Source organism: Streptomyces sp. HUAS MG56 (genome assembly GCF_058673395.1).
Genome location: NZ_CM178722.1, coordinates 9460577 through 9518247, shown reverse-complemented (window position 1 = coordinate 9518247; position 57671 = coordinate 9460577). Strand labels below are relative to the sequence as shown.

Sequence of the window (57671 nt, the reverse complement as noted above, 5' to 3'; positions counted from 1 at the left end):
ACCACTTCGACAGCGCCGGGACCACCGGCCCGAGCGTGTCCTGCGCGAGGTCGAGATCCGCCGCGAGCGCCGGCAGGTCCGCCTTCTCCACGGCCGCCCAGAACTCGGCGTCCACCACAGCGGACACCCGGGACGGGCCCAACGAGCCACCGGGAGAGGGTTCGTTCGGGGCCAGCCAATAGCGCTGTCGTTGGAACGGATACGTCGGCAGATCGACAGGCTCGATACCTTCACCGCCTCCGAACACCGCCGCCCAGTCGATCTCCCCGCCGTCGACGTGCAACTTCGCCATCGCCCGCAGCAGCGCCAGGTACTCGGAACCGTCCTTGCGGAGCATCGGTACGAACAGTGCGCCGTCGGCGTCATCGTGCGGAACGCAGCTCTGCGCGAGGGCGGTGAGGGTGCCGTCAGGGCCGATCTCCAGGAAACGCGTCACACCCTCGGCGGCCAGCGCAGCCACGCCATCGGCGAAGCGGACCGCCTCACGGACATGCCGTACCCAGTAGTCGGGCGATGCCAACTCGCCGTCTGCGGCGAGGCGTCCGGTCACGTTCGACACGACCGGGATCGACGCGGTGCCGTACCCGATGCCCTCCGCCACATCACGAAACGCGTCCAGCATCGGCTCCATCAACGGCGAGTGGAAGGCGTGCGAGACCCGCAGACGCGACGTACGCCGACCCTGCTTCTTGAGCTCCTCCGCAACCTCGACCACGGCCGACTCGGCACCCGCGATCACCACCGCCCGAGGACCGTTGACCGCGGCGATCGACACCTCACCCGCACGGCCTTCGACAAGCGGAGCCACTTCCCCCTCGGCAGCCTCCACCGCCACCATCACACCACCAGCAGGCAACTCCTGCATCAGCCGGCCACGAGCCACCACCAGAGCGCAGGCATCCTCCAGCGACAACACACCCGCCACATGCGCAGCAGCAATCTCACCGATCGAATGCCCGATCAAGACATCCGGACGCACCCCGAACGACTCCACCAGACGGAACAACGCCACCTCGACCGCGAACAACGCAGGCTGCGCCCACTCCGTACGATCCAGCCGCCCCGCATCCTCCCCGAAGACCACATCACGCAACTCCGCGCCCACGTAAGCGCACACGGCGTCGAAGGCGTCCGCGAACACCGGGAAGGCCTCGCACAACTCACGGCCCATCCCCAACCGCTGCGCACCCTGACCCGAGAACAGGAAGGCCTGCCGCGAGTCTCCACGGTCCTGGCCGACCATCGTGTCCGGTGAAGTGAGGCCATTTGCAAGGGCGCTCAGGGCCCCGATCGGACCGGTACCGTTCTCGGTGATGAGCACGGCTCGGTGCTCGAAGTACGTCCGTGTCGTCGCGAGAGACAGTGCCGCACGACCGGGTGCGATGTCGGGGTGTCGGTCGGCGAAGGTCGCGAGAGAACGTGCCTGGGCTCGCAGGGCCTCCTCGGTCCGGCCGGAGAGCAGCCAGGCCACCGGTGCGGAGGGCAAGGTGGCAGGGCGGGCATCGGACCGAGGTTCCGGAATCGGGGCCTGTTCCAGGATGACGTGTGCATTGGTGCCGCTGACTCCGAAGGCCGAGACTCCCGCCACGCGGAGGCGGCCGGTGTCGGGCCACTGCCGCGGCTCAGTGAGCAGTCGTACCTCTCCTGCCGACCAGTCCACGTGTGAGGACGGCTCACCCACATGCAACGTCGCCGGCAGCACACCGTGCCGCAGCGCCTCGACCATCTTGATCACACCAGCAACGCCGGCGGCAGCCTGGGTGTGACCGATGTTCGACTTCACCGACCCCAGCCACAACGGACGCTCCCCGTCGCGCCCCTGCCCGTACGTCGCCAGCAGCGCCTGGGCCTCGATCGGGTCACCCAGCTTCGTACCCGTACCGTGCGCCTCCACCACATCCACATCAGCCGCCGACACACCAGCCGCCTCCAGCGCGGCACGGATCACCCGCTGCTGCGACGGACCGTTCGGAGCCGTCAGACCGTTCGACGCACCATCCTGATTCACCGCCGAACCCCGCACCACCGCCAGCACACGATGCCCGCGCGCCACGGCGTCCGACAGCCGCTCCACCAGCAGGACACCGGCTCCCTCACCCCAGCCGGTACCATCCGCCTCCTCCGCGAACGCCTTGCACCGACCATCACCCGCCAGACCACCCTGACGATCGAACTCAGCGAAGACGTCGGGGGTGGACATCACGGTGACGCCGCCGGCGAGGGCGAGGTCGCATTCGCCCGCGCGCAGCGACTGGGCGGCCAGGTGCAGGGCCACCAGAGAGGAGGAGCAGGCCGTGTCGACCGTGACCGCCGGACCCTCCAGACCCAGGACGTACGACACCCGGCCCGAGACGACGCTCGCGGCGTTGCCGGTCAGCAGGTGCCCCGCGATGCCCTCAGGTGTGTCGTCTCCTGACACGGCGCCGTAGTTCTGGTTGCTGCATCCGACGAAGACACCGGTGCGGCTGCCGCGCACGGTGGTGGGTTCGAGGCCCGCGCGCTCCAGCGCCTCCCAGGACGTCTCCAGAATGAGGCGCTGCTGCGGGTCCATCGCCACGGCCTCGCGGGGTGACACTCCGAAGAAGGCCGCGTCGAAATCGGTGGCCGTGGTGACGAATCCACCCTGTCCCGTAGTGCCCGGGGAAGCGTCACCGGCCGTGTCCCAGCCACGGTCCGCGGGGAACGGCGTGATGGCGTCGACGCCGGCCGCGACCAGGTCCCACAGTTGTTCCGGGTCGGTGACGTCACCGGGGTAGCGGCAGGCCATGCCGATGATGGCGATCGGTTCGGTGGCTGCCCGGCTGAGTTCGTCGTTGCGCTGACGCAGACGCTCGTTCTCGGTCAGGGAGGCACGCAGGGCGGCGACCACGCGCTCTTCGGAGGTGGACATGCTCAAACTCCACTGGTTCATGGCCCGTTCGCGGGCGGACGGGAGGTCGTGGCGGTGGTGCGGCGGGACGGTGTTTCAGGATGCGGAGTCGCCCAAGGCCAGTTGAACGAGTGCGTCGACGTCCATGGCCTCGATCGCGCCGGGTACGGGTTCGTCCGCCTTCTGCGACTGATCGAGCGTGCCGCTGTCCGCCAGGGACAGCACGGCTGTCAGCAGGCCGCTCTCCTCCCAACGGGAGAAGGGAATCGCGGCCAGCGCACTGCGGAATGTCTCTTCGTCGCTCCCCGCCGCCCGCAGACCCGTGCCGGGCCCCGTCTCCCTGGCCGGCGACTGACCGAACAGCTCGCCATGGAGGTGATCGGCGAGGTGACGTGGGGTCGGGTGGTCGAAGACCAGGGTCGACGGCAGCCGTAGTCCGGTCTCGGCATGGATCTGGTTTCGCAGTTCGACGGCGGTGAGGGAGTCGAAACCCACGTCCTTGAAGGGGCGGTTGAGGTCCAGGGCGGAGCCTGAGGAGCGGCCGAGCACCACACCCGCCCGCTCGCGGACCAGTTCCCGCAACGCGCGCAGCCGCTCCTTCTCGGGTCGCTGTGCCAAGCGGGCGGTCAGGACGGCGCGGGCGTCCTCGGTCGTCTTCTCCTCGACGGCCTCGGTACCGGTGGAGCCGGTGAGGTCGGCGAGCAGGGGGCTGGGACGACGACTGGTGAACGCCGGAACGAAACGCCCCCACTCCACATCAGCCACCACCACCGAACCACCCCCACCCTCCAACACCGAACCCAACCCCACCAACGCCCGCCCCGGATCCATCACCCGCAACCCACGACGCCCCAACTCCACCGCACCCTCACCCGACACCATCCCCCCACCCGACCACGGACCCCACCCCACCGACACACCCACCACACCACGACACCGACGCGACTCCACCACCGCATCCGCCCACGCATTCGCCGCCGCATACGCCCCCTGCCCCCCACTCCCCCACACACCCGCCACCGAAGAAAACACCACAAACGCACTCAAATCCCAACCACGCGTCAACTCATCCAAATACACCGCACCCCACCCCTTCGCCCCCACCACCCGCGACACATGAGCGGCGTCGACAGCGTCGAAGGGCTTGTAGTCGGGGACGCCCGCGGCATGGAAGACCGCACTGACACGGTGGCGCGAGAGCAGGTCGGCGACCGCTGTCCGGTCGGACACGTCGCAGGCCTCCAGGCTCACGTGTTGCGCTCCCAAGTCGCGCAGGTCTGCGACGAGTTCGTCGGCGCCGGGTGCGCCGGCTCCCTGGCGGCTGGTGAGGACCAGGTCGGTGGCCCCACGCCGGACGAGCCAGCGCGCGACATGTGCGCCGAGAGCACCCGTGCCACCGGTGACCAGGACCTTCCCTCCGGGCTTCCAGCCCTGGTCCGTGGGCTGCCGCGCCGGCTCCTGCCTGAGCCTGCGGGCATGGATCCGGCCGTCGCGGAGGGCGAGTTGATCCTCCACGGAGGACGTGAGTGCCGACGCGAGGAGTCCGGCGGTGTCCTCGTCCGGCACCTCCGGCAGATCGACAAGGCCGCCCCAACGGTCGGGGTGCTCCAACGCGGCCACACGTCCCAGTCCCCAGACGGCCGCCTGCTCGGCGCGCAGCGGACCGTCGTCCTCCAGGTGGTCGATACGGACCGCTCCTCGGGTCACCAGCCAGACGGGCCCGTCGACTTCCGCGTCACCTGTCGCCTGGGTGGCGACGAGCGCCTGCACGACCGTGTCGCACAGGACGACGACTCCGGCGAGCCGCGTGCCCGGAACGGCGGTGGCGACGGCTCGCGCGAGTTCCGCACGGTCCGGCTCGTCGGGGAGGGACAGAAGCAGGTGTTCGGGCAGAGCGGCGGTGATGGTCTCCAGATGAGCCGACTGCCCCGCCGAGTGGAGCACCAGCCACGGCCCGGAGCGGCCGACACCCGGCGTAAGAGTGACCTCTTGCCAGTCGACGCGGTACTGCCAGCCGTCCACCTCGGCGCGCACGATGCGGTCCCGACGCCGGGTCGCGAGCCCTGCCAGCACCTTCTGGACGACGTCCTCGCCCACGTTCAGGCTGTCCGCCAGCTCGCGTGCTTCCTCGGGTTCGGTCGGCTCCCAGAGTTCGACGTCGCGCACGACCTCGCTGCGCTTGGTCTGCGGCCAGAACCGCTCACGCTGGAAGGCGTAGGTCGGCAGGTCGACATCGACCGTGGAGTGCTGACCGAGCACCGCCGTCCAGTCGACGAAGACGCCCGCTGTGTATCCGGCGGCGACGCACACGACGACGGTCTCCACCTCGCTCCTGTCCTTGCGGAGCATCGGTACGAACAGGGCGTCACCGGCGTCGTCATCCGGAACGCAGCTCTGCGCGAGGGCGGTGAGGGTGCCGTCAGGTCCGATCTCCAGGAAACGCGTCACACCCTCGGCGGCCAGCGCAGCCACGCCATCGGCGAAACGGACCGCCTCACGGACGTGCCGTACCCAGTAGTCGGGCGACGCCAACTCGCCATCCGCGGCGAGGCGTCCGGTCACGTTCGAGACGACCGGGATCGACGCGGTGCCGTACCCGATGCCCTCCGCGACGCGACGGAACGCGTCGAGCATCGGCTCCATCAACGGCGAGTGGAACGCATGCGAGACCCGCAGACGCGACGTACGCCGACCCTGCGCCTTCAGCTCCTCCGCAACCTCGACCACTGCCGACTCGGCACCCGCGATCACCACCGCCCGAGGACCGTTGACCGCGGCGATCGACACCTCACCCGCACGGCCCTCCAGCAGAGGCAGCACCTCGTCCTCGGCGGCTTCCACCGCCACCATCACACCGCCGACGGGCAGTTCCTGCATCAGCCGGCCACGAGCCACCACCAGAGCGCAGGCGTCCTCCAGCGACAACACACCCGCCACATGCGCGGCAGCGATCTCACCGATCGAGTGCCCGATCAGGAAGTCCGGACGTACCCCGAACGACTCAAGCAGACGGAACAACGCCACCTCGACCGCGAACAACGCGGGCTGCGTCCACTCCGTACGATCCAGCCTCCCCGCATCCTCCCCGAAGACCACATCACGCAACTCCGCGCCCACACATACGCACACGGCGTCGAAGGCGTCCGCGAACACCGGGAACGCCTCGTACAACTCACGCCCCATCCCCAACCGCTGCGCACCCTGACCCGAGAACAGGAACGCCGTCTTGCCGGAGTCCGCTGCCGTGGCCTGTACCAGGTTCGCCGCGGGATCTCCGACGGCCAGGCAGTTGAGGCCGGCCAGCAGTTCCGCACGATCACGGCCGTGGATGACGGCCCGGTACTCGAAGGGCGTCCGGGTGGTGACCAGAGCGCTCGCCACAGCGGCGGGTGTGAGGTCGATGTTCGTCTGCGCGTAGGCATGCAGGCGGGTGGCTTGGGAGCGCAGGGCGTCAGGAGTGCGCCCCGACAGCACCCACGGCACCACCGGCAAACTCGGCCCCTCGTCCACCTCCACCGTCTCTTCGGGTGCCTGCTCCAGGATGACGTGCGCATTCGTACCGCTGAGCCCGAACGACGACACACCCGCACGCCGCACCCGCCCGGCATCCCCCATCCACAACTGCCGCTCGGTCAGCAGGCGTACGTCCCCCGCCGACCAATCGACATGCGTGGACGGCTCACCCACATGCAACGTCGCCGGCAACACACCATGCCGCAACGCCTCCACCATCTTGATCACACCAGCCACACCCGCAGCCGCCTGGGTGTGACCGATGTTCGACTTCACCGACCCCAGCCACAACGGACGCTCACCCTCACGCCCCTGCCCGTACGTGGCGAGCAGCGCCTGGGCCTCGATCGGGTCACCCAACTTCGTCCCCGTACCGTGCGCCTCCACCACATCCACATCAGCCGCCGACACACCCGCCGCCTCAAGCGCAGCCCGGATCACCCGCTGCTGCGACGGACCGTTCGGAGCCGTCAGACCATTCGACGCACCATCCTGATTCACCGCCGAACCCCGCACCACCGCCAACACACGACGACCCGCCGCAACAGCATCCGACAGCCGCTCCACCAGCAGCACACCCACACCCTCACCCCAGCCGGTACCATCCGCCTCCTCCGCGAACGCCTTGCACCGACCATCACCCGCCAGACCACCCTGACGACCGAACTCCTCGAAAGCAGACGGAGTTGACATCACGGTGACGCCCGCGACAAGGGCCTTCGAGCACTCGCCCGCGCGCAGGGACTGCGCCGCCAGATGCAGCGCCACCAACGAGGACGAGCAAGCCGTGTCGACCGTCACCGCCGGACCCTCCAGACCCAGCACGTACGACACCCGGCCCGACGCCACACTCGCCGCATTACCCGTACCGACATACCCCCCGAAGTCACCCTCCGACAAACCCAACAACGCCGGATAATCCTGACCGTTCGTCCCCGCGAACACACCCGTACGACTCCCCCGCAACGACCGAGGATCCATCCCCGCCCGCTCCACCGCCTCCCACGACGTCTCCAACAACAACCGCTGCTGCGGATCCATCGCCAACGCCTCACGCGGCGACACCCCGAAGAACCCCGCATCAAAACCACCCACACCCGACAGGAACCCACCCTGTCGGGTGTACGTCGATGTGCCGGTGCCGGTGCCGTTCAGGTCGTCGAAGGTGGTGAGGTTGTCCCAGCCACGGTCGGTGGGGAAGGCGCCGATGGCGTCCTCGCCCTGCACGAGGAGTTCCCAGAACTGTTCGGGGGTCTCCACGCCGCCCGGGAAGCGGCAGCCCATGCCGATGATCGCGATGGGATCGTCGGCGAGCGCGGCGGACTCGGAGAGGCCGACGGCGGTGAAGCCCGTCCGGGTGAACGGGCCTGTGGTCGGCGTGAGTTCGGTCAGGAGGAGTTCCGTGACCGCTTCGAGCGTGGGGTGGTCGAAGACCAGGGTCGCGGGCAGGCGTACGCCGGTCGCGTGGCTGAGGGCGTTGCGCAGTTCCAGCGCGGTCAGGGAATCGAGGCCCAGCTGGGTGAACGGCGTGTCGGGGCGGATCCGGGTGTCGGAAGCGTGTCCGAGCACGCCGGCCAGAGTGGTCCGCACGAGGGTGTTCACCGCCTCCCGGCGGCCGGACTCGGGCAGGGCGAGCAGACCCAGCGGGGAGGCGACGGGGTGTGCCGCTGACGCGGCCTCGCGCAGAGTACGGCGACCCGTGAGGGAACGCAGCAGCGGGGGCAGCCGGTCGGCGGCCCGGCGCAGTGCGGCGCGGTCCAGGCGGAGCGGGAGTGGTGGGCCGTCGGTGTGGGTCAGGGCGCGGTCGAAGAGGGCGAGGGCGTCGTCGGTGGGCAGCGCGCCGATGCCGTTGCGGGTGGCGCGGCCCTGCGCAGCGTCGGCGAGCGCGCTGGTCATGGCGCTGTCGGCCGCCCACAGGCCCCAGGCCATGGACACCGCCGGGCGCCCGTCCGCGCGCAGCCGGGTGGCGAAGGCGTCGAGGAAGGCGTTCGCGGCGACGTAGTTGCCCTGCCCGGGCCCGGCGAAGGTGGCGGCGGCCGAGGAGTACAGCACGAACGCCGACAGATCGAGGTGCTGGGTGAGTTCGTGGAGGTGGACCGCCGCGTCGATCTTGGATCGCAGCACCGAGGCGAGTCGCTCAGGGGTGAGGGAGGTCACGACGCCGTCGTCCAGCGTGCCGGCGGCATGGACCACGGCGCCCAGCGGGTGCTCGGGTGAGATGTCGCGGAGGACGTCGGCGAGGGCGTCCCGGTCGGCCGCGTCGCAGCTCACGACGGTGGCTCGGGCGCCGAGGGCGGCGAGTTCGTCGACCAGTTCGGCCGCGCCCGGTGTCTGCGGGCCGCGCCGGGTGACGAGCAGCAGGTGCCGTACGCCGTGCCGGGTCGCCAGGTGCCGGGCGGTGGCGGAGCCCACGGTTCCGGTACCGCCCGTCACGAGTACGGTCCGGTCCTCGGGGAAAGCGGGGAAGCCGGGGAAGGCGGGTGCGGTGGGTCCCTGTCCGACGGGCGTGGCCAGGGCGAGTCTCGGTGCGAGCAACTTCCCGTAGCGGAGGGCGAGTTCGTCGCTCTCGTGGCGTGTCGCAGCGCTGAGCTGGTCCTCGGTGGGAGTCGTGTCGCTGTCGAGGAGCAGGATCCGTCCGGGGTTCTCCGACGCGGCCGACTTCAGCAGTCCGCGCACGGTCGCGGCGGGCAGGTCGGTGACGCTCTCGCCGGGGCGCGCGGCGACCGCGCCACGCGTGAGCAGCAGCAGACGTGACTGGTCGGCGCGAGCGTCGGTGAGCCACTGCTGAACGAGGGAGAGTGCTCGCTGCGCCGCGGCGTGCACGTCGGGCACGAGTCCGGCGTCGCTTTCGGTGTGGGCCGTGTGCCAGGGAACGACGACCAGGTCGGCGTGCGGGGTGTCCGAGGTGGCTGACAGGGCGGCCTGGAGCTCGTCCGGGCTCCACTGGGCCGAGGTCCCGAGCGGCTCCCGCTCGCTGCCGGAGTCGGCAGCGGTCCAGGTGACGGTGTAGAGGTCGCTGCCGCGGCCCTGGACGGAACCGGGGAGCCGGTCCATGTCGAAGGGCAGCACGGTGACCGTCGAGGCGGTCAGCACGGGGACGCCTGTGCCGTCGAGCAGCCGGAGTTCGCATTCCGTCGTCGAGCGCGCAACGATGTGCAGACGCACGCTCGCGGCGGCACGCGCGTGCAGGGTGAGCCCGGACCAGTTCACGAGATGCGGCACGGGCCGGCCGGCTGCCGTGAGCATGAGCAGGGCGCAGTCCAGGAGGGCGGGGTGCACGGCGAACCTGGCGGCCTCGGCCTCCGCCGTCTCCGGCAGGGCGGCCTCGGCGAAGACCTCGTCTCCCCGGCGCCAGGCTGCTGTCAGCACCTGTGAGCCGGGCAGGTCCAGGTTTGCGTACACCTCGTCCGGGTCGACCGGCACGGCCCCGGGCGGAGGCCAGGCCATGCCGGCGGCGTCGGCGTCGGGTTCCGTACCGGCCGGATCTTCGAGGCCGCCGACCAGCGTGCCGTGGGCGTGGCGGGTCCAGGGCTGGGCGCCGTCGGACGGGCCGGCGTCCGGGTCGTACGGCCGTGCGTACAGGGCGAAGGTCCAGCGCTGCTCGCCGGGGACCGCCTCGGTGACCGTCTGGATCTCGATCTCGCCGGTCGTGGGGAGCGGCAGCGGCGTGTCGACGCGCAGTTCGGCGAGGTGGTGGGCGCCGAGGGTGCGTCCGGTGTGGAGAGCCAGGTCGGTGAGGACGGAGGCGGCCACGAGGGAGCCGCCGCCGGTGGCGAGGTCGCCGAGCCAGGGCTGGATGCGCGGGGAGAGACGTCCCGTGGCCACCACGGTGGTGGAGTCGGCGAGGCCGATTCCGGCCGAGAGCAGTGGGTGTTCTCCTCGGCGTCCGGCACGGTCCGCGACGGGATCGAGCCAGTAGCGCTGCCGCTGGAAGGGGTACGTGGGCAGCTGCGCCCACCCGTACGTGTCGGGCAGGAGTACGTTCCAGTCGACGTGCCTGCCGGACGCGTGCAGCGCGGCCAGCGCCGCCAGCGTCGTGTGAGGTTCGTCCCGGTCCTTGCGGAGCGTCGGAACGAACAGAGCGTCTTCGCCGCCGTCTCCGAGAGCGGTGCGTGCGAGCGCGGTGAGGGTGCCGTCAGGGCCGATCTCCAGGAAACGTGTCACGCCCTGCGCCGCGAGTGCGCTCACCCCGTCGGCGAAGCGGACGGCCTCACGGACATGCCGTACCCAGTAGTCGGCCGACGCCAACTCGCCGTCTGCGGCGAGGCGTCCGGTCACGTTCGACACGACCGGGATCGACGTAGTGCCGTAACTGATGTCCACCGCCACGTCACGGAACGCGTCGAGCATCGGCTCCATCAACGGCGAGTGGAAGGCGTGCGAGACCCGCAGACGCGACGTACGCCGACCCTGCTTCTTGAGCTCTCGAACGACGGGCTCGACAGCGGTCTCGACACCGGCGATCACCACCGCCCGGGGGCCGTTGACCGCTGCGATCGACACCTCACCCGCACGGCCCTCCAGCAGAGGCAGCACCTCGTCCTCGGCAGCCTCCACCGCCACCATCACACCACCAGCAGGCAACTCCTGCATCAGCCGGCCACGAGCCACCACCAGAGCGCAGGCATCCTCCAGCGACAACACACCCGCCACATGCGCGGCAGCGATCTCACCGATCGAATGCCCGATCAGGACATCCGGACGCACCTCGAACGACTCCACCAGCCGGAACAACGCCACCTCGACCGCGAACAACGCGGGCTGCGTCCACTCCGTACGATCCAGCCGCCCCGCGTCCTCCCCGAAGACCACATCACGCAACTCCGCGCCCACGTAAGCACACACCGCGTCGAAAGCCTCCGCGAACACCGGGAAGCTCTCGTACAACTCACGCCCCATCCCCAACCGCTGCGCACCCTGACCCGAGAACAGGAACGCCGTCTTGCCGCCGCGTCGGGCGGTCGCGGTGATGACGTCGGGCGATGTGCCTTTGTCGACAAGGGTGTTGAGGCCTGCGGTGAGGGTGTCGCGGTCGGTGCCGAGGACGACGGCGCGGTGTTCGAACAGGGAGCGACCGAGGGTCAGTGTGCGGGCGACGGCGAGGTCGTCCGTGTCCGGGTGCGTGGCGAGGTGGTCGAGCAGGGCGGTGGCCTGGGCCCTCAGGGCGTCGGCGGTGCGGGCGGAGAGGGTCCAGGGGACGACCGGCGGCGGTGTGGGTTCGGCGGTCGGGGCGGTGTCTTCCGGTTCTGCCGCGCCGGTCGTCTCGGCCTCGGTCGGCGGGGTCTCTTCCAGGATGACGTGGGCATTGGTGCCGGAGACGCCGAACGCGGAGACGCCGACGCGGCGGGGCCGGTCGGTGGGCGGCCAGGCAACCGGTTCGGTGAGGAGGCGTACGTTGCCCTCGGTCCAGTCGACCTTGGTCGTGGGGATGTCGACGTGCAGGGTGCGGGGCAGTCGGGCATGGCGCAGGGCCATGACCATCTTGATGATTCCGCCGACGCCGGCGGCGGCCTGGGTGTGGCCGATGTTGGATTTCAGCGAACCGAGCCAGAGCGGGCGGTCCGCGGCGCGGTCCTGGCCGTAGGTCGCCAGGAGCGCCTGGGCCTCGATGGGGTCGCCGAGGGTGGTGCCGGTGCCGTGCGCCTCGACGGCGTCGACGTCGGCCGGGGCGAGTCCGGCGGAGGCCAGCGCCTGGCGGATGACGCGCTGCTGGGAGGGGCCGTTGGGGGCGGTGAGGCCGCTGCTCGCGCCGTCCTGGTTGACGGCGGAGCCGCGGACGACCGCGAGCACGGGATGGCCGTTGCGGCGGGCGTCGGAGAGGCGTTCGAGGAGGAGGACGCCCGCGCCCTCGCCCCAGCCGGTGCCGTCGGTGGCGTCGGCGAAGGACTTGCAGCGGCCGTCGGGCGCGAGTCCGCGCTGTCGGCTGAACTCCAGGAAGGTGACCGGGGTCGACATGAAGGCGACTCCACCGGCCAGGGCGAGGTCGCACTCGCCCTGGCGCAGGGACTGCACCGCGAGGTGGAGGGCGACGAGGGAGGAGGAGCAGGCGGTGTCCACCGTGACGGCGGGGCCCTCGAAGCCGAAGGTGTAGGAGACGCGGCCCGAGGCGATGCTCGCGGCGCTGCCGTTGCCGAGGTAGCCCTCGACGCCGGGGGGCGGCTCCGGGAACCGGGTGGCGTAGTCGTTGTACATGACTCCGGCGAACACGCCGGTGGCGCTGCCGCGCAGGTCGGCCGGGCGCAGGCCGGCGCGCTCCAGGGATTCCCAGACGGTTTCGAGGAGGAGGCGCTGCTGGGGGTCGGTGGCGAGGGCCTCGCGCGGTGACATGCCGAAGAAGGCGGGGTCGAAGTCGGCGGCGTCGTGAAGGAAGCCGCCTTCCCGGGTGTAGGAGGTGCCGGCGTGGGCGGGGTCGGGGTCGTAGAGGGCGTCGAGGTCCCAGCCTCGGTTGTCCGGGAAGGCGGAGATGCCGTCGGTGCCCGTGTCGACGAGGTGCCACAGATCCTCGGGGGTGGTGACCCCGCCGGGGTAGCGGCAGCTCATGGACACGACGGCGATCGGTTCCGTGGCCCTGCCCTCGACCTGGCGCAGCCGGGTGCGGGTGCGCTGGAGGTCGGTGGAGACACGGGTCAGGAATTCGCGCAGCCTGTCCTCGCTCACGGAATCGGTCTCCCTTCGGCGGCGGGCGCGCTGGCCCGCCGTGGGGCGTGGGGCATCGGGTTGGCCCCGGCACCACGGGGTGCCGGGGCCGGGTGAGGGGCGGGCGGGTCGCCCGGTGGCCTCGCGGGGACCGGCCGCGGCGCTCCCGGTGCCGGGCCGGTCCCCTGGGCCGATTATGGGAAGCGCGCCGCCTCTTTCGGGCCGTGGGCGGGGGGCTCTAAGAGAACTTCTAGCGTTGCCGGGGCGGCCGGGGTCCGGCTGTCGCCGGGGTCGGCGGCGGGCGCCGTCGCTCAGAGGTGGAGGATCGTGTCCAGTGCGCCGTCGGCGGCACTCGGCAGCAGGCCGAGTTCGGCCGAGCGGTCGAGGAGGGTGCGTACGGCGTCCAGCCCCTCGGTCCCGAGGTCGGCGGTGAACTCGTTGACGTACAGGCCGATGTGCTGGTCGACGACGTCCGGCTCCATCTCCTGGGCGTGCCGAAGGACGTAGGCGCGGGAGGCGTCGGGGTCGCTCCAGGCCGCGCGGACGGAGGCGCGTACGGCGTGGGTGAGGCTGCGCAGCAGGGGTTCGCCCAGGGAGCGGCGGGCGACGATGGCGCCGAGCGGGATGGGCAGTGCGGTGTGCTTCTCCCACTCCTCGCCCATGTCGGCCGCGCAGTGCAGGCCGTAGCGGCCGTAGGTGAACCGGGCTTCGTGGATGACGAGTCCGGCGTCGACGGCGCCGTCCCGGACGGCGGGCATGATCTCGTGGAAGGGCAGGACGACGACCTCGCCGACGCCGCCCGGTATCGCGTCGGCCGCCCACAGCCGGAACAGCAGGTAGGCCGTGGACGTGGTGCTGGGCACCGCGACGCGGGCGCCGGCGAGGGCGGCCGGTTCGGTGGGCTCGGCGACCAGGAGGAGGGGGCCGCAGCCGCGGCCGAGCGCGCCGCCGCAGGGCAGCAGCGCGTAGTCGTCCAGGATGTGCGGCAGGACGCCGTAGGAGACCTTCAGGACGTCGAACTCGCCTTTCTGGGCGAGGCCGTTGGTGACGTCGATGTCGGCCAGGGTGAGCCGTGTCCCGGGGGCGTCGGGGAGCAGTCCCTCGGTCCAGGCGTGGAAGACGAACGTGTCGTTGGGGCAGGGCGAGTGCGCGAGGGTCAGCGGTGCCGTCATGGCGGATCCTTCCTTCGTGTCCGTGGTGGGGTGGCGGTGCCCTCGGCGGAGCCGTCGCCGGCGCGAGGGCCCTGCCCACCGTCAGGAGGGGCAGGGCCCTGGGCGCGGGACCGGGGTGCCGGTCAGGCGCCTCGGCCGGTGAGCCAGGCGTCGGTGGCCTCGGCGGTGGAGCGGGCGTGGTCCTCCATCATCGTGAAGTGGTTGCCGGGGACGTCGAGGACGGTGTGGGCCCGGCGCCAGGAGGTCTGCCACTCCTCGGGCCGCATCTCCGCACCGGGTTCCGCGGGTACGGGGGGCTCGCTGGAGCGCACCAGCAGCACGGGGCACTCCAGGGGGCCCGGCTCCCATTCCCCGATCATCGCGACGTACCAGCTCATCGCGGTGAGCCGGTCGGAGTCCATGTGCGCGAACAGGGACTCCCGTTCGAACATGCCGGCCAGCATCTGCTGGGAGAAGCGCAGGAACGGGGAGTCGGCGCGCGGCATGTAGGTGTCGAGCAGGACGACGGCGGCCGGTGCGGCGCCGCGCTCCTGCATCCGCCGGGCGGCGGACAGGGCGAGGACACCGCCGGAGGACGAGCCGAGCAGGACCGGCGGGGTGTCTCCCACGGTGCGGTGCACGGCGTCGGCGTGCAGGTCGGCGATGGCGTCGTGGGTGGCCGGCAGCGGCTCTCCGGTGCCGAAGCCCTGGGTGGGCAGGGCCCAGACGTCGCGCCGGCCGCGGAAGGCGGAGGCGAACCGGGCGTACTGGTGGACTCCGGCGAGGGCGACGTAGGAGCTGAAGCAGACCAGCGGTGCGGCGGTGTCACCGGCGGAGAGCCGGATCGCGCCGGGCAGGGCGGGCAGTTCGTCCGGTGCGGTGAAGGTGGGGCGCAGTCCGGCCGCCGCCTGGAGCAGGGTGAAGCCGTCGTCGACGCGGCCGTCGAGGCAGGCCTGCTTGAACAGTCCGCCGAGGGTGTCCTCGGCGCGGATGTCGGGCGTGCCCGCGGCCGGCCCCGGCCGGCCGGTGTCCTGGGCCTGGGCGGCCTGCTCGCCGAGCCTGGTGTGCAGATGGGCGGCGAGGGCTTCGGGGGTGGCGTGGTCGAACAGCAGGGTCGGCGCCAGTTTCAGGCCGGTGGCGGTGGCGAGGTGGTTGCGGAGTTCGACCACGGTGAGGGAGTCGAAGCCCTGCTCGGTGAAGAGCCGGTCGGGCTCCACCTCGTCCGCGCTCGCGTGTCCGAGCACGGTGGCGGCGAGGTCGCGCACCAGGCCGAGCAGCAGGGCGCGGCCCTCGTCGGGGGTGCGTCCGGCCAGGAGCGACGGGGCGGCCGCCGCGGACGGGCCGGCCACGGTCCGGCGCCGTGCCGTCGCGGTGGCCGGCCGCAGCATCGACCGGACCCCGGCCCGGCCCGCGCCGGTGGCGACGGCGATCACCGCGGGATCGGTGGTGGTGAGGGCGTCGTCGAGGAGGGCCAGGGCGTCCTCGGTGGTCAGGGGGCGCAGGCCGCCGCGGGCCAGTCGGCCGCGGTCCGCCTGTGACAGGCGGGCGGTCATGCCGCTGGAGTCGCCCCACAGTCCCCAGGCGACGGAGGCCGCGGGCAGGCCGAGTGAGCGCCTGAGGGCGGCGAGGCCGTCGAGGAAGGCGTTCGCCGCGGCGTAGTTGGCCTGGCCGGGAGCGCCGAAGGTGCCCGCCGCCGAGGAGAACAGCACGAACGCCGCCGGGTTGTGGGCCGTCGTGGCGTGGTGCAGGTGCCAGGCTCCGTCCGCCTTCGGGCGCAGCACCGTGTCGAAGCGGGCGCCGTCGAGCGCGGTGAGGACGGCGTCGTCGGTGACACCGGCCGCGTGGATCACTCCGGTCAGCGGGGCGTCGGCGGGCAGCCGGGTCAACAGCCGCTCCACGTCGGCCCGTTCGGCGACGTCACAGGCCTCCAGCCGGACTCGGGCGCCCAGTTCGGTCAGCTCGGCGACGAGGGTGTCCGCGCCGTCGGCGGCGGGGCCGCGCCGCCCGGCGAGCAGCAGGGAGCGCACGCCGTGCCGGGTGACCAGGTGGCGGGCGACCGCCCGGCCGAGGGTGCCGGTGGCGCCGGTGACGAGCACCGTTCCCGCCGCGAGGTCCGGCGTGGCGCCCGTGGCGGCGGGTGCGGCGTCGGGGTGCAGGACCTGTTCGGCGCGGACGGCGCTGTGCGGGCGCCCGGAGGCGATGGCGGCGGCCGACGCCGCGTCGTCGCCCTCGGTGTCGCCGGACAGGTCCACCAGCTGGAACCGGCCGGGGTGTTCGGCCTGTGCGGCGCGTACCAGGCCCCACAGGGCGGCACCGGTCACGTCCGGCAGGACCACGCCGGGGGCGTCGGTGTCCTGGCCGGCGGTCACCGCGGAGCGGGTGACGAACACCAGCCGGGCGTCGGCGTACCGCTCGTCGGCGAGCCAGCCGCACATCAGCTCGTGGGCGCGGGACAGGTGGCCGCGGACCGCCTCGGGCATGCCGTGGCCGTCGGGGTGGCGCGGCTCGGCAGCGACGATGACCACCTCGGGCATGGTCATGCCGGTGTCGACGGCCTTGCCGAGGGCTTCGAGGTCGGCGTAGGTCTCCAGGTGTACGCCGGCCGCGTCGAGGGCGGCGGCCACCCGGTCGTCGCCCTCGCCGAGGACGATCCAGCGCGCCGTGCGCGCGGCGGGCGGCTCGGGGGCCGGGCGGCTCTCCTGCCAGTCCAGGCGCAGCAGTTCGGGCCGGTCCGGCTCGGCGGCCGGGGCGGCGGCCACCGTGCGCAGGGTGATGGCGTCGGCGGTGGCGACGGCCCGCCCGCTGGTGTCGGTGACCAGGACCCGGTAGCCGTGGTCGTGGTCGGCCGGGGTCAGGCGCACCCGGAGCGCGGTCGCGCCGGTGGCGTGCACGGTCAGTCCCGTCCAGGCGAACGGCAGCATGGGCGCCGCGGCCTCGTCGTCGTCGCCCCTGCCGGGCCGTGCCACCAGGAGTGTCTGGACGGCCGCGTCGAGCAGCGCCGGGTGCAGCACGTGCCGTGCGGCGTCCTGCCGGTACGGCTCCGGCAGCGCGACCTCGGCGTACATCTCGTCGTCGCGCTCCCACACGGTGCCGAGGCCCTGGAAGCTCGGCCCGTACGTGAAGCCCGCGGCGGCGAAGGCCGCGTAGGGGTCCTGCTCGGAGACGACGGAGGCGTTCGGCGGGGGCCACGCGGTCAGGTCGTCGGCCGGTACGGACGGGGGTTGCGGGGCGAGGGTGCCCTGGGCGTGCCGCTGCCAGTCCCCGTCGCCCGTCCCGGGCCGCGACCACACGGCGAAGGCACGCCGTCCGTCGTCGGCGGCGGCGTCGACGGTGACGTGGAGGTCCACGGCGCCTTCGGCGGGCACGACGAGCGGGCGGAGCAGGGTGAGTTCGCTCAGGTGGCCGCAGCCGGTGCGGTCGCCCACGTGCACGGCGAGGTCGAGGTATCCGGTGGCGGGCAGGATGACCTGGCCGAGGACGGTGTGGTCGGCGAGCCAGGGGTGGCTGCGCAGGGACAGCCGTCCGGTGAACAGGAGGTCGTCCGAGCCGGCGCGGGCGATCTCGGCCGCGAGGAACGGGTGCTGCGCCGCGCGCAGTCCGGCCGCGCCGGGATCCCCGGCGGGTGCCGCGGTCGGCAGCCAGAACCGCTGCCGCTGGAAGGCGTAGGTGGGCAGGTGCGTGGTGCGGGCGCCGGGCAGGAGCGCCGCCCAGTCGAGGTCGGTGCCGTGTGCGAACAGGGTGCCGACGGCCCGGAGCAGGCAGTCGGTCTCGGGCTTGTCCCGCAGGACGGCGGCCACGAGCACCGGCTCGTCCGCGGCGGCGGACTCCGTCTCGGCCAGGGCCGACTCGGCGAGCGTGGTGAGCGGGCCGTCCGGGCCGACCTCCAGGAAGCGGCGGGCGCCGAGGCCGTACAGCTGGGTCACGCAGTCGTGGAAGCGGACCGGCTCACGCACGTGCCGTACCCAGTACTCGGGGTCGGTGAGCCGGCCGGTGTCCGCCGTCCGGCCGGTCAGGGCGGAGACGACGGGCAGGTTCGGCTCGTTGTAGGTGATGCCGGTGGCGACGGCCCGGAAGTCGTCGAGCACCGGGTCCATCAGCGGGGAGTGGAAGGCGTGGCTGACCCGCAGCCGGGTGGTGCGCCGGCCGGCCGCCGAGAAGTGCTCGCAGATCCGGGCGACGGCCTCCTGCGTACCGGAGACGACGGTCGCGGCGGGCCCGTTGAGGGCGGCGATGCCGACTTCGTGCTCGTGTCCGGCGAGGAGCGGCAGCACCTCCTCCTCGCCGGCCCGGATCGACGCCATCGCACCGCCGGACGGGAGCGCCTGCATGAGGCGGCCGCGGGCGGCGACCAGGGCGCAGGCGTCGTCGAGGGAGAAGACCCCGGCGACGTGGGCGGCGGCGATCTCGCCGATGGAGTGTCCGGCGACGAGGTCCGGGCGTACGCCCCACGACTCCAGCAGCCGGTACAGGGCGACTTCGAAGGCGAACAGCGCGGGCTGGGCGTGCTCGGTGCGGTTCAGCAGCTCGGCGTCGTCGCCCAGGACCACCTCGCGCAGTCCGGGAACGCGCTCGCACACGGCGTCGAAGGTGTGCGCGAACACCGGGTGGGCGGCGTGCAGTTCGCGGCCCATGCCCGGACGCTGGGCGCCCTGCCCGGTGAAGAGGAACGCCGTGCGGCCGTTGCCGCGTGCGGTGCCGGTGACCGTGCCGGGCAGCGGCACGCCCTGGGCCAGCGCCGCGAGTTGGGCGGTGAGCCCGTCGCGGTCGGCGCCGACGAGGACGGCGCGCCGGGGGAACGGTGTCCGGGTGGTCGCCAGCGCCAACGCGGTGTCGGCGAGGTCGACTTCGGGGTGCTCTGTGACGTGGTCGAGCAGACGGGCGGCCTGGGCGCGCAGGGCGTCCCGGCTGCGTGCGGTGACGACCCAGGGAACGTACGAACCGTCCGCGACCGGGACGACAGAAGTGTCACCGGCAACCGGTTCGCCGGTCACATCCTCCAGGATCACATGCGCGTTGGTCCCGCTGATACCGAACGAGGACACACCCGCACGCCGCGGACGCTCCCCCGCCCGCGGCCACACACGCGCCCGCGTCAGCAACTCCACCGCACCCGCCGACCAGTCCACATGCGACGACGGCTCATCCACATGCAACGTCGCCGGCAACACACCATGACGCATCGCCAGCACCATCTTCATCACACCCGCCACACCCGCACCCGCCTGCGTGTGACCCACATTCGACTTCACCGACCCCAACCACAACGGCCCCTCCCCCGCACGCTCCCGCCCGTACGTGGCCAACAGCGCCTGCGCCTCGATCGGATCACCCAACCGCGTCCCCGTACCATGCGCCTCCACCACATCCACCTCAGCCGCAGACACACCCGCATCCGCCAACGCGGCCCGGATCACCCGCTGCTGCGACGGACCGTTCGGCGCACTCAACCCGTTCGACGCACCGTCCTGATTCACCGCCGAACCCGCCACCACCGCCAACACCGGATGCCCCAGACGCCGCGCATCCGACAACCGCTCCACCAACAGCAGACCACCACCCTCCGAGAACCCCGTACCATCCGCCCCATCCGCAAACGCCTTGCACCGACCATCCGCCGCCAACCCCTGCTGACGACTGAAATCCACGAACAGACCGGGCGTGGACATCACGGTGACGCCGCCCGCCAGGGCCAGGTCGCACTCCCCGGTGCGCAGCGCCTGTGCCGCGAGGTGGAGGGCGACGAGCGAGGACGAGCAGGCGGTGTCGACGGTGACCGCGGGGCCCTCCAGCCCGAAGGTGTAGGACACGCGGCCCGACAGGACGGCGGCGGAGTTGCCCGTGCCCAGGTGGGCGCCGACCTCGTCGCCCGGTGCGAGCGGACGGGAGGTGTAGTCCTGGTAGTTGGTGCCGGCGAACACACCGGTCCGGCTGCCGCGCAGCGACCGCGGATCGATGCCCGCCCGCTCGAACGTCTCCCAGGCGACCTCCAGCAGGAGCCGCTGCTGCGGGTCCATGGCCAGGGCTTCGCGGGGCGAGATGGCGAAGACGCCGGGGTCGAAGTCGGCGAAGCCGTCGAGGAAGCCACCGGTGAGCGTGGAGGTGCGGCCCGCCGTACCCGGTTCGGGGTCGTAGAGTCCGGCCAGGTCCCAGTCCCGGTCCGTCGGGAAGGGGCCCATGGCGTCGGTCCCGTCGGCCAGGAGCCGCCAGAACCGCTCCGGGGTGTCCGCTCCGCCGGGGAAGCGGCAGGCCATGCCGACGATCACGACCGGGTCCTCGGCCGTGTCCCGGCGGGTGACGGTGACGGCACCGGCGGAGGCGGCGGGGCCCGCCGGGGCGAGCTGCTCGCCGAGGTGTTCGGCCAGGGCCGCGGGCGTGGGGTAGTCGTAGACGAGGGTGGCGGGCAGCCGCATGCCGGTCGCCTCGCCGAGCGTGTTGCGCAGCTCGACGGCGGTGAGGGAGTCGAAGCCGAGTTCCCGGAAGGCCCGGGCGGGTTCGACGTCGTCGGGACTGGGGTGGTTGAGGACGTACGCGATGTGTCCGCGGACCAGTTCGAGCAGCGCGTGGCGCCGTTCGGCGTCCCCGAGGGCGGCGATGGTGGCCATCAGGTCGTTCTCGTCGGCGCCGGAGGCGGTCGGGGCGGCTGCGCGGCGGGCGCGCAGCTGTTCCAGGTCCGGGAGTTGGGCGTAGAGGCGGCGTGGCCGGCCCTTGTCGAGTTCGGCGCCGAACACCTCCCAGTCGATGTCGGTGACGACGAGTGCGGTGTCGTCCTGGTCGAGGGCGTCCTGGAGGGCGGTGACGGCGACGGCGGGGTCCATGAGGCGGACGCCGTGGCGCTGGAGGCGCTCGCCGACGGTGCCGGCCGCCATGCCTCCGTCGGCCCAGCCGCTCCAGGCGACCGCCGTGGCGGGCAGGCCGCGGGAGCGGCGGTCCTCGGCGAGGGCGTCGAGGTAGGCGTTGCCGGGGGCGTAGTTGCCGTGTCCGGGGCTGCCGAAGACGCCCGAGGAGGAGGAGAACAGCACGAACGCGGAGAGGTCCAGGTCGCGGGTGGCGGCGTCGAGGTTCAGCGCGCCGCCCACCTTGACCCGCAGGACCTCGGCGAGGCGTTCGGGTGTGAGCGAGCCGATGACGCCGTCGTCGAGGACCGCGGCGGTGTGGAAGACGGCGGTGAGGGGGCGTTCCTCGGGGATGGTGGCCAGGAGTGCGGCGAGGTCCGCGGGGTCGGCTATGTCGCGGGCGACGAGTTCGGCGTGGGTACCGGCGGCGTTCAGTTCGGCGAGCAGTTCGGCGGCGCCTTCCGCGTCGGGGCCTGAGCGGCTGACGAGGAGGAGGTGCGGGGCTCCCGCGCGGGCGAGCCAGCGGGCCACGTGGCGGCCGAGGGCGCCGGTGCCGCCGGTGACGAGGACGGTGCCCTGCGGACGCCACTGGCGGCGGCCGGGCAGTCCGCCGACGGCGGCGCGCTCCAGTCGGCGGCCGAGGACGCCGGTGGGGCGTACGGCGACCTGGTCCTCGTGGTCGGTGCGGGCGAGGACGGCGGCGACGCGGTCGGCGGTGCGGGCGTCGAGCTGGTCGGGCAGGTCGATCAGGCCGCCCCAGCAGTCGGCCTGTTCCAGGGCGACGACCCGGCCGAAGCCCCAGACGAGTGCCTGGGCCGGGGCGGTCGGGGCGGTGCCGGAGCGGGTGGCGACGGCGCCGCGGGTGAGGAACCACACGGGCAGCCGGGTGCCCAGGTCGTCCAGCGTCTGCACGAGGGCGACGGTGGTGGCGAACCCGCCGGGCAGCTGGGGGTGCCGGGGGTGCGGGCTGTCGTCCAGGGCGAGCAGGGACAGCACGCCGCGGGCGCCGTCGGTCGCGTCGGCCAGTGCGGCGGCGAGGCCGGTGCGGTCGAGGTGGCCGTCGACGGTCACGGGGACGCAGTCGGCGCCCGCGCGGGTCAGGGCGGCCCGGACCGCGGTGGCCTCGGGTCCGTTCTCGTGGCCGCGGGGGACGACGAGGGTCCAGCGGCCGGTGAGGGAGGGGGCCGTCGGGTCCTGCAGCGGGTGCCAGGTGATGCGGTAGCGCCAGCGGTCGGCGGTGGCGCGGTCGGCGCCGCGGCGCCGGTAGCCGGCGAGGGCGGGGGCCAGGGTGGCCGCGGTCTGTGTGTCGAGGCCGAGCGCTTCGGCGAGCGTGGCGTGGTCGCCGGATTCGACGGCCTGCCAGAACGGGGCGTCCGCGCCGTCGGTGGTCCGCGGGGTCGCGACGGTGGTGAACGCGGGCCAGTAGCGGCGGCGTTGGAAGGCGTAGACGGGCAGGTCGACGCGGTGTGCGGGCTCGTCGTGGACGGCTTCCCAGTCCACGGAGCCGCCGCGGACGGCGAGGCCGGCCACGGACTGCAGGAAGCGTTCGGTCCCGCCTTCGGAGCGGCGCAGGGTGCCGAGGACGGCGCCGTCGGTGATGCCGAGGTCGTCGAGGATGTCTCCGACGGCGGTGGTGACCACGGGGTGCGGGGCCATCTCGACGAAGACGCGCTGTCCGGCGTCGGCGAGGGCGCGCACCGTGCTCTCGAAGCGGACGGTGCGGCGGATGTTGTCGTACCAGTAGGCGGCGTCGAGCGTGGTGGTGTCCTCGATGCGTGCCCCGGTGACCGTGGAGTGGAAGGGGATCTCGGCGGGGCGCGGGCGCACCGGGGCGAATCCGGCGAGCAGGGCGTCGCGGACCTCCTCGACCTGGGCGCAGTGGGAGGCGTAGTCCACGGGGACGCGGCGTGCGCGGATGCCGTCGTCGGTGAGGCGGGCCAGCAGGGCGGCGAGCGGCTCGGCGTCGCCGGAGACGGTGACGGAGCGCGGGCCGGTGACGGAGCCGACGGAGATCCGGCCGTCGTAGGGGGCGATGAGCCGCTCGACCTCGGCGAGCGGCAGGGGTACGGCGACCATGCCGCCGCGGCCGGTGATGGCGGTCAGCTCGCGGGAGCGGGCGACGACGACGCGGGCCGCGTCCTGGAGGGTGAGGACGCCGGCGATGTGGGCGGCGGCGATCTCGCCCTGGCTCTGTCCGGCGACCGCGGCGGGGCGGACCCCGCACGCCATCCACAGTCGGGCGAGGGCGACGCAGACGACGAAGAGGGTGGGCTGGACGACGTCGAGCCGTTCCAGGGGCGGGGCGCCCGGGGTGCCGCGCAGGACGTCCAGGACGCGGTAGTCGGTGAACTCCTCGACGGCGGCGGCGGCTTCGTCGAAGAAGGCGCGGAACCGGGCGTCCGTGTCGAGGAGTTCGGTGGCCATGCCCTCCCACTGGGGGCCCTGGCCGGGGAAGAGGAAGACCGGGTCGCCCTCGGTGTCGGCGACGCCGCGCACCACGGCGGGGTCGGGGGCGGCGTCGGCCAGGGCGGTCAGGCCGCGCAGGAGCACGTCGTGGTCGGCGGCGACGACGACGGCGCGGTGTTCTAGGGCGGACCGGGTGCCCGCGAGGGACCAGGCGAGGTCGGCGGGGTGCGGCCCGCCGTCCGGGGCGGAGCGCAGGTGGGCGGCGAGCCGGCGTGCCTGGTCGCGCAGGGCGGCCGCGGTGCGGCCGGAGACGGCGAAGGCGCGCGGGCGGGGAGCCTCGCGCGGTTCGGTGGTGTCGTCCTGTGCGGCGGGCGGGGCCTGTTCGAGGATGACGTGGGCGTTGGTGCCGCTGACGCCGAAGGAGGACACGCCGGCGCGGCGCGGCCGGTCGCCGACGGCCGGCCAGGCGCGGGCTTCGGTGAGCAGTTCGATGTTGCCGGCGGACCAGTCGACGTGCCGGCTGGGCCGGTCGACGTGGAGCGTGGCGGGCAGCCGGCCCGCGCGCAGCGCGAGGACCGTCTTGATGATGCCGGCGACGCCGGCCGCGGCCTGGGTGTGGCCGATGTTCGACTTCACCGAGCCGAGCAGCAGCGGCCGGTCCGCGGGCCGGTCCTGGCCGTAGGTGGCGAGCAGGGCCTGGGCCTCGATGGGGTCGCCGAGGGTGGTGCCGGTGCCGTGCGCCTCGACGGCGTCGACGTCGGCGGGGGCGAGCTGCGCGCTGTTCAGCGCCTGCCAGATGACGCGTTCCTGGGAGGGCCCGTTGGGGGCGGTGAGGCCGTTGGACGCGCCGTCCTGGTTGACGGCCGAGCCGCGCAGGACGGCGAGGACGGGATGTCCGTTGCGGCGGGCGTCGGAGAGCCGTTCGACGACGAGCATTCCGGCGCCCTCGCCCCAGGCGGTGCCGTCGGCGGTGTCGGCGAACGCGCGGCAGCGGCCGTCCGGCGACAGGCCGCGCTGGCGGCTGAACTCCAGGAAGATCGTGGGCGTCGACATGATGGTGACGCCGCCGGCGAGGGCGAGGTCGCACTCCCCCGCGCGCAGGGCCTGCGCCGCCAGGTGGAGGGTGACCAGGGAGGAGGAGCAGGCGGTGTCGACGGAGACGGCGGGGCCTTCGAGGCCGAGGGTGTAGGAGATCCGGCCGGACAGCACGCTGGACGCGTTGCCCACCCCGTCGTCGCCCGCGTTGTCGGACAGGCTGAGCAGGGTGGTGTAGTCCTGAAGGTTGGTGCCGCAGAACACGCCGGTGCGGCTGCCGCGCAGGGCGAGCGGGTCGAGCCCGGCGCGCTCCAGGGCCTCCCAGCAGATCTCCAGCAGGATGCGCTGCTGCGGATCGGTGCCGACGGATTCGCGCGGCGAGATGCCGAAGAACCCGGCGTCGAAGTCGCCGACGCGGTCGATGAATCCGCCGGTGCGGGTGTAGCTGCGGCCGGGCGTGCCCGGGGTCGGGTCGTACAGGGCGTCGATGTCCCAGCCGCGGTCGCGCGGCCAGTCGGTCATGGCGTCGGTGCCGTCGTCGAGCAGCCGCCACAGGTCGTCGGGGTCGTTGACACCGCCGGGGAATCGGCAGCCCATGGCGACGATCGCCAGGGGTTCGTGCTGGTGTGCCTCGGCCGCGGCCAGGCGCTGCCGCGTCTGGTGGAGGTCGGCCGTGACCTTCTTCAGGTAGCCGAGGAGCTTGTCCTCATCGGTCATGTCGTGTCACCCGTTCTCAGGTCCCGTGGCCGTGCCGTCAGGAGATGCCGAGGTCGTTCTCGATGAAGTCGAAGATCTCGTCCGCGCCGGCGGACTGGATCCGGTCGCTGACGTCGTCCCCGCCGGTGGCGGGGGCGGCGAGGGCGGTTGTGGCCCGGCCGGTGAAGCCGCCGAGGAGCGACTGCAGCCGGGCGCCGATGCGGTCGCGCCGGGCGTCGTCCTGCGGCAGTGCGGCGAGGGCCGCCTCCAGGGTGTCCAGCCCGGCGAGGACGGCGGCGGCGCCGTCGGTGTCGTCCGAGAGCCGGCCGCGCAGATACCCGGCGAGTGCCGTGGCGCTCGGCTGGTCGAACAGCAGCGTCGCGGGGAGCGCGAGGCCGGTGGCGGCGCCGATCCGGTTGCGCAGTTCGACGGCCATCAGCGAGTCGAATCCGAGGGCGTTGAACGCCGTCGTGGCGCCGACGCGGTCGGTGCCGGTGTGGCCGAGGACGGCGGCGGCCTCGGTGCGCACCAGGGCGGTCAGGGTGCGTTCGCGCTCGGCGGCGGACTGTCCGGCGAGCTGTTCGCGCAGGGCGTGCGAGGCGCCCGCGGTGTTCTGGGGGCGGCGGGCGAGCAGGTCGCGGACCTCGGGGAGGTCGGCGAGCAGCGGGCTGGGCCGGGAGGTGGTGAAGCCGGGTGCGAAGCGGGCCCAGTCGATGTCGGCGACGGCGAGGACGGCGTCGGTGCGGGCGACGGCCCGGCCGAGGGCGTCGACCGCCCGCTCGGGGTCGAGCGGCTCGATGCCGCCGCGCCGCATACGGCTCTCGCCGTCGGCGTCGGCGCCGGCCATGCCGCCGCCGGCCCACGGCCCCCAGGCCAGGGAGGTGGCGGGCAGCCCGGCGGCCCTGCGGTGTTCGGCCAGGGCGTCCAGGTAGGCGTTGGCCGCCGCGTAGTTGGCCTGACCGATGGTGCCGAGGGTGCCGGAGACCGACGAGTACAGGACGAACGCGGTGAGCTCGCGCCCGCGCGTCAGTTCGTCGAGATGGCGGGCGGCCGCCAGCTTGGGGCGCAGGACGCGGTCCAGGGCGGCGCGGTCCATCCCGTCGAGGAGCCGGTCGTCGAGCACCCCCGCGGTGTGGACGACGGCGTCCACGGGGTGTTCGGCGAGGAGCGCGGCGAGCGCCTCGCGGTCGGCGGTGTCGCAGGCGGCCAGGACCAGTTCGGTACCGGAGTCGGCGAGCGCGTCCTTGAGGCGGGCGGCGCCCTCGGCGGCCGCGCCGGAGCGGCTGACGGCCAGGATGCGGCCGGCGCCCTGCGCGGCGAGCCAGGCGGCCGTGCGCACGCCGAGCGCGCCGGTGGCTCCGGTGAGCAGGACGGTGCCCGACCAGTCGGGCGCGGGCGCCAGGGGCGTACCGGCCGGGACGCGTTCGAGGCGGCGCAGGAAGGTGCCCGCGGGTCGTACGGCGATCTGGTCCTCGCCGGTGCGGCCGGCCAGTGCGGCGGCCAGGCGCCGGGCCACGTCGGCCGGGACGGCGGTGTCGGTCCCGGCGGGCAGGTCGACCAAGCCGCCCCACAGTTGCGGGTGTTCGAGGGCTGCGGTGCGGCCCAGTCCCCACACGGCGGCCTGCTCGGGGGCCATGGGTGCCTCCGTGCCGAGCACGCCCGCGGCGCCCGCGGTGAGCGCCCACAGCCGCGCCGCGTCGGTGCCGTCGGCGCCGTCGGCGAGTGCCTGGACGAGGGCGGCGGTGGCGGCGAGACCGGCCGGTACGGCGTCGTGTCCGGGCAGCGCGTCGGTGTCGGCGGCGAGCAGGGACACCACTCCGGTCCAGGGCCCGGCGTCGTCCTGGCGCAGGTCCGCAAGGGCGGCGGCCAGGGCGGTGCGGTCGGCGGTGGCGCAGTCGACGGGCAGGACGCGGACGCGGGCGCCGTGGGCGGTGAGCGCGTCGGCGACGGAGGTGGCCCAGGGGCCGCCGTCGAGACGGCCGGGGACGGCGAGGAGCCAGCCGCCGGTGAGGGTGGCGGCGGTGTCGGCGGCGGGCCGCCACACCACGCGGTGTTCCCAGCGCTGGATCTGCGCCTGCCTGCGGTCCTCGCCGCGCCAGGCGGCGAGCGCGGGCAGTACGGCGCTGAGCGGGGCGTCGCTGTCGACGGCGAGGCGCTCGGCGAGGGCCGCGGGGTCCGCGGCCTCGACCAGTTCCCAGAACGCGGCGTCCTGGCCGGCCGCGGCGGCGGGCGCGGACGCCTCCAGCCAGAAGCGCTCGCGCTGGAAGGCGTAGGTCGGCAGGGGCACGGGCCGGGCTTCGGTGTCCGCCGGTACGGCCGGTACGTCACCGAGCCCGTGCACGTGCAGGGTGCCGGCGGCGAGCAGCGCGGAACGGTCCTCGGGCAGGCCGCGGCGTGCCAGGGGTACGGCGGTCACCGCCGCGGAGTCGCTGACGCCGTCCTGGACCAGGGCGGTGAGGGTGGCGTCGGGGCCGAGTTCGAGGAAGCGGTTGGCACCGCTCTCCTCCAGCGTGCGGACCATGTCGGCGAAGCGGACGGCCTGGCGGACGTGGCGCACCCAGTAGTCGGGGGTGAGCAGGTCGTCGCCGGTCGCGAGGGCGCCGGTCACGTTGGACACGACGGGCACGGTGGGGGCGTGGAAGCCGACGCGGCCGGCGACGGCGCGGAAGTCGTCGAGCATGGCGTCCATCAGCGGTGAGTGGAAGGCGTGGCTGACCTTCAGGCGCCGGGTCTTGCGGCCCCGTGCGGCGAACTCGGCGGCGATCTGCGTCACGTCCTCGGCCTGGCCGGAGACGACCACGGAGACGGGCCCGTTGACCGCGGCGACGGCGACGCGGTCGGCGCGGTCGGCCAGCAGGGGCAGTACTTCCTGCTCGGTCGCCTCCAGGGCGGCCATGGCGCCGCCCTCGGGCAGGCTCTGCATGAGCCGGCCGCGCGCCCCGACCAGCGCGCAGGCGTCGGCCAGGTCGAAGACGCCGGCGACGTGCGCGGCGGTCAGTTCGCCGATGGAGTGCCCGGCGAGCACGTCGGGCCGTACGCCCCAGGACGTGGCCAGGGCGTGGGCGGCGGTGCCGTAGGCGAAGAGCGCGGCCTGGGTGTAGGCGGTGCGGTCCAGCATGGCGGCCTCGGCGCTGTCGGCCGCGGCGAAGACGACGTCGCGCAGCGGCGGTCCGTCGAGGTGGCGGTCGAGTTCGGCGCACGCCGCGTCGAAGGTCCGCGCGTAGACGGGGTGGGCGTCGTACAACTCGCGGCCCATGCCGGGGCGTTGGGCGCCCTGGCCGCTGAACAGGACGGCGAGCCGGCCGCCGTCGGCGGTGCCGGTGGCCGTGCCGGGGTGCGGCTCGCCGGAGGCGACGGCGGCGAGCCCGGCCAGGAGTTCCTCGCGGTCGGCGGCGACGACCGCGGCGCGGTGGGCCTGCGGGTGGCGGGCGACGGCGAGGGTGCGGGCGACGTCGCGGGGGTCGTCGTCGTGGTGCAGGAGGTGGGTGCGCAGCCGGGCCGCCTGGGCGCGCAGCGCGTCCGGGGTGTGTCCGGAGACGGGGTACACCCGGGGCACGGCGGCGGACTCGGGCCGCTCGGCGCCGGGCTCGGCGGCGGGGGGTTCTTCGAGGACGACGTGGGCGTTGCTGCCGCTGATGCCGAAGGAGGACACGCCCGCGCGGCGGGGCCGGTCACCGCGGGCCGGCCAGGGCCGGGCCTCGGTGAGCAGCTCGATGGTGCCGCTGGACCAGTCGATGTGCGGGGAGGGCTCGTCGACGTGCAGGGTGCGCGGCAGTTCGCCGTGGCGCATGGCCATGACCATCTTGATGACGCCCGCGGCGCCCGCGGCGGCCTGGGTGTGCCCGAAGTTGGACTTGGCGGAGCCCAGCAGCAGCGGTTCGCCCTCGGGGCGTGCGCGGCCGTAGGTGGCGAACAGCGCCTGTGCCTCGATGGGGTCGCCGAGGGTGGTGCCGGTGCCGTGCGCCTCGACGGCGTCGACGTCGGCCGGGGCGAGCCCGGCCGAGGCCAGCGCCTGGCGGATGACGCGCTCCTGGGAGGGGCCGTTGGGTGCGGTCAGGCCGTTGGAGGCGCCGTCCTGGTTGGTGGCGGAGCCGCGGACCACGGCGAGGACGGGGTGGCCGCCCCGGCGGGCGTCGGAGAGGCGTTCCAGCAGGAGCATGCCGACGCCCTCGGAGAAGCTGGTGCCGTCGGCGGAGGCGGCGAACGCCTTGCAACGGCCGTCGGCGGCCAGCCCGTTCTGGGCGGTGAACTCGGTGTAGGTGCCGGGTGTGGCCATGACCGTGACACCGCCGGCCAGCGCCATGGTGCACTCGCCCTGGCGCAGGGCGTGGGCGGCGAGGTGCAGGGCGACCAGGGCGGAGGAGCAGGCGGTGTCGACCGTCATGGTCGGCCCCTCCAGGCCGAAGGTGTAGGCGACGCGGCCGGACAGGACGCTGCCGGACACGCCGAGCCCGATGTAGCCCTCCATGCCCTCGGGGATGTCGGCCAGGCCGGAGGCGTAGCCGGAGCCCATCGCGCCGACGTAGACGCCGGTGCCGCTGCCGCGCAGGGACAGCGGGTCGATCCCGGCGCGCTCGAAGACCTCCCAGGAGGTCTCCAGGAGCAGCCGCTGCTGGGGGTCCATGGCGAGCGCCTCGCGGGGGGCGATGCCGAACAGGGCGGCGTCGAAGTGCGTGGCGCCGTACAGGAATCCGGCCTCCAGGCCGGGCAGGCGGTCCAGGTCCCAGCCGCGGTCGGTGGGGAAGGCGCCGATGGCGTCGCCGCCCTCGGACACGAACCGCCACAGGTCCTCGGGCGAGCTGACGCCGCCGGGGTACTGGCAGGCCATGGCGACGACGACGACGGGGTCGTCCTCCTCGGCTGCGGCCGTCCTGGAGATGAACTCCTCGGTGGCGCCGGTGAGTTCGCGGGCCAGGTGGCGGGCGAGCGCGCTGGGGCGGGGGTGGTCGAAGACGAGCGTCGCGGGCAGCCGCAGTCCCGTCTCGGCGTTGAGCCGGTTACGCAGGTCGACGGAGGTGAGGGAGTCGAAGCCGAGGTCCTTGAAGGACTGTTCGCCGTCGACGGCACCGGCCGAGCCGTGTCCGAGGGCGACCGCGGCGTGCCGGCGGACGACGTCGAGCAGGAGGCGTTCCTGGTCGGGTGCGGACAGTGCGGACAGGCGGCGGCCGAGCGCGGAGGCGTCCGTGCCGGCCGCCCGGGCGGCGCGCCGGGCCGGTGCCGGGACGAGGCCGTGCAGCAGGGTGGGCAGCCGCCCGGCCGAGGCGGCGGAGCGCAGCGCGGCCGGGTCGGTGCGCAGCGGGGCGAGGAGGGGCTCGCCGGTGGCGAGGGCCTGGTCGAGCAGCCGCAGCGCGGCGTCGGGGTCCAGGGCGGGCAGTCCGGAGGCCGCGATGCGACGCCGGTCCTCGTTGCCGAGGCCGCCGGTCATGCCTCTGTCGTGGTCCCACAGGGTCCAGGCCAGTGAGGTGGCGGGCAGACCGGCGGTGCGGCGGTGGTGGGCGAGGGCGTCCAGGACGGTGTTGGCGGCGGCGTAGTTGGCCTGTCCAGCGCCGCCGAGCAGGCCGGAGGCCGAGGAGAACAGGACGAAGGCGGTGAGGTCGGCGTCCCGGGTCGCCTCGTGCAGGGCGAGCGCGGCGTCCGCCTTGGCGCGCAGCACGGGGGCGAGCCGGTCGGGGGTGAGCGAGCCGAGCACGCCGTCGTCGAGGACGCCCGCGGTGTGCACCACGCCGCGCAGCGGCCGGTCGGCGGGCAGCGTGCCGAGCAGTGCGGCCAGCGCGCCGGGGTCGGCGGCGTCGCAGGCCTCGACGCGTACGGCGGCCCCGTGCGCGGTGAGTTCGTCCGTCAGCTCGCGGGCGCCGGGGGCGTCGGTGCCGCGCCGGGAGGTGAGCAGCAGGGAGCGCACGCCGTGGGTGGTGACCAGGTGGCGGGCGACCAGGGCGCCGAGCGCGCCGGTGCCGCCGGTGATCAGGACGGTGCCGTCGGCGTCCCAGCCGGGCGCCCGGTCGGACGCGGCGGTGCGGGCCAGCGCGGGTGTGCGCAACGTGCCCTCACGCAGAGCGAGTTGGGTGGCGCCGGTGCTGACGGCGGCGGCGAGGGCGGCGCGGGAGGCGTCGGTGTCGTCGAGGTCGGCGAGGACGAGACGGCCCGGGTTCTCGGTCTGGGCCGAGCGGACCAGGCCCCAGACGGCGGCGGCGGACAGGTCGGTGACGTCCTCGCCGTCGGCCGCGCTCACGGCGCCGCGTGTGACGATCACGAGCGGGGCGCCGTCGGTGCGCGGATCGGCCAGCAGTGTCTGCAGGTCGGTCAGGACGCGGCCGGCGATGCTCGCGGGGGTCTCGTCGGGGGCGGAGGCGTACGGCAGGACCACGGCCGTGGGTGTGTCGTCGGCGCCGAGTGCCGGCCGGGCGGGAACCAGGCCCGCCGGATCGCCGCAGCCGAGCCGCCAGCCGTCGGTGTCCGCGGTGCCGGGCAGGGTGGTGTCGCTCCAGCGCACGGTGAACAGGGCGCCGTCGGCGGGCCGGGAGGTGTGCAGGGCGTCCTGGGAGACCGGGCGGCTGACGAGGGAGGCGACGGTGGCGACGGGGCGTCCGGTGCCGTCGGCGAGGTGCAGGCCGACGGCACCGGAGGGGCCGCGGTCCAGGCGGACCCGGAGCTCGGTGGCACCGACGGCGTGCAGGGTGACGCCGCTGAACGCGAACGGCAGGCCCACGCCCGCTCGTTCGGCGCCGTCGTCGCCGCCGTCACCGGCGAGCTGGGCGTGCAGGGCGGCGTCCAGGAGGGCCGGGTGCAGGCCGAACCGGGCGGCGTCGCGGTGCTGTTCCTCGGGGAGCACCACCTCGGCGTACCAGGTGTCGCCGGAGCGCCAGGCGGCCCGCAGGCCCTGGAAGACGGGACCGTACCGGTAGCCCTGGGCGGCGAGGGCGTCGTAGAAGCCGTCCAACGGGAGGCTGTGGGCGTCCGCGGGCGGCCAGGCGACGGGCTCGGCCTCGGGCGCGGCGGGCGCCGGGGCGAGGACGGCGGTGGCGTGCCGGGTCCAGGGGCTGTCGTCGTCGGCGTCGGCCCGGGAGTGCACGGCGACCGGCCGGCGGCCGTCGGCGTCGGGGGCGCCGAGGGCGATCTGGAGCTGGACGCCGCCGGCGTCCGGGAGGACCAGCGGGGCTTCGAGGGTGAGGTCGTCGAGGAGGCCGCAGCCGACCTCGTCACCGGCGCGCAGCACGAGTTCGACGAACGCGGTGCCCGGGAGCAGGACGGTGCCGGACACGGTGTGGTCGGCGAGCCAGGGCTGGGTGCGGGTGGACAGCCGGCCGGTGAGCAGCACGCGGTCGTCGTCGGCGACGCGGACGACGGCCCCGAGCAAGGGGTGTCCGGTGCCGGTGAGCCCGGCGCCGGTGACGTCGCCGGTGGTGCCGGCGGGCCGCAGCCAGTAGCGGTCGCGCGTGAACGCGTAGGTGGGCAGGTCGACTTGGAGGTCGGTCGGGTCGCTGCCGAGCAGGGCGGCCAGGTCGACGGAGACTCCGTGGGCGTGGGCGGCGGCGACGGCGGCGAGCAGGGTGTCCGGCTCGGCGCGGTCCTTGCGCAGCACGGGCGCGCAGAGCCGGTCGACGGTGTCGTCGGGCAGTGCGGCGCGGACGAGCGCGGTGAGGGTGGTGTCGGGGCCGAGTTCCAGGTAGCGGGTGACGCCGTGGGTGGCGAGCCAGTCGACGCCGTCGCCGAAGCGGACGGCGTGGCGCAGGTGGCGCACCCAGTAGTCGGCGGAGGACAGTTCCTCGGCGGTGGCCGGGCGTCCGGTGAGGTTGGAGACCACGGTCAGGCGCGGCGGGTGCGCGGTGACGCTCTCGGCGACGGCGCGGAAGGCGTCGAGGACGGCGTCCATGCGCGCCGAGTGGAAGGCGTGCGAGACCCGCAGTCTGCGGGTGGTACGGCCGCGGGCGCCGAGCGCCGAGGCGACGGCCTCGACGGCGGCCTCGTCGCCGGAGATCACGGTGGCGCGCGGGCCGTTGACGGCGGCCACCGACACGGCGCCGCCGTGTTCGGCGAGCAGCGCGGCCACCTCGTCCTCGGCGGCCTCGACGGAGACCATCGCGCCGCCGCGCGGCAGGTCCTGCATCAGCCTTCCGCGGGCGGCGACGAGCCGGCAGGCGTCGGGCAGCGACCACACGCCGGCGACGTGCGCGGCGGACAGTTCGCCCAGCGAATGCCCGAGGAGGTACTTGGGCGTGACGCCCCATGATTCCAGCAGGCGGTGGAGGGCGACCTCGACGGCGAACAGGGCGGGCTGGGCGAGGCCGGTCTCCCGCAGCGCCGCGTCGTCCGGGGCGCTGTCGAAGACGGCTTCCTTCAGGCTCAGTCCGAGTTCGGGGTCGAGGTGGGCGCACACCTCGTCGAAGGCCCGGGCGAACGCGGGGAACGCGCCGTACAGTTCGCGGCCCATGCCGGGACGCTGGGCGCCCTGTCCGGAGAAGAGGAACGCGGTCGCGCCGCGCAGGGTGCGGCCGGTCACGACGGCCGGGTGTTCCTCCCCCGCGGCGAGGGCGCGCAGGGCGTCGCGGGTGCCGGCCAGGTCCGCCGCGAGGACGACGGCCCGGTGTTCGAAGGCCTGCCGGGTGGCGGCGAGGGCGCGGGCGGTGACGTGCGGGTCGTCGGCGGGGTGGGCGTCGGTGTGCGCCAGGAGGCGGGCGGCCTGGGCGCGCAGCGCTTCGGTGCCGCGCGCGGACAGCGGCCAGAGCGCCAGGGGCAGCCGTACGGCGGTCGCGGGGGCGGGGGCCTGGGGCTCCGCCGACTCCTCGGGCTCCTCGGGCTCCTCGGGCGCGGCCTCCAGGATGGTGTGCGCGTTGGTGCCGCTGATGCCGAAGGAGGAGACGGCGGCGCGGCGGGGGCGGCCTTCGGTGAGCGGCCAGTCGGTGGCTTCGGTGAGCAGCCGGACGTGCCCGGCGTCCCAGTCGACGTGGGTGGAGGGCTGGTCCACGTGCAGGGTGCGGGGCAGGCGCCCGTGCTGGAGGGCCAGCACCGTCTTGATGACGCCGGCGACGCCGGCCGCCGCCTGGGTGTGGCCGAGGTTCGACTTCAACGAGCCCAGGTACAGGGGCCGTTCGGCGGTCCTGGCCCGGCCGTAGGTGGCGAGCAGCGCCTGTGCCTCGATGGGGTCGCCGAGGGTGGTGCCGGTGCCGTGGGCCTCGACGGCGTCGACGTCGGCCGCGGTGATCCCGGCGCCTGCGAGGGCCTGTTCGATGACGCGCTGCTGGGCGGGCCCGTTGGGCGCGGTCAGACCGTTGGAGGCGCCGTCGGAGTTGACGGCGGAGCCGCGGACCACGGCCAGCACCGGGTGTCCGTTGCGGCGGGCGTCGGAGAGGCGTTCCACCAGCAGCAGGCCCACGCCCTCGGACCAGCCGGTGCCGTCGGCGGATTCGGCGAACGCCTTGCAGCGTCCGTCCGGGGCGAGCCCGCGCTGCCTGCTGAACTCGAACAGCAGACCCGGGGTGGCCATGACGGCGACACCGCCGGCCAGGGCGAGGTCGCACTCACCGGCGCGCAGCGCCTGCACCGCCCAGTGCAGGGCGACCAGGGAGGAGGAGCAGGCGGTGTCGACGGTGACGGTCGGGCCCTCCAGGCCCAGGACGTAGGAGATGCGGCCGGAGGCGACCGAGGTCGCGTTGCCGGCGAGCATCAGTCCGTGCACGTCCTCGGGCACCTCGACCGGGCCCTGGCCGTAACCGGAGGTCGCGGCTCCCACGAACACACCGGTGGAGCTGCCGCGCAGGGTCTGCGGCCGGATGCCGGCGCGCTCCAGCAGCTCCCACGACGCCTCCAGCAGGATCCGCTGCTGCGGGTCGGTGGCGAGGGCCTCGCGGGGGCTCATGCCGAAGAAGGCGGCGTCGAAGGAGGCGGCGTCGCGCAGGAAGCCGCCCTCCCGGGTGGAGAAGGTGCCGGGCCGGTCGGGGTCGGGGTCGTAGCGGTCCTCGATGTCCCAGCCGCGGTCCTGTGGCAGCGGGCCGATGGCGTCCCGGCCCTCGTCGACCAGCCGCCACAGGTCCTCGGGCGAACGGATGTCGCCGGGGAACCGGCAGCTCATCGCGACGACGGCGATCGGCTCCCGGCTGCGGTCCTCGACCTCGCGCAGCCTGCGGCGGGTCTGGCGGAGTTCACCCGTGACCCGCTTGAGGTATTCCACGTACTTGTCGTCGTCAGCCACGAGAGTCACTTCCTTGAACCGGGCGGAGCCGGGGCGTCGGGTGCGTGCGGAGGACCGGCGGGGTGCTCACAGGTCCCCCAGCTCGCGGTCGATCAGGTCGAAGAGGTCGCCCGCCGTCTCGACCTCGGCCAGTTCGGCGTCCTCGTCGGAGAGGGCGGCGGGCGCGGCGGCGGGGGTCGGTCCGAGGGGCTCGCCCTGCCAGCGGGAGAGCAGTTCGCGCAGCCGGGCGGTGACCTTCTCGCGGTCCTCGCCGGCCACGTCGGCACCCCGCAGGGCGCTCTCCAGGCGGTCCATGTCGCCGAGGAGGGCCTGCGCGGTCCCGGGCGGCTCGGGCAGGGACAGCTCGCCCAGCAGGTAGCGGGCCTGGGCGAGGGCGGTCGGGTAGTCGAACACCAGGGTGGCGGGCAGCCGCAGGGCGGTGGCCGCGCCGAGCCGGTTGCGCAGCTCGACCGCCGTCAGTGAGTCGAAGCCCAGCTCCTTGAAGGTCTGTTCGGGATCGATCTCGGCCGCCGAGCCGTGTCCGAGGACGGCGGCGGCCTGCTCGGCGACCACGTCGAGCAGGAGCTGCTCGCGGTCCGCGGCGGGCAGCGGAGCCAGCCGGTCGGCCAGCGACCGCGGTGCCTGCGCGGCGGGCGCCGTCCCGGCGGCGGTGGCGCGGCGCCGGGCGGGGCTGCGCACCAGGCCGCGCAGGAGGACCGGCAGGACGTCGTGGTGTGCCCGCAGGGCGGCCGGGTCCAGGTCCATCGGCAGCAGCGCGGCCCGGTCGCTGCCGACGGCGGCGTCGAACAGCCGCATGCCGGTGCCGGGTCCGAGCGGCACCATGCCGGTGCGGGCGTGCCGTTCGCGGTCGGCGTCGCCGAGTTCCCCGGTCATGCCCGCCTCGGGCAGCCAGGTGCCCCAGGCGAGCGAGACGGCGGGCAGGCCCTGGGCGCGCCGGTGCTGGGCGAAGGCGTCCAGGAAGGCGTTGGCCGCCGAGTAGTTGGCCTGTCCCGCGCCGCCGAACGTGCCGGCGACCGAGGAGAAGACCACGAACCGGGCGAGGTCGAGGTCACGGGTGAGCTCGTGCAGCGCCACCACGGCGTCGGCCTTGGGCCGCAGCGCCCGCTCCAGCCGGTCCGGTGTCATCGAGGACAGCACGCCGTCGGCGAGGACACCCGCGGTGTGCACCACGGCCGTCAGCGGCCGGTCGGCGGGGATGCCCGCGAGGAGCGCGGCGAGTGCGGTGCGGTCGGCCACGTCGCAGGCGGCGACGGTGACGTCCGCGCCCCGCGCGGCGAGTTCGTCGCGCAGCTCGGCCGCGCCGGGCGCGTCCGCGCCGCGCCGGCCGGCGATCAGCAGGTGCCGTACGCCGTGCTCGACGACGAGGTGGCGGGCGGTGATGCGGCCGAGGCCGCCGAGGCCGCCGGTGAGCAGGACGGTGCCGGCCTGGTCGGGCGCGGTCGGCAGGGTCAGCACGACCTTGCCGACGTGCCGCGCCTGGCTGACGAAGCGGAACGCGTCGGGCGCCCGGCGGACGTCCCACACGGCCATCGGCAGCGGCTTCAGCGCACCGCGCCCGAACAGGTCCGCCAGGTCGGCGAGGATCTCGCCGATCCGGTCGGGTCCGGCCTCGATCAGGTCGAAGGCCCGGTAGGTGACGCCGGGGTGGTCGGCGGCGACCTGTTCGGGGTCGCGTACGTCGGTCTTGCCCATCTCCAGGAACCGGCCGCCGCGCGGCAGCAGCCGCAGGGAGGCGTCCACGAACTCCCGGGCCAGGGAGTCGAGGACGACGTCGAAGCCGCGGCCCTCGGTGGCGGTGCGCAGTCGCTCCTCGAAGCCGAGGCCGCGGGAGGAGGCGAGGTGGGCGTCGTCGAGTCCGGCGGCCCGCAGCGCGCCCCACTTGGCGGGCGACGCCGTGCCGTACACCTCGGCGCCGAGGTGCCGGGCCAGCTGGACGGCGGCCGAGCCGACCCCGCCCGCCGCCGCGTGCACGAGGACGCTCTCGCCGGGCTTGAGCCCGCCGAGGTCGACCAGGGCGTAGTAGGCGGTGAGGTAGACGATGGGTACGGTCGCGGCCTCGGCGAAGCTCCAGCCCTTCGGGATCGGTGCGACCATCCGGGCGTCGGCGACCGCGACGGGCCCGAAGGCGCCGGCGAACATGCCCATCACGCGGTCGCCGGGTGCGAGGCCGGTGACGTCGGTGCCGGTCTCGGTGATCACACCGGCGCCTTCGAGGCCGATCGCGGTGGCCTCGCCGGGGTACATGCCGAGCGTGGTGAGGACGTCGCGGAAGTTGACTCCGGCGGCACGCATCGAGATGCGCACCTCGTTCGGGGCGAGCGCGGCCCCGACCTCGGGGCAGGCCGCGAGGCGCAGGCTGTCCAGGCTGCCCCGGTGGGCCACGCCGAGCCGCCAGGCGTCGGTGCCGGCGGGCGGGACGAGGGCGCGGTCGGCGGCCAGCGGGACGATGCGTGGTGTGGTCACCGTCCCTTCCTGCACGGCGAGTTCGAACGCGGTGTCGCCGAGCGCGGCGGGCAGGGCCGCCGCCGAGGCGTCGGTGCCGTCGGTGTCGGCGAGGACGAACCGGCCGGGGTTCTCGGTGCGGGCGGCCCGCACCAGGCCCCACACCGCCGCCTGCACCGGGTCGGCCGGCCGGGGTCCCGCCGGGACGGCGCCCCGGGTGACGACGGCGAGCCGGGCGTGCGCGAACGCCGGGTCGGCCACCCACCGCTGGACGACGGCGAGCACCTCGGTGAGGGTGTCGCGGCCCGCGTCGGCGAGGTCGCCCAGGGCGTTCTCCGGAGTCTGCGCGGGCACGACGTACAGGACGGTGTCCGGCACGTGCTCGTCCTCAGCGACGGAGGTGAGGCCGGAGGCCCGGCGCACGGTGTGACCGGCGGCCCGCAGGGCGTCGGCCAGTGCCGTCGCCTCGTCAGCGCCGACGACCGTGCACGCGGTCGGTGCGACGGCGTTCGCGGTGGCCACCGGCTGCCAGTCCAGCTCGTACAGGCCCTGGCGGTCCGGGGCGCCGACGGTGGAGCCCGCCAGGTCGCCGGTCAGCTCGCGCAGGGTGAGCGAGCCGACCGAGCCGACCGGGCGGCCCGTCGGGTCGGCGAGGGCGAGGCCGATGGCCTCCGGGCCCTCCTGGACCATCCGCAGCCGCAGCGCCGAGGCGCCGACGGCGTCCAGGCGCACGTCGCTCCACGAGAACGGCAGCCGTCCGGCGTCCTTCATCGGTACGAACATCACGGCGTGCAGCGCGGCGTCGAGCAGGGCCGGGTGCAGGTCGAAGGCGTCGGCCGCGGGAGCGGCGTCGGCAGGCAGGGCGGCCTCGGCGAACACCTCCGCGCCGCGCGTCCAGACCCGGGTCAGGCCCTGGAACAGCGGGCCGTAGAGGTGGCCGCGGTCGGCGAAGGCCTCGTAGAAGCCGTCGAGCGGCACCTCGGTGCCGTCCTCGGGCGGCCAGACGGTGAAGTCGTAGGGTGCGGCGGCCGGTTCGGCGGCGGCGGTGAGCAGGCCGCTGACGTGCAGGGTCCACGGCGTGCCGGGCTCGGCGGTGTCGGGCCGGCCGTGCACGGTCAGGGGGCGCGCGCCGGTGGCGTCCGGCGCCTCGACCCGTACCTGGACCTGCACGCCGCCCTGGGCGGGCAGGGTGAGCGGGGCCAGGATCGTCAGTTCGGCGACGTGCTCGCAGCCGGTCCGGGCACCGGCGTGCAGGGCCAGGTCGAGGAATCCCGTGGCGGGGAACAGCGCGGTGCTGGTGAGCGCGTGGTCCTTGAGCCAGGGGCTGCTGCCGAGGGCGAGCCTGCCGGTGAGGACATGGGTGTCGCCGTCGGCCAGTTCCACGGCCGCGCCCAGCAGCGGATGGCTGCTCGCGCCGAGGCCCGCGGACGTGACGTCGCCGAGCAGCGCGGGCGGCCCGGGCCAGAAGCGACGGCGCTGGAAGGGGTACGTGGGCAGGGGTACGGTGCGGGCGCCGGTGCCGTCGAACAGGCGCGGCCAGTCCACGGGCAGGCCGTGCGCGAAGGCCCGGGCGACGGCGTCGAGGAGCGTCTCGTCCTCGGCACGGTCCTTGCGCAGCACGGGCACGAACAGCGTGGTCTCGGCGTCCGGCAGGCAGCTCTGCGCCATCGCGGTGAGCGTGCCGTCGGGTCCGACCTCCAGGAACCGGTCGGCGCCGTGCTCGGCGAGCCAGCGGACGCCGTCGGCGAAGCGGACGGCCTCCCGCACATGGCGCACCCAGTACTCCGGGTCCTGCAGTTCGCCGCCGGCGGCGGCGCGGCCGGTGACGTTGGAGATCACCGCCATGCGCGGCGCTTCGTAGGTGATGCCCGCGGCGACCTCGCGGAACGCGTCGAGCATCGGTTCCATGAGCGGGGAGTGGAAGGCGTGGCTGACCCGCAGCCGGGTCGTGCGGCGCCCGTCGGCGGCGAGCCGCGCGGCGATGTCGGTGACCACGTCCTCGGCGCCGGAGACGACCACGGAGCGCGGCCCGTTCACCGCGGCGATGCCCGCGTCCGTGTGTCCCTCCAGGAGGGGACGTACCTCGTCCTCGGTGGCCTCCACGGCGAACATGGCGCCGCCGGACGGGAGTTCCTGCATCAGCCTGCCGCGCGCGGCGACCAGGGCGCAGGCGTCCTTGAGCGACATCACTCCGGCGACGTGGGCGGCGGCGATCTCGCCGATGGAGTGGCCTGCGACGAAGTCCGGGCGTACGCCCCACGACTCCAGCAGCCGGTACAGGGCGACTTCGACGGCGAAGAGGGCGGGCTGTGTCCACTCCGTGCGGTTCAGCCGCTCGGCGTCGTCGCCGAGGACGAGGTCGCGCAGTTCGGCGCCGAAGTGGGCGCAGACGGCGTCGAAGGCGTCCGCGTAGGCGGGGTGGGTGTCGTAGAGGCCGCGGCCCATGCCCGGGCGCTGGGCGCCCTGCCCGGAGAAGAGGAAGGCGGTCTTGCCGTCGCCCCGGTGTACGCCGGTGACGGTGTGCGGCCCGCTCTCGCCGGCGGCGAGCAGCCGCAGCCCGTCGCTGAGTGCGGCTCGGTCGGCGCCGAGGACGACGGCGCGGTGCTCGAAGGCGGCGCGGGTCGCGGTGAGGGACAGGCCGAGGTCCGCGGGGGTGATGTCGGGGAACTCCCGCAGATGGTCCAGGAGTTGGGCGGCCTGGGCGCGCAGGGCGTCCCGGCTGCGTGCGGTGACGACCCAGGGAACGTACGAACCGTCCGCGACCGGGACGACAGAAGTGTCACCGGCAACCGGTTCGCCGGTCACATCCTCCAGGATCACATGCGCGTTGGTCCCACTGATACCGAACGAGGACACACCCGCACGCCGCGGACGCTCCCCCACCCGCGGCCACACACGCGCCCGCGTCAGCAACTCCACCGCACCCGCCGACCAGTCCACATGCGACGACGGCTCATCCACATGCAACGTCGCCGGCAACACACCATGACGCATCGCCAGCACCATCTTCATCACACCCGCCACACCCGCACCCGCCTGCGTGTGACCCACATTCGACTTCACCGACCCCAACCACAACGGCCCCTCCCCCGCACGCTCCCGCCCGTACGTGGCCAACAGCGCCTGCGCCTCGATCGGATCACCCAACCGCGTCCCCGTACCATGCGCCTCCACCACATCCACCCCAGCCGCAGACACACCCGCATCCGCCAACGCGGCCCGGATCACCCGCTGCTGCGACGGACCGTTCGGCGCACTCAACCCGTTCGACGCACCGTCCTGATTCACCGCCGAACCCGCCACCACCGCCAACACCGGATGCCCCAGACGCCGCGCATCCGACAACCGCTCCACCAACAGCAGACCACCACCCTCCGAGAACCCCGTACCATCCGCCCCATCCGCAAACGCCTTGCACCGACCATCCGCCGCCAACCCCTGCTGACGACTGAAATCCACGAACAGACCGGGTGAGGCCATGACGGTGACGCCGCCGGTGAGGGCGAGGTCGCATTCGCCGTTGCGCAGGGACTGCACGGCGAGGTGGAGGGCGACGAGGGAGGCGGAGCAGGCGGTGTCGACGGTGACGGCCGGGCCTTCCAGGCCGAAGGTGTAGGACAGGCGGCCGGAGACGACGCTGGCGGCATTGCCGGTCAGCATGTAGCCCTCGAAGTCCTCGCCGGAGGCGGCGAGCATGCCGGTGTAGTCCTGGCCGTTGGTGCCGGCGAACACACCGGTCCGGCTGCCGCGCAGCGACCGCGGATCGATGCCCGCCCGCTCGAACGTCTCCCAGGCCATCTCCAGCAGCAGCCGCTGCTGCGGGTCCATCGCGACGGCTTCGCGGGGCGAGATGTTGAAGAACGCCGGGTCGAACCCGCCCGCGTCGCTGAGGAATCCGCCGGTCCGGGTGGAGACGGTGCCGGTCTTCCCGGGCTCGCCGTGGTGGAGGGCGTCGAGGTCCCAGCCGCGGTCCTCGGGGAAGGACACGAGGCCCTCCTCGCCGTCCAGGAGCATCTGCCACAGCTGTTCGGGAGTGCTGATGTCGCCGGGGAACCGGCAGCCCATGGCGACCACGGCGATCGGGTCGTCGGCGGCGGCGCGGCGTGGTGCCTCGCCCGGCGCAGCGTGCGCGGCGGACGCGGCGGACTCCGTGTCGTCGGCGACCTGGGCGAGCAGGAAGTCGGCGAGGGCCCGGCAGTTGGGGTGGTCGAAGACGAGGGTGCTGGGCAGGCGCAGGCCGGTGATGCGGTTCATGCCGTTGCGCAGTTCGACGGCGCTGAGCGAGTCGATGCCCAGGTCGGTGAAGGGCCGTTCCGGTTCGACGGCGTCGCCCGAGGGGTGTCCGAGGACGCTCGCGACGTGTCCGCGCACGATCTCCAGGACGGCGTCGGCCCGTTCGTAGTCGGGCAGCGCGGCCAGGTGGGTGTGGAGCGAGGACGTGTCGGCGGTCGCCGTCGTCGCGTTCTGCCGGGCGGCGTCCAACGCGCGGCGGGCTGCGGGCAGTTCGTCCAGCAGGTGGCTGGGCCGGGGGGCCGTGAAGGACAGCGCGTAGGTGTCCCAGCGCAGATCGGTGACGACGACGTGGGTGTCGCCGAGGTCGAGGGCGCGGCCGAGGGCGGCGCAGGCGGCGGCGGTGTCCATGGGGTGGACGCCGTAGCGGCGCATGCGGTCGCCCGCCGCGTCGCCCACCATGCCGCCGTCGGCCCACAGGCCCCAGGAGACCGCCGTGGCGGGGAGCCCGGCGGCGCGCCGCTCGGCGGCGAGGGCGTCGAGATAGGCGTTGCCGGGGGCGTAGTTGCCGAGTCCGGCGCCGCCGAGGACGCCCGCGGTGGAGGAGAACAGGACGAAGGCGGACAGGTCGAGGTCGCGGGTGAGGTCGTGCAGGGCCCGGGCGGCGGTGGCCTTGCCGCGCAGGACGGGGTCCATGCGGTCGGCGTCGAGCGAGTCGATCACGCCGTCGTCGAGGGCGCCGGCCGCGTGGAACACGGCGTCCAGGGGCTGGTCCGCGGGGATCCCGGCGAGCAGGGTGGCGAGCGCGGAGCGGTCGGACACGTCGCAGGCGGCGAGCGTGACGTCGACTCCGCGGGCGGTGAGTTCGTCCCGCAGGTCGGTGGCGCCGGGCGCGTCGGCGCCGCGGCGGCCGGCCAGCACCAGGCGGGTGGCGCCGCGGTCGGCGAGCCAGCGGGCGACGTGCCCGCCGAGGGCGCCCGTGCCGCCGGTGACCAGGACGGTGCCGCGGGGCTGCCAGGTCTCGGCTGGGGTGTCCGCGCCCGGGGCGTGGACCAGCCTGCGGCCGTGGGCGCCCGTGGTGCGCAGCGCGATCTGGTCCTCCTGGCCGGGGTCGGCGAGGACGGCGGCCAGGCGGGTGGCGGAGCGGGCGTCGAGGTCGGCGGGCAGGTCGATCAGGCCGCCCCAGCGCTCGGCGTGCTCCATGGCGGCGACCCGGCCGAGGCCCCAGACGAGGGCCTGGGCGGCGTCCGGCGCGGGGTCGGCCCCGCCGACGGCGACGGCGCCGCGCGTCGCGCACCACAGGGGTGCCTCGATGCCCTGGTCGCCGAGCGCCTGTACGAGGGCCAGGGTCGCGGCGAGTCCGACCGGGACGGCCGGGTGGGCGGGGTGGTCGCGGGTGTCGAGGGCGAGCAGGGAGAGCACGCCGTCGACGCGTCCCGTGTCCTCGTCGGCGGTGAGGAGGCCGGCGAGTGCCGTGCGGTCGGCGGCGGCGTCGTCGTCGTCGGGCAGGGTGATCCGGCGGACCGTGCGGGCGCCGCCCGCGGTGAGCGCGTCGGCGACCGCGTCGGCGACGGCGGTGTGGCCGGCCGTGTCGGCGGGGGCGAGCAGCAGCCAGGTTCCGGTGAGGGTGGCCGGGCCGGGGTTGAGCGGGGTGAAGGCGACGCCGTAGCGCCACGCGTCGGTGGTGGCCTGCTCGCGGCGGGCGTTGCGCCAGCCGGCCAGCGCGGGCAGCACGCTGCTGAGCGGGGCGTCGGCGGGCAGGTCGAGGGCGTCGGTCAGGCTCTCCAGGTCCTCCTGCTCGACGGTCTGCCAGAAGCGGGCCTCGACGGAGTCGGCCGTGAGCCCGCCGTCGGCGGCGAGGCCGGCGGCGGCCGCCTCGCGCATGCTCGGCCAGTAGCGCTGGTGCTCGAACGGGTAGGTGGGCAGGTCGGTGCGGGTGGCGCCGGTGCCGGCGAAGACGGTCTCGAAGTCGATGTCGACGCCGTGCACATGGGCCTCGGCGAGCGCGCCGAGGAACTGCCTGAGGTCGCCGTGGTCGCGGCGCAGGGAGCCGAGGACGGCGCCGTCCACGCCGGCCGCGTCGAGGGTGTCGCGCAGTCCGACGGCGAGCACGGGGTGCGGTCCGACCTCGATGAAGGTGCGGTGTCCGGCGGCGATCAGGCCGCGTACGGCGTCCTCGAAGCGGACGGTCTCGCGCAGGTTGGTGTACCAGTAGTCGGCGCCGAGTCCGGTGGTGTCGAGCCAGTCGCCGGTGAGGGAGGAGCGGAAGGGGATGTCCGCCTCGCGCGGGGTGATGCCGTCCAGGGCGGCGAGGACGGTGTCGCGGATCGCCTCGACCTGTGCGGAGTGCGAGCCGTAGTCGACGTTGACCTTGCGGGCCCGGATGCCGTCGCCGGTGAGGGCGGTGTGCAGTTCGTCCAGTGCCCCGGCCTCGCCGGAGACGACGACGGACGCGGGGCCGTTGACGGCCGCGACGGCGAGCCGGTCCGCCCACGGTGCCATGCGGGTGCGGGTGTCGTCGGCGGACAGCGGCACGGACATCATGCCGCCGGTTCCGGCGATGCGGGTGATGGCCCGGCTGCGCAGGGCGACGACGCGGGCGCCGTCCTCCAGGCTGAGGGCTCCGGCGACGCAGGCGGCCGCGATCTCGCCCTGGGAGTGGCCGACGACGGCGGCCGGCCGGACACCGTGGGCCCGCCACAGGGCGGCGGTGGCCACCATGACGGCCCACAGGGCCGGCTGGACGACGTCGACGCGGCCGAGGTCGGCGGCGTCCTCGCCGTCGCGCAGCACCGCCGTCAGCGACCAGTCGACGTGCGGGGCGAGTGCCTGCTCGCAGCGGTCGATCCAGTCGGCGAACACCGGTGACTCGTCGAGGAGTTCGCGGGCCATTCCGGCCCACTGGGCGCCCTGTCCCGGGAAGACCAGGACGGGTTCGGCGCCCGCGGCGACGGCGGTGCCGACCAGTGCGGGTGCGGTGAGCGGTCCGTCGGCGGCGAGCACGGTGAGCGTCTCGTCGAGCCGGTCCGCGTCGTCGGCGAGGACGGCGGCGCGGTGGGCGAAGGCGGCCCGCCCGACGGCGAGGGTGTAGCCGAGGTCGGCGAGCGCGGTGCCGGGCCGGGCGCGCAGGTGGGCGCGGAGCCGGACCGCCTGGGCGCGCAGCGCGGCGGGCGTGCGGGCGGACAACAGCACGGGAACGGCGGGCAGTTCGGCCGGTGTCGTGGCGGGGGCGGCCGGTGCGTCGGGGGCCTGTTCGACGATGACGTGGGCGTTGGTGCCGCTCATGCCGAAGGAGGACACGCCGGCGCGGCGGGCGCGGCCGGTGTCCGGCCAGGGCTGCTCCTCGCTCAGCAGCCGGACCTGTCCGGCGCTCCAGTCGACGTGCGGGGTCGGGTGCTCGGCGTACAGGGTGCGAGGCAGCAGTCCTTCGCGCAGCGCCATCACCATCTTGATGATGCCGCCGACGCCCGCGGCGGCCTGGCTGTGCCCGATGTTGGACTTCAACGAGCCCAGCCACAGCGGCCGTTCCTCGTCGCGGTCCTGTCCGTAGGCGGCGATGAGCGCCTGGGCCTCGATGGGGTCGCCGAGGGTGGTGCCGGTGCCGTGCGCCTCGACGGCGTCCACGTCCTGCGGCGACAGTCCCGCGGCGCCCAGCGCCTGGCGGATGACGCGCTGCTGCGAGGGCCCGTTGGGGGCGGTCAGGCCGTTGGAGGCGCCGTCCTGGTTGAGGGCCGAGCCGCGGATGACGGCGAGGACCTGGTGGCCGTTGCGGCGCGCGTCGGAGAGGCGTTCCAGGACGATCATGCCGACGCCCTCGGCCCAGCTCGCGCCGTCGGCGTCCGCCGAGAAGGGCTTGCAGCGGCCGTCCTCGGCCAGTGCGCGCTGGCGGCTGAACTCGATGAGCGAGCCGGGTGTCGACATCACCGTGACGCCGCCGGCCAGGGCGAGTTCGCACTCTCCCTGGCGCAGCGACTGCGCGGCCAGGTGCAGGGCGACGAGCGAGGACGAGCAGGCGGTGTCGATGGAGACGGCCGGTCCCTCCAGGCCGAGCGCGTAGGAGATACGGCCGGAGAGCACGCTGGGCGAGTTGCCGGTGCCGACGTAGCCCTCGAAGTTGTCGTCGGAGGCCGCGAGGATCGTGACGTAGTCCTGGTAGGTGACGCCGGCGAAGACACCGGTGGCGGAGCCGCGGGCGGCGGCAGGGTCGACGCCGGCGCGCTCCAGGGCCTCCCAGGACACCTCCAGGAGCAGGCGCTGCTGGGGGTCCATGGCGAGGGCCTCGCGCGGGCTGATCGCGAAGAACGCCGGGTCGAAGTGGCTGGCGTCGTGCAGGAAGCCGCCCTCGCGGGTGTAGACCGTGCCGGGGTGGTCCGGGTCGGGGTGGTAGAGCCGCTCCGGGTTCCAGTTGCGGTCGGTGGGCAGCGGCGAGACGCCGTCCGCTCCGGCCCGCACCAGGTCCCACAGGTCCTCGGGCCCGGCGATGCCGCCGGGGTAGCGGCAGGCCATGCCGACGACCGCGATCGGGTCGTCGTCGAGGGCGCGGCGGACGGCGGTGGGCGCGCCGGTGACGGCGGTGCCGAACAGGTCGTCGGCGAGGTGGCGGGCGAGGGCGGCCGGTGTCGGGTGGTCGAAGACGAGGGTGGCGGGGAGGGTGACGCCGAGGGCGGCGCTGAGCCCGTTGCGCAGTTCGACCGCGGTCAGGGACGTGAGGCCGAGGTCGGTGAAGGGCAGGGCCGGTTCGACCTCGTCGGGGCCGCTGTGGCCGAGGACGGCGGCGACCCGGTCGCGGACGGTGGCGAGGAGCGTGCGCTCGCGTTCCGCGGCGGGCCGGCCGGCCAGCCGTTCCAGGAGGCTGCCGGGAGGCTGGGTGCGGGCGGCCCGGCGGCGGCCCGGTTCGGCCGCGGGCGCGGTCTCCTGCCGGGCGGCGCGGGCCGCGTCCGTGGTGGCCGTGGCCGCTCCGGGCGCGGGCCGCAGCAGCAGGGACCCGATGGTCAGGACGGGGTCGCCGACCGCGTCGGCGGCGGTGAGGGAGAGCGTGTCGGCGCCGCTGCGCACCAGGCGGACGCGCAGGGTCGTGGCGCCGGTGGCGAACAGCCGGACCGGACCCGCGGAGAACAGCACGCGCCCGTCGCCCAGGCCGTCGAACGCGCCGAGGCCCAGCGGGTGCAGGGCGGCGTCCAGCAGGGCCGGGTGCAGGTCGTGGCGGCCGGCGTCGGCCGTGGCGGACTCGGGCAGGGCGACCTCGGCGTACACGGCGGTGTCGTCCCGCCAGGCGGCCGCGAGGCCCTGGAAGACGGGCCCGTAGTCGAGGCCGGCCTCCCGCAGCCGCGCGTACAGGCCCTCGGTGTCGAGTTCCTCGGCGCCGGGCGGCGGCCAGGCCGAGAGGTCGTGGGCGGGCGCCGGTTCGGTTTCGGCGGTGAGGACGCCGGCGGCGTGCCGGGTCCATGCGGCGGCGGTGTCGGTGGCGAGCCGTGCGTGCACGGCGAAGGCGCGGTCCCCGCGGTCGTCGGGCGCCTCCACGCGGATCTGCAGGGCGACGCCGTCGTGCTCGGGCAGCGCCAGCGGGCGTTCCAGGACGAGTTCACGGACCTGCGGGCGGCCGACGTGGGTGCCGGCGGCGAGGGCGAGTTCGACGAAGGCGGTGCTCGGGACGACAGCCGAGCCGCCGATGCGGTGCGCGGCGAGCCAGCTCGCGGTGCGGGTCCCCAGGCGGCCGGTGAGCAGTACGGAGTCGTCCACGGCGGACGGGACGACCGCGCCGAGCAGCGGGTGGTCGGCGGGTACGAGTCCGGCAGCGGCCGGGTCGCCCGCCGCGGTGCCCGTCTCGATCCAGTACGGCCGGTGCTGGAAGGCGTAGGTGGGCAGGTGCACCGGACGGGCGCCGGGCGCGGTGGCGTCGAGCAGGGCGCGCCGGTCGACGGGGACGCCGTGGGCGTGCAGGGCGCCGACCGCGGCCAGCAGCGTCTCCGTTTCGTCGCGGTCGTCGCGCAGCGTGGGCACGGCGAGCGGCGCGGCGCCCTGCCAGGAGCCCTGTGCCAGGGCGGTCAGGGTGGTGTCGGGGCCGAGTTCGACGAGGCGGGCGACGCCCCGCTCCTCCAGGGCCGCGACGCCGTCGGCGAACCGTACGGCGTGCCGTACGTGCCGTACCCAGTACTCGGCGTCCGTCAGTTCGCCGGGCTCGGCGACCCGGCCGGACAGGTCCGAGACGACCGGGATGCACGGCTCCGCGTACTCGACGGAGGCCGCCACGGCGCGGAAGTCGTCGAGCATCGGCTCCATGCGCGGCGAGTGGAAGGCGTGGCTGACCCGCAGCCGGGTGGTCTTGCGGCCCAGCTCGGCGAAGTGGGCGGCGACGGCGAGGGCCGCGTCCTCGTCACCGGAGACGACCACGGACCGTGGCCCGTTGACGGCCGCGATCCCGAGGACGTCCTCCCGTCCGGCGAGCAGCGGCAGCACCTCGTCCTCGGCCGCCTGGAGGGCGATCATCGCGCCGCCTTCGGGCAGTTCCTGCATCAGCCTGCCGCGGGCGGCGACCAGGCGGCAGGCGTCGGGCAGGGCGAGCACCCCGGCGACGTGCGCGGCGGCGATCTCGCCCACGGAGTGTCCGATGAGGTGCGCGGGCCGGGCCCCGAACGTCTCCAGGAGCCGGAAGAGGGCCACCTCGACGGCGAACAGCGCGGGCTGGGCGTACTCGGTGCGGTTGAGGGTGTCCGCGTCGCCTTCGTGCACGACCTCGGCGAGAGGCCGCGGCAGCAGTCCGTCGAAGTGCCCGCAGACGGCGTCGAAGGCATCGGCGTACGCGGGGAACGCGTCGTACAGCGCGCGGCCCATGCCGGGACGCTGGGTGCCCTGTCCGGCGAACAGGAACGCGGTGCCGCCGCCGCTCAGGGTGTTCCCGGTGAGCACGGCGGGGCTCGTCTCGCCCGTGGCCAGCGCGCCGAGTCCGGCCAGCAGCGCGGCACGGCCGGTCCCGGTCACGGCCGCGCGGTGTTCGAGCGGCGCGCGGGTGAGGGCGAGGGCGTGCGCGACGTCGGCGACGTCCAGCTCCGGACGCTGTTCGAGGTGGGCGAGGAGCCGGGCGGCCTGGTCGCGCAGGGCCGGTGCGCTGCGCGCGGCCAGCAGCCACGACAGGGCGGCCGACTCGTGGTCGGTCCCGTCACCGGCGGGCGCGCCCGACGCGTCCTCGGCGGTGTCCGGTTCGGCGAGGATGACGTGCGCGTTGGTGCCGGAGACGCCGAACGCGGAGACACCGGCACGGCGGGTGCGCTCACCGGCCGGCCAGGCGACGGCCTCGTCCAGCAGGCGGACCTGTCCGGCATTCCAGTCGACGCGGGAGGAGGGCCGGCCGGCGTGCAGGGTGGCCGGCAGGATGCCGTTGCGCAGGGCGAGGACCATCTTGATGATGCCGACGGCGCCGGCCGCGGCCTGGGTGTGCCCCAGGTTGGACTTCACGGAGCCGAGCCACAGCGGCCGGTCCTCGGCACGGCCTTGACCGTACGTCGCCAGCACCGCCTGCGCCTCGATGGGGTCGCCCAGGGTGGTGCCGGTGCCGTGCGCCTCGACGGCGTCGACGTCCGCCGGGGCGAGCCCGGCCGAGGCCAGCGCCTGCCGGATGACCCGCTGCTGCGAGGGCCCGTTGGGCGCGGTCAGCCCGTTGGACGCGCCGTCCTGGTTGACGGCGGTGCCCGCCACGACGGCCAGCACGCGGTGCCCGTTGCGCCGGGCGTCGGACAGCCGCTCCACGACCAGCACGCCGACGCCCTCGGCCCAGCCGGTGCCGTCGGCGTCCTCGGAGAACGCCTTGCACCGGCCGTCCGGGGCCAGTCCGCCCTGGAGGCTGAACTCGACGAAGGCACCGGGGTCGGCCATGACGGTCACACCGCCGGCCAGCGCCAGATCACTCTCCCCGGAGCGCAGCGACTGCGCGGCCAGGTGCAGGGCGACCAGCGAGGACGAGCAGGCGGTGTCGACCGTGACGGCCGGGCCCTCCAGCCCGAGGGAGTAGGAGACACGGCCGGAGACGACGCTGCCCGCCTGGCCGGTCAGCAGATGTCCGCCGAGTCCCTCGGGGACCTCGCTCAGGCCGGTGGCGTAGCCGGAGCTGCCGGCTCCGACGAAGACTCCGGTGCGCGAGCCCTTCAGAGCGGTGGGGTCGATCCCGGCGAACTCCAGTGCCTCCCAGGACGTCTCCAGCATCAGCCGCTGCTGCGGGTCGAGCGCCTGGGCCTCCCGGGGACTGATGCCGAAGAACGCGGCGTCGAAGTCGGCGGCCCGGGACAGGAAACCGCCGGAGCGGGTGTCACTGGCCTCCAGCAGGGAGGTCAGGTCCCAGCCGCGGTCCTCGGGGAACCCGCCGACGGCGTCGCCGCCGGCGGCCAGCAGCTCCCACAGCTCGTCGGGGCCGTCGACGCCACCGGGCAGCCGGCAGCCCATGCCGACGATGACCACGGGATCGGTGTCGGTGGCCCGCACCGCCACCTCGTGCCGCTCCGCCACCGTCTCGAACAGCGCGTCCCGAAGGTGCTCGGCGACGGCGAGCGGGGTGGGGTGGTCGAACACGAGCGTGGAGGGCAGCGGGATGCCGGTCTCGGCGGTGAGGTCGTTGCGCAGTTCGACCGCGGTGAGGGAGTCGAAGCCCATCTCGCGGAAGGCGCGTCCGACGGTCACCGCGGCGGGGTCGGCGTGGCCGAGCACCCCGGCGGCACGGCGGCACACCAGGTCGAGCAGGGCCGCGTCGCGCTCCTGCGCGCCGAGCGGCGCGAGGCGGTCGCGCAGCGCGCCGCCCGCCTCCGTGGCGGAGCCGTCCGCGGCCGGTGCCGCGGCCGCGTCGCTCAGCGCCGCGAGCAGGGGGCTGGGACGGCCGGTGGTGAACGCCGCCACGAACCGGTCCCAGTCCACGTCGGCCACGACCACGGCCGTGTCCCGGGCGGCCAGGGCGCGTTCGAGGGCCGTCAGCGCGGCAGCGGGGTCCAGCGGCCTCAGCCCACGACGGACCAGCAGCTCCCTGGCCTCCTCGCCGGCGGCCATACCGGTGTCTCCCCACGGGCCCCAGGCCACGGAGGTGCCGGCCAGACCGCGGGCGCGACGACGTTCCACGAGCGCGTCGAGATGGGCGTTCGCGGCGGCGTACGCGGCCTGCCCGCCGCTGCCCCAGACACCGGCGATCGAGGAGAACGTCACGAAGGCCGACAGCCCGCTGTCGCGGGTCAGTTCGTCGAGGTGTTCGGCGGCCTCGGCCTTGGCGCGCAGGACCGCGGCGAGCCGGTCGGGCGAGTAGTCGGCGATCACGTCGTCGTCCAGCACGCCCGCGCAGTGCAGCACCGCGTCCACGGGGTGTTCGGCAAGCAGCCGCTCGACCGCGCCGCGCTCCGCCATGTCGCAGGCCACGACGGACACCCGCGCCCCGAGTCGGACGAGTTCCGCGCGCAGTTCGTCCGCGCCGGGTGCCTGGGGCCCACGCCGGCCGGTCAGCACCAGTTCACGCGCCCCGTGCTCCACCACCCAGCGCGCGACACGCGCACCAAGGGCACCGGTACCACCGGTGATCAGGACACGCTCCGGAGAGGTCCATTCCCGCGCGGCGGCGGGGGCGGGCGCGGACACGAGCCGACGCGCGTAGGCGTCGGTGCCGCGTACGGCGACCTGGTCCTCGTCGCCGGCGCCCAGCACCGCGGCGACCCGGGCGAGCGCGCGTCGGTCCGGCCGGGCGGGCAGGTCGAGCAGACCGCCCCAGACATCGGGATGTTCGAGCGCGGCGACGCGACCGAGCCCCCATACGGAGGCCGGGCCGGGCTCGACCGCGGCCTCGGTACCCGCTCCCACGGCCACGGCCCCGCTGGTGACGATCCACAGCGGCGCGGTGAGCCCGGCATCGCCGTGCCCCTGCACCAGCGCGAGGGCACGGTCCACACCCGGCAGGCACGAGAGCACACCGGCGACCGGCGCGCCGTCTTCCGCTGCCGCGCCCAGCACGACTGCCAGGGCCGCACGCCCGGTGTCGGCGACGTCGCACACGACGCGCTCGACTCCCGGCACGAACTCCTCGATGCCGGACAGTGCTTCGTCGTCACCGGCCTGCAGCAGCAGCCACCGCCCGGTGACCGTCCGCTCCGCGCCCGGCTCCAGACGCTCCCAACGCACGCGATAGCGCCAGGCGTCCGCAGTGGTCCGCTCGACCTCGGCGCGCCGCCACACCGACAGCGCCGTCACGACACGGTCCAGTTCACCACGGTCCAGTTCACCGGCGTCGAGCCCGAGCACACCGGCGAGTTCATCGGCTTCCCCGTGCTCGACGGCTCCCCAGAACGCGGCCTCCCCGGCGGACACCGCGGCCACTGCGCCGCGGGTGCCACGCCGCACCTCCGGCCAGTACCGGGTGCGCTGGAAGGCGTACGTCGGCAGCGGTGCGGGCCGCACCCCGGCGAACACCCCGGCCCAGCCGACCGAAAGCCCCGCGGCGTACAACGCGCCGACCGCGGCGTACAGCGCGTCGGCCTCGGACCGGTCCTTGCGCTGCGCGGGTACGCAGACCACACGGTCGACCTCACCGAGCACCGTGCGTGCGAGGGCGGTGAGGGTGCCGTCGGGTCCGATCTCCAGGAAACGCGTCACGCCCTCGGCGGCGAGAGCGCTCACCCCGTCGGCGAAGCGGACTGCCTCACGGACGTGGCGTACCCAGTAGTCGGGCGACGCCAACTCGCCATCACCGGCGAGGCGTCCGGTCACGTTCGAGACGACGGGGATGGAGGGTGCGGTGTAGCTGATGCCTTCCGCGACGTGGCGGAACGCGTCGAGCATCGGCTCCATCAGCGGTGAGTGGAAGGCGTGCGAGACCCGCAGACGGGTCGTGCGCCGCCCCTGTGCCTGGAGTTCTTCGGCGACCTCGATGACGGCAGCCTCGGCACCCGCGATCACCACCGCCCGAGGACCGTTGACCGCGGCGATCGACACCTCGTCCGCACGGCCCTCCAGGAGAGGCAGCACCTCGTCCTCGGCGGCTTCCACCGCCACCATCACACCGCCGGCGGGCAGTTCCTGCATCAGCCGGCCACGAGCCACCACCAGGGCGCTGGCGTCCTCCAGCGACAACACACCCGCCACATGCGCGGCAGCGATCTCACCGATCGAGTGCCCGATCAGGACATCCGGACGCACCCCGAACGACTCCACCAGACGGAACAACGCCACCTCGACCGCGAACAACGCGGGCTGCGCCCACTCCGTACGATCCAGCCGCCCCGCATCCTCCCCGAAGACCACATCACGCAACTCCCCACCCATGTAAGCGCACACGGCGTCGACGGCGTCCGCGAACACCGGGAAAGCCTCGTACAACTCGCGGCCCATCCCCAACCGCTGCGCACCCTGACCCGAGAAGAGGAAGGCAGTACGCCCTTCTCCCACGGTTCCGGTGACAGCACGGGGGTTGGGCTCGCCCGCTGCCAACGCGGCCAGAGCGGCGAGAAGTTCGGCGTGGTCCTGGCCCCAGACGACGGCTCGGCTCTCGAATGCGGTACGCGTCGTGGCAAGAGCGGCGCCGACCTCGACGCGGTCGACGTCGGACGTCGTCCCTACGGCGTCCAGCAGGCGGGTGGCTTGGGAGCGCAGGGCGTCAGGAGTGCGCCCCGACAGCACCCACGGCACCACCGGCAAACTCGGCCCCTCGTCCACCTCCACCGTCTCTTCGGGTGCCTGCTCCAGGATGACGTGCGCATTCGTACCGCTGAGCCCGAACGACGACACACCCGCACGCCGCACCCGCCCAGCGTCCCCCATCCACGCCTGGCTCTCGGTCAGCAGGCGTACGTCCCCCGCCGACCAGTCCACATGCGTGGACGGCTCACCCACATGCAACGTCGCCGGCAACACACCGTGCCGCAACGCCTCCACCATCTTGATCACACCAGCCACACCAGCGGCAGCCTGGGTGTGACCGATGTTCGACTTCACCGACCCCAGCCACAACGGACGCTCACCCTCACGCCCCTGCCCATACGTCGCCAGCAACGCCTGCGCCTCGATCGGGTCACCCAACTTCGTACCCGTACCGTGCGCCTCCACCACATCCACATCAGCCGCCGACACACCAGCCGCCGCAAGCGCAGCCCGGATCACCCGCTGCTGCGACGGACCGTTCGGCGCCGTCAGACCATTCGACGCACCATCCTGATTCACCGCCGAACCCCGCACCACCGCCAACACACGACGACCCGCCGCAACAGCATCCGACAGCCGCTCCACCAGCAGCACACCCACACCCTCACCCCAGCCGGTACCATCCGCCTCCTCCGCGAACGCCTTGCACCGACCATCACCCGCCAGACCACCCTGACGACCGAACTCCACAAACGCACCCGGCGTCGACATCACCGTCACACCACCGGCCAGCGCCAGATCACACTCCCCCGACCGCAACGCCTGCGCCGCCAGATGCAGAGCCACCAACGACGACGAGCAAGCCGTGTCGACCGTGACCGCCGGACCCTCCAGACCCAGCACGTACGACACCCGGCCCGACGCCACACTCGCCGCATTACCCGTACCGACATACCCCCCGAAGTCACCCTCCGACAAACCCAACAACGCCGGATAATCCTGACCGTTCGTCCCCGCGAACACACCCGTACGACTCCCCCGCAACGACCGAGGATCCATCCCCGCCCGCTCCACCGCCTCCCACGACGTCTCCAACAACAACCGCTGCTGCGGATCCATCGCCAACGCCTCACGCGGCGACACCCCGAAGAACTCCGCATCAAAACCACCCACACCCGACAGGAACCCACCGTGGGCGGTGTGGCTGGCGTACGGGTTGTCCGGGTCGGGAGCGAAGAGCAGATCGAGGTCCCAGCCGCGGTCGGTGGGGAAGTCGCCGATTCCGTCACGCCCGTTGACCAGCAGATCCCACAGATCCTCGGGCGACTCCACACCACCCGGGAAACGGCACGCCATACCCACGATCGCCACCGGCTCGTCCACCGCGATCGGTGTGGAGCCACCCGGCACGGCGGTAGCGGCGGCTTCGTCCGCGAACAGCTCGCTGTAGAGGAACTCGGCCAGAGCCTGCGGGGTCGGATGGTCGAAGACCACCGTCGAGGGGAGCGCGACGCCCGAGACCGAGGCCAGGACGTTGCGCAGCTCCACCGCGATCAAAGAATCCACACCCAGATCCCGGAACGCCCGCTCCGCACCGACCTGTTCGGCGCCGGCGTACCCGAGTGCCGCGGCGGCCCGGGCGCGCACCTCGGTGAGGAGTTCACGTCGGCGGGCTTCGGGGGCGAGGGCGCGCAACCGGGCCTGCAGTCCGGTCGTGACGGTCTCGACGGCGAGCTCGGACCCGGCCGGGGTCCGGTACACCTCGCTGAGGAGCGAGCTGGGCCGGACCGCGGTGAAGGCGGGGCCGAAGCGGCTCCAGTCGACGTCGGCCACGAAGGCGACAGCGGACGCGTCCGCAGCGCAGGCCGCGAGGGCGTCCAGGGCCCGGTCGGGGTCGAGCAAGCCGACGCCGCCGCGCAGTTGGCGGCCCTCCGCGTCGGCGTCGGCGGCCATGCCGCCACCGGCCCAGGGCCCCCACGCGATCGACGTGGCGGGCAGCCCCTCGCTCCTGCGGCGTTCCGCGAGGGCGTCCAACAGGGCGTTGGCAGCCGCGTAGTTGGCCTGTCCGGCGGAGCCGACCGTGCCGGCGAAGGACGAGAAGAGGATGAAGGCGGAGAGGTCGCGGTCGCGGGTCAGCTCGTCCAGGTTGCGCGCACCGGCGACCTTGGCGGCGAAGACGTTCCTGAACGCGCCCGGCGTGAGACCGTCGAGTACGCCGTCCTCCAGCACTCCGGCGGTGTGGACGACCGCGTCCACGGGGTGGGTGTCGAGCAGCGCGCGCAGCTTCTCACGGTCTGTCAGGTCGAGTGCGGCCAGGGTCGCTTCGGCGCCGATGTCACGCAGTTCGCGCCGCAGCTCCTCGGCACCCGGCGCCTGGGCTCCGCTGCGGCTGACCAGGACCAGGTGCGCCGCGCCCTGCCGGGCGGCCCACCGGGCCACCCTGGCGCCCAGCGCGCCCGTGCCACCGGTCACCAGGATCGTGCCGGACGGCTGCCAGACCGATTCCGGTGCGTGGGAGGTCGGAACCAGACGGCGGCCCAGGACACCACCGGTACGGATCGCGGCCTGGTCCTCCTGCCGGGTCGTGGCCTTCGCGCCCTCGGCGAGCAGCGTGACGAGCCGGGCCGCCGAGCGCCCGTCCAGCGTCGGGGGCAGGTCCACGAGACCGCCCCAGCGATCGGGGTGTTCCAGGGCCACGACGCGGCCGAGGCCCCAGACGGCGGCCTGGTCCGGTTCCGATACGGGATCGCCGGCCGTGGTGGTGACAGCTCCCCGGGTCAGCGTCCACAGCGGTGCCAGGACAGCGGCGTCACCGAGTGCCTGCACGAGCACTGTGGTCGCGAGCAGGCCGCCGGGCACGTCGCCGTTCTCGCCGCGCTCCAGAGCGAGCGTGGAGACGACACCGGTGACCGGGGTGTCCTCGATGGCTACGGCGATCCGGCGGGCCAACTCGGCCCGGGTGTCGCTGTGGTGATGCTCGACGACGACCAGTTCCGCCCCCGCGTCGTGCAGGGCACCGGTCAGCGCACCGTCCCAGCCGTCGGAGCCGTCCAGGGACACGGGCCTGAGGAACAGCCAGCGCCCTGACAGCCGGGAACCCTCGGGCAGACCGGCGACCGTACGCCAGACGACCGTGTGGTGCGGTCCGCTGACGTCGACGGCCGATCCGTCCTCGCCGTAGGAGCGCTCCAGCCAGTAACGGTCGCGGCGGAAGGCGTACGTGGGCAGCTCGACCGTGCCGGCGGCGCCCGGGAGAAGGGCGGCCCAAGCCACCGAGGCCCCGTTCACGTGCAGTCGCGCGAGGGCCGTCACGAGGTGCTGGGTCTCCTGGCCGTCCTTGCGGAGGACCGGCACGTACAGTGCGTCGTCCGCCGCGGCGTTCTGCGCGAGGGCGGTGAGGGTGCCGTCAGGGCCGATCTCCAGGAAACGCGTCACACCCTCGGCGGCCAGCGCAGCCACGCCATCAGCGAAGCGGACCGCCTCACGGACATGCCGTACCCAGTAGTCGGGCGACGCCAACTCGCCGTCTGCGGCGAGGCGTCCGGTCACGTTCGACACGACCGGGATCGACGCAGTGCCGTAACTGATGCCCTCCGCCACATCACGGAACGCGTCCAGCATCGGCTCCATCAGCGGCGAGTGGAAGGCGTGCGAGACCCGCAGACGCGACGTACGCCGACCCTGTGCCTGGAGTTCTTCGGCGACCTCGATGACGGCAGCCTCGGCACCCGCGATCACCACCGCCCGAGGACCGTTGACCGCGGCGATCGACACCTCACCCGCACGGCCCTCCAGCAGAGGCAGCACCTCGTCCTCGGCAGCCTCCACCGCCACCATCACACCACCAGCAGGCAGCTCCTGCATCAGCCGGCCACGAGCCACCACCAGAGCGCAGGCATCCTCCAGCGACAACACACCCGCCACATGCGCAGCAGCAATCTCACCGATCGAATGCCCGATCAAGACATCCGGACGCACCCCGAACGACTCCACCAGACGGAACAACGCCACCTCGACCGCGAACAACGCAGGCTGCGCCCACTCCGTACGATCCAGCCGCCCCGCATCCTCCCCGAAGA

Annotated in this window: 5 protein-coding genes and 1 pseudogene (2 of these 6 running past the window's edge); all 6 read right to left on the bottom strand. The window is 74.2% G+C overall.

What is annotated here, in order from left to right:
- Positions 1 to 2890: the beginning of a type I polyketide synthase gene (locus tag AC4OXY_RS43420; RefSeq protein WP_491992468.1), read on the bottom strand. 6623 nt of this gene lie to the left of the window's left edge; only the first 2890 of its 9513 coding nucleotides appear in the window; its start codon is at positions 2888 to 2890; the stop codon falls past the left edge of the window.
- A 75-nt stretch (positions 2891 to 2965) separates the two neighbouring features.
- Positions 2966 to 13003, bottom strand: a pseudogene (locus AC4OXY_RS43415) (type I polyketide synthase); the annotation flags it as partial.
- Between the two features lie 326 nt (positions 13004 to 13329).
- Positions 13330 to 14190: a 1,4-dihydroxy-6-naphtoate synthase gene (locus tag AC4OXY_RS43410; RefSeq protein WP_402069104.1), complete on the bottom strand. Its 861-nt coding sequence runs from the start codon at positions 14188 to 14190 to the stop codon at positions 13330 to 13332.
- A gap of 122 nt (positions 14191 to 14312) precedes the next feature.
- The gene (locus AC4OXY_RS43405; protein WP_491992467.1) at positions 14313 to 25160 is read right to left on the bottom strand and encodes a type I polyketide synthase; all 10848 of its coding nucleotides are present in this window, start codon (positions 25158 to 25160) and stop codon (positions 14313 to 14315) included.
- Positions 25161 to 25197: 37 nt separating this feature from the next.
- Entirely contained in the window at positions 25198 to 35325 is a 10128-nt protein-coding gene (locus AC4OXY_RS43400; RefSeq protein WP_491992466.1) for a type I polyketide synthase, read from the bottom strand.
- Positions 35326 to 35391: 66 nt separating this feature from the next.
- On the bottom strand, positions 35392 to 57671 hold the 3' portion of the coding sequence (locus AC4OXY_RS43395) for a type I polyketide synthase (protein ID WP_491992465.1). 1810 nt of this gene lie beyond the right edge of the window; 22280 of the gene's 24090 nt are visible here — the last part of the coding sequence; the start codon falls outside the window, past its right edge — the gene reads right to left on this strand; its stop codon occupies positions 35392 to 35394.

Coding starts and splice junctions, on each gene's coding strand:
- AC4OXY_RS43410 (WP_402069104.1), bottom strand. CDS start 14,190: ATGACGGCACCGCTGACCCTCGCGCACTCGCCCTGCCCCAACGACACG.
- AC4OXY_RS43405 (WP_491992467.1), bottom strand. CDS start 25,160: ATGACCGATGAGGACAAGCTCCTCGGCTACCTGAAGAAGGTCACGGCC.